This window comes from Acinetobacter sp. ABJ_C4_1 (genome assembly GCF_044538495.1).
GTDB lineage: Bacteria > Pseudomonadota > Gammaproteobacteria > Pseudomonadales > Moraxellaceae > Acinetobacter > Acinetobacter nosocomialis_A.
Genome location: NZ_JBIUCQ010000004.1, coordinates 1 through 57,671 on the forward strand (window position 1 = coordinate 1; position 57,671 = coordinate 57,671).

Annotated in this window: 56 protein-coding genes, 1 pseudogene and 1 riboswitch (1 of these 58 running past the window's edge); of the genes and pseudogenes, 40 read left to right on the top strand and 17 right to left on the bottom strand. The window is 38.5% G+C overall.

Features of this window, described 5'->3' with window-relative positions:
- Positions 1-405 precede the first annotated feature (405 nt).
- From ACIF8R_RS06885 to ACIF8R_RS06905, 5 genes and pseudogenes are all read left to right on the top strand, one after another.
- Positions 406-759 carry a hypothetical protein gene (locus ACIF8R_RS06885; RefSeq protein ID WP_396479876.1) on the top strand — a complete coding sequence of 118 codons (354 nt, stop codon included), beginning with the start codon at positions 406-408 and terminating at the stop codon, positions 757-759.
- Positions 760-785: 26 nt separating this feature from the next.
- Positions 786-1,319, top strand: coding sequence for a hypothetical protein (locus ACIF8R_RS06890; protein WP_396479878.1), 534 nt, complete (start codon positions 786-788; stop codon positions 1,317-1,319).
- Positions 1,320-1,424: 105 nt separating this feature from the next.
- Positions 1,425-2,232: pseudogene (locus tag ACIF8R_RS06895) on the top strand (hypothetical protein).
- An 87-nt stretch (positions 2,233-2,319) separates the two neighbouring features.
- The gene (locus ACIF8R_RS06900; protein ID WP_396479880.1) at positions 2,320-3,045 is read left to right on the top strand and encodes an SH3 domain-containing protein; all 726 of its coding nucleotides are present in this window, start codon (positions 2,320-2,322) and stop codon (positions 3,043-3,045) included.
- Positions 3,046-3,363: 318 nt separating this feature from the next.
- A complete protein-coding gene (locus ACIF8R_RS06905) occupies positions 3,364-4,092 on the top strand; it encodes an RND transporter (protein WP_240061798.1) in 729 nt (242 codons plus the stop codon).
- A gap of 164 nt (positions 4,093-4,256) precedes the next feature.
- On the opposite strand, the gene ACIF8R_RS06910 is transcribed toward ACIF8R_RS06905, so the two are convergent.
- Positions 4,257-4,913, bottom strand: coding sequence for a haloacid dehalogenase-like hydrolase (locus ACIF8R_RS06910; RefSeq protein WP_174742449.1), 657 nt, complete (start codon positions 4,911-4,913; stop codon positions 4,257-4,259).
- A 144-nt stretch (positions 4,914-5,057) separates the two neighbouring features.
- Between ACIF8R_RS06910 and ACIF8R_RS06915 the strand changes: the two genes are divergently transcribed.
- From ACIF8R_RS06915 to ACIF8R_RS06930, 4 genes are all read left to right on the top strand, one after another.
- Positions 5,058-5,411 (top strand): DUF5991 domain-containing protein, encoded by a 354-nt coding sequence (locus ACIF8R_RS06915; protein ID WP_396479883.1) that lies wholly within the window; start codon positions 5,058-5,060, stop codon positions 5,409-5,411.
- Between the two features lie 216 nt (positions 5,412-5,627).
- The gene (locus tag ACIF8R_RS06920; protein WP_396479885.1) at positions 5,628-6,245 is read left to right on the top strand and encodes a hypothetical protein; all 618 of its coding nucleotides are present in this window, start codon (positions 5,628-5,630) and stop codon (positions 6,243-6,245) included.
- A gap of 129 nt (positions 6,246-6,374) precedes the next feature.
- Complete coding sequence (locus ACIF8R_RS06925) at positions 6,375-7,019, top strand: hypothetical protein (RefSeq protein WP_396479887.1); 645 nt, start codon at positions 6,375-6,377, stop codon at positions 7,017-7,019.
- 149 nt (positions 7,020-7,168) lie between these two features.
- Positions 7,169-7,702, top strand: a complete 534-nt coding sequence (locus ACIF8R_RS06930; protein ID WP_000770991.1) for a hypothetical protein — start codon at positions 7,169-7,171, stop codon at positions 7,700-7,702.
- Positions 7,703-7,750: 48 nt separating this feature from the next.
- Here ACIF8R_RS06930 and ACIF8R_RS06935 read toward each other — a convergent pair whose 3' ends face one another.
- Entirely contained in the window at positions 7,751-9,094 is a 1,344-nt protein-coding gene (locus ACIF8R_RS06935) for an alpha/beta fold hydrolase (RefSeq protein WP_396479889.1), read from the bottom strand.
- Between the two features lie 211 nt (positions 9,095-9,305).
- Here ACIF8R_RS06935 and ACIF8R_RS06940 point away from each other — a divergent pair, with 211 nt between their 5' ends.
- The gene (locus ACIF8R_RS06940; protein ID WP_396479891.1) at positions 9,306-9,887 is read left to right on the top strand and encodes a YqiA/YcfP family alpha/beta fold hydrolase; all 582 of its coding nucleotides are present in this window, start codon (positions 9,306-9,308) and stop codon (positions 9,885-9,887) included.
- 14 nt (positions 9,888-9,901) lie between these two features.
- On the top strand, positions 9,902-11,785 hold the full coding sequence (parE, locus tag ACIF8R_RS06945; RefSeq protein WP_304591337.1) for a DNA topoisomerase IV subunit B: 1,884 nt from the start codon (positions 9,902-9,904) through the stop codon (positions 11,783-11,785).
- A gap of 136 nt (positions 11,786-11,921) precedes the next feature.
- On the opposite strand, the gene ACIF8R_RS06950 is transcribed toward parE, so the two are convergent.
- Together ACIF8R_RS06950 and alc are read right to left on the bottom strand one after the other, a co-directional pair.
- Entirely contained in the window at positions 11,922-12,425 is a 504-nt protein-coding gene (locus ACIF8R_RS06950; protein ID WP_396479894.1) for an ureidoglycolate lyase, read from the bottom strand.
- Positions 12,422-13,432, bottom strand: coding sequence for an allantoicase (gene alc, locus ACIF8R_RS06955; protein ID WP_396479896.1), 1,011 nt, complete (start codon positions 13,430-13,432; stop codon positions 12,422-12,424). Before alc ends, ACIF8R_RS06950 begins: the two co-directional genes overlap by 4 nt.
- A gap of 199 nt (positions 13,433-13,631) precedes the next feature.
- Here alc and hpxO point away from each other — a divergent pair, with 199 nt between their 5' ends.
- The gene (hpxO, locus tag ACIF8R_RS06960; protein ID WP_396479898.1) at positions 13,632-14,789 is read left to right on the top strand and encodes an FAD-dependent urate hydroxylase HpxO; all 1,158 of its coding nucleotides are present in this window, start codon (positions 13,632-13,634) and stop codon (positions 14,787-14,789) included.
- Positions 14,790-14,843: 54 nt separating this feature from the next.
- On the opposite strand, the gene ACIF8R_RS06965 is transcribed toward hpxO, so the two are convergent.
- From ACIF8R_RS06965 to puuE, 5 genes are all read right to left on the bottom strand, one after another.
- Entirely contained in the window at positions 14,844-15,569 is a 726-nt protein-coding gene (locus ACIF8R_RS06965; protein ID WP_263614839.1) for an outer membrane protein OmpK, read from the bottom strand.
- 121 nt (positions 15,570-15,690) lie between these two features.
- The gene (locus ACIF8R_RS06970; RefSeq protein WP_396479900.1) at positions 15,691-17,058 is read right to left on the bottom strand and encodes a nucleobase:cation symporter-2 family protein; all 1,368 of its coding nucleotides are present in this window, start codon (positions 17,056-17,058) and stop codon (positions 15,691-15,693) included.
- A gap of 23 nt (positions 17,059-17,081) precedes the next feature.
- Positions 17,082-17,405, bottom strand: coding sequence for a hydroxyisourate hydrolase (uraH, locus tag ACIF8R_RS06975; RefSeq protein WP_396479902.1), 324 nt, complete (start codon positions 17,403-17,405; stop codon positions 17,082-17,084).
- Complete coding sequence (gene uraD / locus ACIF8R_RS06980) at positions 17,402-17,905, bottom strand: 2-oxo-4-hydroxy-4-carboxy-5-ureidoimidazoline decarboxylase (RefSeq protein WP_009505325.1); 504 nt, start codon at positions 17,903-17,905, stop codon at positions 17,402-17,404. Before uraD ends, uraH begins: the two co-directional genes overlap by 4 nt.
- Positions 17,906-18,005: 100 nt before the next feature.
- On the bottom strand, positions 18,006-18,971 hold the full coding sequence (gene puuE, locus ACIF8R_RS06985) for an allantoinase PuuE (protein ID WP_396479904.1): 966 nt from the start codon (positions 18,969-18,971) through the stop codon (positions 18,006-18,008).
- Between the two features lie 252 nt (positions 18,972-19,223).
- On the opposite strand from puuE, the gene ACIF8R_RS06990 reads away from it, so the two are divergent.
- The 4 genes from ACIF8R_RS06990 to dsbD all read left to right on the top strand — a co-directional run bounded on the left by ACIF8R_RS06990 (position 19,224) and on the right by dsbD (position 22,888).
- Positions 19,224-19,574 carry an HPF/RaiA family ribosome-associated protein gene (locus tag ACIF8R_RS06990; RefSeq protein ID WP_263614835.1) on the top strand — a complete coding sequence of 117 codons (351 nt, stop codon included), beginning with the start codon at positions 19,224-19,226 and terminating at the stop codon, positions 19,572-19,574.
- A gap of 159 nt (positions 19,575-19,733) precedes the next feature.
- Positions 19,734-20,279: an ankyrin repeat domain-containing protein gene (locus tag ACIF8R_RS06995; RefSeq protein WP_263614834.1), complete on the top strand. Its 546-nt coding sequence runs from the start codon at positions 19,734-19,736 to the stop codon at positions 20,277-20,279.
- A gap of 12 nt (positions 20,280-20,291) precedes the next feature.
- Entirely contained in the window at positions 20,292-21,059 is a 768-nt protein-coding gene (locus ACIF8R_RS07000) for a transporter (protein ID WP_263614833.1), read from the top strand.
- A gap of 17 nt (positions 21,060-21,076) precedes the next feature.
- Positions 21,077-22,888 (top strand): protein-disulfide reductase DsbD, encoded by a 1,812-nt coding sequence (gene dsbD, locus ACIF8R_RS07005; RefSeq protein WP_396479906.1) that lies wholly within the window; start codon positions 21,077-21,079, stop codon positions 22,886-22,888.
- Here dsbD and ACIF8R_RS07010 read toward each other — a convergent pair whose 3' ends face one another.
- Both ACIF8R_RS07010 and ACIF8R_RS07015 read right to left on the bottom strand, forming a co-directional pair.
- A complete protein-coding gene (locus ACIF8R_RS07010; protein WP_396479908.1) occupies positions 22,889-24,082 on the bottom strand; it encodes a diguanylate cyclase domain-containing protein in 1,194 nt (397 codons plus the stop codon).
- Between the two features lie 176 nt (positions 24,083-24,258).
- Positions 24,259-25,170 (bottom strand): alpha/beta hydrolase, encoded by a 912-nt coding sequence (locus tag ACIF8R_RS07015; RefSeq protein WP_396479910.1) that lies wholly within the window; start codon positions 25,168-25,170, stop codon positions 24,259-24,261.
- Between the two features lie 149 nt (positions 25,171-25,319).
- Here ACIF8R_RS07015 and ACIF8R_RS07020 point away from each other — a divergent pair, with 149 nt between their 5' ends.
- On the top strand, positions 25,320-25,757 hold the full coding sequence (locus ACIF8R_RS07020; protein WP_002053814.1) for a DUF2147 domain-containing protein: 438 nt from the start codon (positions 25,320-25,322) through the stop codon (positions 25,755-25,757).
- Positions 25,758-25,795: 38 nt separating this feature from the next.
- On the opposite strand, the gene ACIF8R_RS07025 is transcribed toward ACIF8R_RS07020, so the two are convergent.
- Together ACIF8R_RS07025 and ACIF8R_RS07030 are read right to left on the bottom strand one after the other, a co-directional pair.
- Positions 25,796-26,146, bottom strand: coding sequence for an arsenate reductase (locus ACIF8R_RS07025; RefSeq protein ID WP_396479912.1), 351 nt, complete (start codon positions 26,144-26,146; stop codon positions 25,796-25,798).
- A gap of 455 nt (positions 26,147-26,601) precedes the next feature.
- On the bottom strand, positions 26,602-27,426 hold the full coding sequence (locus ACIF8R_RS07030; RefSeq protein ID WP_263614827.1) for an exodeoxyribonuclease III: 825 nt from the start codon (positions 27,424-27,426) through the stop codon (positions 26,602-26,604).
- 38 nt (positions 27,427-27,464) lie between these two features.
- Here ACIF8R_RS07030 and pyrE point away from each other — a divergent pair, with 38 nt between their 5' ends.
- Entirely contained in the window at positions 27,465-28,115 is a 651-nt protein-coding gene (gene pyrE, locus ACIF8R_RS07035) for an orotate phosphoribosyltransferase (RefSeq protein ID WP_396479914.1), read from the top strand.
- Positions 28,116-28,164: 49 nt separating this feature from the next.
- On the opposite strand, the gene ACIF8R_RS07040 is transcribed toward pyrE, so the two are convergent.
- Positions 28,165-30,357 carry a TonB-dependent receptor gene (locus tag ACIF8R_RS07040; RefSeq protein ID WP_396479916.1) on the bottom strand — a complete coding sequence of 731 codons (2,193 nt, stop codon included), beginning with the start codon at positions 30,355-30,357 and terminating at the stop codon, positions 28,165-28,167.
- A 228-nt stretch (positions 30,358-30,585) separates the two neighbouring features.
- Positions 30,586-30,798 (bottom strand): DUF1737 domain-containing protein, encoded by a 213-nt coding sequence (locus tag ACIF8R_RS07045; protein ID WP_077163725.1) that lies wholly within the window; start codon positions 30,796-30,798, stop codon positions 30,586-30,588.
- 160 nt (positions 30,799-30,958) lie between these two features.
- Here ACIF8R_RS07045 and gshB point away from each other — a divergent pair, with 160 nt between their 5' ends.
- The 8 genes from gshB (at position 30,959) to lpxC (ending at position 40,195) form a co-directional block, all read left to right on the top strand.
- Positions 30,959-31,903 (top strand): glutathione synthase, encoded by a 945-nt coding sequence (gene gshB / locus ACIF8R_RS07050; protein ID WP_396479918.1) that lies wholly within the window; start codon positions 30,959-30,961, stop codon positions 31,901-31,903.
- A 237-nt stretch (positions 31,904-32,140) separates the two neighbouring features.
- Positions 32,141-33,238, top strand: coding sequence for an undecaprenyldiphospho-muramoylpentapeptide beta-N-acetylglucosaminyltransferase (gene murG / locus ACIF8R_RS07055; RefSeq protein WP_274785705.1), 1,098 nt, complete (start codon positions 32,141-32,143; stop codon positions 33,236-33,238).
- 11 nt (positions 33,239-33,249) lie between these two features.
- The gene (murC, locus tag ACIF8R_RS07060; RefSeq protein WP_033855553.1) at positions 33,250-34,698 is read left to right on the top strand and encodes a UDP-N-acetylmuramate--L-alanine ligase; all 1,449 of its coding nucleotides are present in this window, start codon (positions 33,250-33,252) and stop codon (positions 34,696-34,698) included.
- Between the two features lie 37 nt (positions 34,699-34,735).
- Positions 34,736-35,662 carry a D-alanine--D-alanine ligase gene (locus ACIF8R_RS07065; protein WP_304393601.1) on the top strand — a complete coding sequence of 309 codons (927 nt, stop codon included), beginning with the start codon at positions 34,736-34,738 and terminating at the stop codon, positions 35,660-35,662.
- Positions 35,663-35,664: 2 nt separating this feature from the next.
- Positions 35,665-36,519 carry a cell division protein FtsQ/DivIB gene (locus tag ACIF8R_RS07070; protein ID WP_002053744.1) on the top strand — a complete coding sequence of 285 codons (855 nt, stop codon included), beginning with the start codon at positions 35,665-35,667 and terminating at the stop codon, positions 36,517-36,519.
- Between the two features lie 60 nt (positions 36,520-36,579).
- The gene (ftsA, locus tag ACIF8R_RS07075) at positions 36,580-37,842 is read left to right on the top strand and encodes a cell division protein FtsA (RefSeq protein ID WP_396479921.1); all 1,263 of its coding nucleotides are present in this window, start codon (positions 36,580-36,582) and stop codon (positions 37,840-37,842) included.
- A 164-nt stretch (positions 37,843-38,006) separates the two neighbouring features.
- Entirely contained in the window at positions 38,007-39,182 is a 1,176-nt protein-coding gene (ftsZ, locus tag ACIF8R_RS07080; protein WP_396479923.1) for a cell division protein FtsZ, read from the top strand.
- A gap of 110 nt (positions 39,183-39,292) precedes the next feature.
- On the top strand, positions 39,293-40,195 hold the full coding sequence (gene lpxC, locus ACIF8R_RS07085; protein ID WP_031982274.1) for a UDP-3-O-acyl-N-acetylglucosamine deacetylase: 903 nt from the start codon (positions 39,293-39,295) through the stop codon (positions 40,193-40,195).
- A 97-nt stretch (positions 40,196-40,292) separates the two neighbouring features.
- Here the strand turns inward: lpxC and ACIF8R_RS07090 are convergent, their stop codons facing one another.
- Complete coding sequence (locus ACIF8R_RS07090) at positions 40,293-40,733, bottom strand: DUF721 domain-containing protein (RefSeq protein WP_263614821.1); 441 nt, start codon at positions 40,731-40,733, stop codon at positions 40,293-40,295.
- A 107-nt stretch (positions 40,734-40,840) separates the two neighbouring features.
- Between ACIF8R_RS07090 and ACIF8R_RS07095 the strand changes: the two genes are divergently transcribed.
- The 11 genes from ACIF8R_RS07095 to recJ all read left to right on the top strand — a co-directional run bounded on the left by ACIF8R_RS07095 (position 40,841) and on the right by recJ (position 54,720).
- Complete coding sequence (locus ACIF8R_RS07095) at positions 40,841-41,533, top strand: M23 family metallopeptidase (protein ID WP_263614820.1); 693 nt, start codon at positions 40,841-40,843, stop codon at positions 41,531-41,533.
- A 251-nt stretch (positions 41,534-41,784) separates the two neighbouring features.
- Positions 41,785-44,502: a pyruvate dehydrogenase (acetyl-transferring), homodimeric type gene (aceE, locus tag ACIF8R_RS07100; RefSeq protein ID WP_263614819.1), complete on the top strand. Its 2,718-nt coding sequence runs from the start codon at positions 41,785-41,787 to the stop codon at positions 44,500-44,502.
- Positions 44,503-44,504: 2 nt separating this feature from the next.
- Positions 44,505-46,493 carry a 2-oxo acid dehydrogenase subunit E2 gene (locus ACIF8R_RS07105; protein ID WP_396479925.1) on the top strand — a complete coding sequence of 663 codons (1,989 nt, stop codon included), beginning with the start codon at positions 44,505-44,507 and terminating at the stop codon, positions 46,491-46,493.
- A gap of 149 nt (positions 46,494-46,642) precedes the next feature.
- Positions 46,643-46,915 carry a hypothetical protein gene (locus ACIF8R_RS07110; protein WP_396479927.1) on the top strand — a complete coding sequence of 91 codons (273 nt, stop codon included), beginning with the start codon at positions 46,643-46,645 and terminating at the stop codon, positions 46,913-46,915.
- A 36-nt stretch (positions 46,916-46,951) separates the two neighbouring features.
- Positions 46,952-47,148: riboswitch (yybP-ykoY riboswitch) on the top strand.
- 15 nt (positions 47,149-47,163) lie between these two features.
- Entirely contained in the window at positions 47,164-47,739 is a 576-nt protein-coding gene (locus ACIF8R_RS07115) for a TMEM165/GDT1 family protein (RefSeq protein WP_004711493.1), read from the top strand.
- A 270-nt stretch (positions 47,740-48,009) separates the two neighbouring features.
- Positions 48,010-48,807, top strand: a complete 798-nt coding sequence (locus ACIF8R_RS07120) for an MBL fold metallo-hydrolase (RefSeq protein WP_396479929.1) — start codon at positions 48,010-48,012, stop codon at positions 48,805-48,807.
- A gap of 91 nt (positions 48,808-48,898) precedes the next feature.
- Positions 48,899-49,264 (top strand): YkgJ family cysteine cluster protein, encoded by a 366-nt coding sequence (locus ACIF8R_RS07125; protein ID WP_263614815.1) that lies wholly within the window; start codon positions 48,899-48,901, stop codon positions 49,262-49,264.
- Between the two features lie 135 nt (positions 49,265-49,399).
- A complete protein-coding gene (guaB, locus tag ACIF8R_RS07130; RefSeq protein ID WP_311069946.1) occupies positions 49,400-50,866 on the top strand; it encodes an IMP dehydrogenase in 1,467 nt (488 codons plus the stop codon).
- Between the two features lie 148 nt (positions 50,867-51,014).
- Positions 51,015-52,352 carry a phosphoglucosamine mutase gene (gene glmM, locus ACIF8R_RS07135; RefSeq protein ID WP_046879661.1) on the top strand — a complete coding sequence of 446 codons (1,338 nt, stop codon included), beginning with the start codon at positions 51,015-51,017 and terminating at the stop codon, positions 52,350-52,352.
- Positions 52,353-52,362: 10 nt separating this feature from the next.
- Complete coding sequence (gene pdxH / locus ACIF8R_RS07140) at positions 52,363-53,019, top strand: pyridoxamine 5'-phosphate oxidase (RefSeq protein WP_046879663.1); 657 nt, start codon at positions 52,363-52,365, stop codon at positions 53,017-53,019.
- Positions 53,020-54,720: a single-stranded-DNA-specific exonuclease RecJ gene (gene recJ, locus ACIF8R_RS07145; protein WP_396479932.1), complete on the top strand. Its 1,701-nt coding sequence runs from the start codon at positions 53,020-53,022 to the stop codon at positions 54,718-54,720.
- A 42-nt stretch (positions 54,721-54,762) separates the two neighbouring features.
- On the opposite strand, the gene ACIF8R_RS07150 is transcribed toward recJ, so the two are convergent.
- Positions 54,763-55,530 carry a putative porin gene (locus tag ACIF8R_RS07150; RefSeq protein WP_311069944.1) on the bottom strand — a complete coding sequence of 256 codons (768 nt, stop codon included), beginning with the start codon at positions 55,528-55,530 and terminating at the stop codon, positions 54,763-54,765.
- A 391-nt stretch (positions 55,531-55,921) separates the two neighbouring features.
- On the opposite strand from ACIF8R_RS07150, the gene prfB reads away from it, so the two are divergent.
- From prfB to ACIF8R_RS07165, 3 genes are all read left to right on the top strand, one after another.
- Positions 55,922-57,017 (top strand): peptide chain release factor 2 gene (prfB, locus tag ACIF8R_RS07155; RefSeq protein WP_099143691.1). Its coding sequence is split into 2 segments (ribosomal slippage): positions 55,922-55,993 and positions 55,995-57,017, totalling 1,095 coding nucleotides; the frame shifts between segments, so codons are not numbered across the junction.
- Positions 57,018-57,216: 199 nt separating this feature from the next.
- Positions 57,217-57,519: a helix-turn-helix transcriptional regulator gene (locus ACIF8R_RS07160; RefSeq protein ID WP_002053977.1), complete on the top strand. Its 303-nt coding sequence runs from the start codon at positions 57,217-57,219 to the stop codon at positions 57,517-57,519.
- A 28-nt stretch (positions 57,520-57,547) separates the two neighbouring features.
- On the top strand, positions 57,548-57,671 hold the beginning of the coding sequence (locus tag ACIF8R_RS07165) for an alkene reductase (RefSeq protein WP_396479934.1). The gene runs 935 nt beyond the window's last position; only the first 124 of its 1,059 coding nucleotides appear in the window; its start codon is at positions 57,548-57,550; the stop codon falls past the right edge of the window.

Consider the following 57,671-nt stretch of genomic DNA (forward strand, 5'->3'; position numbering starts at 1 on the left):
CTAAAAGTCCATATAAAATATAAATTTCAAATAATAGATTAATAATAAAAAACAGTAAATATTTACTGTTTTTTATTATTTTATATTTTTTAGATTTGGGGTAGTATTTATTTAGTTATTAAAATAAAGCTAATCATAAAGATTGTTTTAATGAGTTGTTCAAATTAAAATAATTTAAAAGCTAAATTATAGAATTTTATCTATTTAATATTAAGAGGCTAACTATTTTATTCTTATATTTTGTTGGTTTATTATTAATTCGACTGTCTATGCAAAATACTTTAAATATTGAATTGAAATTATGCTTAGTGGTTTGCACTAGAAGATAGAAAACAAGCAATTTATCAGAACGCATTAAGCAAAGTGAAAGCAAGAGTCATATAGGAACTTTAAAGAGGTTTTATAATGAAATTTATATTATTTTTATTTACATTATTCCTAATTTCGGGATGCAATGCAGAAAGTTCTAAAATTGCTTATGATCAAAAAAAGCAATGTAAGAATGATCTGATGTTAATAGCATCTAAGAATTTTGATTTTAATGGTATTAATAAGGATGATATAATTTTTGATTTTTCGGAAAAAGATTTTATAAAAATTTTTGTTAAAAGTAAAAGTAGAGTTAATAATGGTGCGACTTTTGGTTGGATAAGAATTGATAGGAAGGATAATAAGTTATATGACATTACATATGATGAAGAAAATAATATTCCAATGAATCTTTTTGATAGAAAAGATTATATAAGAAAATGTCTTTAATTAATTAAATTTTTGTGAGTATATTTGTGTCTAAGAAAATAATTTTATTAATAATTGTATGTTTTAATATTAGTGCTGCTTATGCAGCTAATAATATAGCTGATAAATGCTATATAAAAAATGAGATCGTATCAAATGAGTTAAATAAAGTTAGTGCAGTTCAGTTACCTTTTTCATCAAAAAGTAAGGTGAAAAATATAAATAGTAAAGCTATTTCTAGTTTTTCTAGTAATTTTTTTGAATATATTGATAGAAAAGGTGGTGATGTAACAGAGTCAGGTGTAATTATAAAATTACCAAATATTTGCGATAAAGTCGTATTTATTAGTTATTTTGTAGATGAGGGGGAGAATATTAATTATGCTTTAAATGTATTTAAGAATGGTGCAGGGAAGTCTGTCAATTTTGGAACTGGTTCAGAGTTTTGGATTGATGAAAAATATAATATAAAAGTAAAGTATTATCATGAAAAAAATATTTTTTATAAATACTTTAAAGTAAGTGAGAAGGGTGAGATATTAGAGTCAAAAAAAACCATTCTAAATAAATATAGCAATTAATTATACAACAGATAATAATCTTAAAGAGATGAAACTAGCATGTTCAGTTGACTGATGTAAATTTTAAATTTAAAGGCTAATATTTTTGTAAACTGAGAAAACTGCATGTTTAAATTTTTTTTAATTGGTATGTTAGCTTGGACTAATGCTGCTAATGCTGAGTTTAATATAGAAAATAATCAAGATCAGCCAGTAAATGTCAAATTAGGGTATCGGAGTGTTTTAAATTCTTCCTTTATATATACTGATGTCAGCAAAAATGTAGATTTGAAAAAAAATATCATTACTGTTCCATATGGCGAAGTTACAGTTTTACTAAATCCGGTTTTGAATAATAATAATGAAATAAAAGGAAAGAATTATTACTTTATAAGTTATCAACCTAAAATTCTATTAGGGGAAAGTCAGTATAAACTTCCTTTTGTTATTGCAGATGTTGGAGCAATTGGTACTAGTATTATTTATAATGATAATAATATTTCTATTTTTTCAATTGAAAGTTATACAAATCCTGTGTCCAATAATGATTCAAAAAAATTTAAAAGTGATATATATATATATATATATTTAATAAAAAAATTTAGGAATATATAATCCATCATTTTTATCAATAAATGTTAAATTAAAAAGTTTAAATGATGCTTCAATGAAGTTTACAAAATTATCATCTATAAAATATAATAAAAATGATAAGTCCTATCAAGTGGTATATGATTTTCAGAAAGTAACTGAAGATTTTACTTCAACTGGAAAAGTTAATTATGAGAATTTCCCAATTCAATATTCTTTTTCCTTGATTCCTGATAAAAATAAACCTTTTTTAATTAAAGATATTATTGAAAAGAGAAAGGGTGAGAAAAATATTGTTTCAAAAATTGAAAATAATGATATGTATTCATATTTTTTGAAATAGAGATTATTTTATATAAATTATTTTTACTGCTTTTTAAATAATTGGTAATATTGAAAATATTTTCTTATTAATAAAAGTTAATGCCGAATGACTAAATATCTTAAATTTATAGTTTTTACTGCTTTCATGATTGGATCTATTGAGGCTTTACATGCTGACTTTGGTCTTATTCAAGATAAGGATGGGTATGTGAATGTAAGGGAAAATTCAAGTTTAAGTTCGAAAGTTACATCCAAATTAAATAATAATGAAATTGTTTCTTGTGTGATGGATGAAGAGACTAATAATTTTTGTTTAGTTAATGCAAGTAATGGTGCAACAGGATTTGTCTATAAAAATAGAATAAATAATTTTAGTGGTTACACTTCTATTAAGCTATCTCAATATTCTAGAGAAAAGGTTATCTATAGTGATAAAAATATAATTGTAGAAGTGTATGCAAAAAAAGCTATTTCAGATCCTAAACTGTATAAAACTTTTAAAGGTGAATATAAATATTTTAATGATAAAAAGTTCTTTGGTACTGATGGTACTTTACCTAATAATGATTTTTTACAACTTGATAAAATCATAATTAAGGATAAAGATAAGAAAATAGAAATTGGTAAAAATGATATAGAGCAATACTTTTTTCCTAAAAATGGTATAGATGGTGACAAGAACGAGCTTGCTGATTTTAAAATATATTATTTAAATAATAATATTTATATTTTAAATACTTTTAATAATGGTGGTGCAGCAGCTTACAATATTGTTTTAAATGTAAAAAATGGAAAAGTAGTTGCTAATAAAGCTTGGAAAGTTGAAATTTAAAAATATTTTCTTCCCTCTACAAAAGCCAATTAATTAAAGAAGACCAACAAAAGTTGGGCTTCTTTTACGTCTTTACAATCCCTTCCAAATCTTTGAATTTATAGTTCAATTCATTAATTATGAGTTTGAATACCTTCTTGCACATAATTATGTACATGAGGAAACTGCTAACAAGTATTTTTTAGAAAAATTAAGTGGTACTGAATTTAAGAATACTTTAAACTAAAAACATTGCTTTATATGAGTTTGTAACTATAAGCTTGAATAAATAATTGATTTAAATTCAATAATGTTATGTCGATAAATTGAGTATATTAGATGTCTAGAAGTAAATTATTTTTAATATTAGCTTTATTAATACCAGACCTTTCGCAGGCAAAAAATATTATTCTATATGATGATTCAAATAGTTTTATTTCTCAAGGATATAAAAGTATTAATGAAATTGGTCAATCTGTAAAAATAGATGAAGATTATGAAATTCTAACTAAAGAAAATTCTTTTAATTCTAGTGATGAAAATACTCATTCTTATAGTATTCTTTTGAGGAAAGGAAATAATATATATACTTTGGATAATAATAAAATATATGGTTTGAATCGATATATTATTTCACCATATTTTTCAGATAATAATTTTATTGGTTTTGTGGAATATACGGAAAATGTATTAAGAGGTGATTTTTATATCATAAAGAAATTTTATATTTTTAATAAAAAAGCAAAAGAAATTGCTGTTGTTAAACTAATGGATACAAGTATTTTGCCAAATAAAAAAGGTCAATATGATTATAATTTTCTTGATCAAAATCATATAAAGAAAATTACTGTGGATGATTCTTTAAATATTTATGCTATAAATTCTATATATGTTCAAAACAATCCTACTGTTTGGGGGGTGATGTCAAAAGAATTTAAATCAGGCTATAAAGTTAATGATGGTTTTAAATTTAGATTAACAAAAGATAATAAAATTAAATGTGAGAATTTAAAAGGTTCAACTTTAGAATGCAATGAAGGTTTTATGCAAATTCATCAAATAAAATAGAGCTTTAATATTTTACTTAATTCTTAAATGTGTAATTATATTTAATTTAGAGCCAAATTAACCGGTAAAAATCACTTTTATAGGCCCTTTTAGTAATAAAAGTGCCTATACTATCTTTATTTAGTCGTTAGAAAGCTTGTATAAACAATACTCATATCATAACTTTAAAACCAATTTAATAGCTTTAAATTTTTGATTTTAATATTTTTAATTTTGTTGTTATCACTATTAATTAAGTAGGGCTTTTTGGCACCCATCAAAATAGGTAAGTCATCATCAATATCATCACTGTATGTTGCAAACCAAGGTTGTTTGATATCAACCTTATTCAATCTTCTTACTTTTTCTTCAGACCTGCAATGTATCCCACTTATCCATCCTCCCAATTTGTTTTGTAGAGGAGTACCAATAATTCGTACATCTAGATTGATAGACTCGAGTAAAACATTCGCTAACTTTTCTGGTGCAGCCGTGGCAATAAACACAATTCTTCCATTGGCTAAATGATCTTTAACTTCGGCTATACCTTGCTTAAACCAATATACTGAACTGGAAGTAGTTTCATTGATATTCTTAGAGAAATTTTTAAAGCTGTATTCTAATTCTTCTTCATTCAAGCTATACGTTGCAATCCATAAATACAATGAAGCACCTTTAGATTTATATTTCTTAAATTTCATAAGAGGTAAAGCGATGGGCGTAACAATAAGTGCAGCGATAAATCTAAAAATATTAGATTTCAATTTATCTGTTAACCATGCCTTTGTAGAGTCACCCGATAGTAATGTCCCATCCAAGTCAAAAACAACAATTTCTTTCATATATTTCTCTAGATTTGGTAATTGTGGTAAGAATTAATTTTCAAAAAGAGTATTTTTAATATTTGATTTATAAAACAATAAAATATTTTATTGTATTGTAATTTGGTTATAATAGTTTGACTTGATTATTTATAAGTTAATTAAATGAAAAAATTTTGTTTATTATTGCTGGCTCTTTCTGTTACCACATTTGCAAATGCAGATAAGTGGAATGGTACTTATCATTATTATAGTTCAGAAGAGTTGCCGGGTGGTAATGTTGCGACGATAGAATCGGTTTTAACGCTAACACCCAAAAAGTGTGAGTATTCTGTTGCTGGCTTTCAGGTTGATAAATCTTATATATGTAAAGTGAAAGAGAAAAATAACGAACTATATTTCTTTAAAGTTCAAAGTGGTGAAAAGTTAGGAAAAGTAGTCTTTAAGAAAGGAAAATATTATCTTTATTCCGATGAAGTTTTAGATATCAAAGATAATCTATTTTATAAGGATAAATAATTGATATAGGGTTCTTTATAACCTTTTCTATTTTTTAATATTTAAAAAAAGTAAGAAAAGATTTAAAATTTTATAAAAAAGCCCAACATAAGTTCACTTTTTATATATCTTTACAGTTCATTGTTAACATTTAAGCATATGGCTCGGCATATCTAAGATAAAGGTTTTAATACCTAAGTGATGAAGATGTTGATGGAAGTAGTTATAGGATAGAACATGATTGAAATATTTAAACGAAAGATAACGGAAGTTACAGGATTTAATATGAAAAAGACTTTTATATCAATTTTTTTATTAAGTGGAATTATTTTTAGTTTTAATATATATGCAAATGATGATACTTTTGTAGTTTCTGCAAAATGTAAAGATGAATATAGTTCTAATTGTGACATTGTGAGAACTATAAATAGTAAGAATGAAATAGTTATAAAAGATGTCAAACTTTTAAATATTTCAAAAATAAATAAAAACTTATATAAAGTGAAAACATCTTGTGGATCTCCATGTTTAGTTACGCTTTTCTATAGTCAAAATAAAGAGGATTCCACAGACGAATTTATTACTATTGATAATAAAAATAATTGTTTAATTGAAAGTGATAGTCAGAAAAAAGTCATTTATGCTAGAAAATTGTTTACAAATAAGCCTAGAAAAATTGTCGATTTAAAAACCAAAGAATTTAATGGGTTGTTACAAAGATTTGATTATTATAGTTATTTTAAGGAGGGGAGTTTTTTCTCACCTGATGGTAGTTTAAATTTAATTGCAAATGATTATGGGGAAATATTGGTTAAAAAGAAAATAAAAAATCCTTGTGGTGGTGATAAGAAATAATTTATTTAGTGCCTTTAATTGATAGAAATACTAATTTTCTTTTAGGTCTAGTGTAAGTGTTAAAAAAAGTATCAGAATTAATTTCTGGTTGGAAAATTGAGTCTTTTGATGATTAAGAGATTAGTGTTCATGGTTATAGAGAAAAGCATAAACGTGCTTAAATATTTAAAAAATAAAATTATAAAATTTTACCTTTTTTATATTACGAAGCTAACTATATTCGCTCTTACCTTTTGTGGATTTATTATTGGATCGATCATCTATGCAAAAGATGCATTTAATGTTGAATTGAAATGTAAAGGGCATGATCAAGAATATTGTGTTGTTGTAAAAAACGCTGATAATAAAACTAATTTTATTTTAAGAGACATGAGATACCCGGAGGTTGATAAAGTAAATGAAAATATTTTTCATGCTTATGGTAGTTGTGGCTCACCATGTCAATATCACTTTTTTATAAGTAAAACACAGGAAGATCAGACTAAAGAGTTTATTACTTTAGATAAAAATAATAATTGCCTAGTTGAAAGTGACTCTAAACGAAATCTTATTTATGCTAGAAAATTGTTTAATAAAAATAAAAAAATGATCGTTGATTTGAAAAACAAAGAATTTAATAATGTTCCAATCGATGTTGCTATATATAACTCATTTCAAGAAAGATCATATTTTGATGATCAAGGACAGCTACATTTAGTAGCAATGTTAGCAGATGTTGATAAAAATGGTGATAGTTTATACTTTAATAAAATAATCAAGAAAGCTTGTGAATAATAAAATGATTGATTGTGGAGGGTAAAATGTTTTAGCTAACTTGAATGCTATCTAAAAATATTATTTGATTTCTAAAATATAAGATAAGCTTGAATGTAAGATAGTAGTAAATTTTTTTGAAAATTTTAGAATAAAGGTCTAAGTTAATAATGAAATTATTAAAGATAGCAGTAATGATATATCTTTTATTAAATAGCATAAATTTATATGCAGAAAGTGCGAAAGAATGTATGAAGTATTGGAGTAAACCAGCAGTACAAGTGAGTGTGCTGCCAGACGTCCAATGTTCTGATGTCTGGGATGATAGTTTTAGCCTAGAAAATAAAAAACTAGTAAAACAAATAGGATTTAATCTAAAAGATAAAAATTGGATTTCTACTGGTTCATGTAGCCATATCCAGTATAAAACTAAAGACTATTATATTTATTGGGCTGATATGAAAAATAATAAAACTGATCTTATTATGATTTATAGTCCTAATAATTCATTTGCTTACTCAAGAGCATTAGATCAAAAAAAAATTAAAGAAGGATTCAAAATAGAGGACTCTGTCGACGTAAATTTGTCTTGCGGTAAAATAGGGGAAGATATAAATATTATATCTGTCTTAAATGGATATTTACATAAGGAAACATCGATTAAGAATATTTCTAAATATAAAATTTATGACAGATTTAAATGATTGTAAACTATACAATTTAGAAGAAGCCCAACAAAAGTTGGGCTTTTTTTAAGTCTCTACAATTCCTTCTAAATCTTCGAGCTTATAGTTCGGAATATCAATAATATGGGTTTGAATACCGTCTTGCACATAATCATTCACATGAGGATATAACCAGCGAGTAATCTGTTCGGCTACACTTGAGTGATACTGAATTTCAAAATGGTTTAAGCCATAAAACACTGCTTTATGTGAGTCTGGAACTTTAAGTTGAAAACGTGGATTTGGATGTTCGCCCAGTGCGCTTTTTACACTGACTAAGTAATCGCCAATCACAGTAAGTGCTTTATTACGCACTTTTTCAAACTCGAGTGTTCCTGCCACTAAAAAGGTATTGATATGCGAAGGTAGAGGAGCTGGAGCACGGTTGTCATCCATCATGCCGATACGGGCATCCATATATTCCCAGTCGTCGTCACGAACGCTGCCGTGGCGCAAGTCTAAAATTCCATTACTACGGATATTAACTAACTGACCCAGTAACCCAACAAATGGGAATGCCCCGAGCTTATCTTGTATAGCAAAGCCAAAGCGCTCAAGTACTGCACCATGGTGCGGAGAACCAATACAGACTAGGTTCTCGACCATATGAATCCATTGGTACATATTCTGTTTGCCGTAAAACAGCGCGCTACGAGAAACCAGCCCACCCATACTATGACCAATGATATCAATACTGGTAATTCTTGGATTACGTTGTACCAAATCTTCTAATAAGTTAGAGAAACTGCGGCCATTGGCTGAAATGCGGCGACCTGTGTTGTAGTTTAAATACAGCATAGTGTTGTGGTCACGCTGTGCTAACAGACGCTCACCAATGCCGCCATAGTGTGCATTTGACCAAGTCAGATGGTTCATACACAAACCATGAACTAAAATTACGATACGGCCTGCAAGTTCGCCTTGCTGGATTGCACCGTAGTGGTCGTATAGCACCATTGGCAAGGCAAGGGGACTATGTTGTTTAAGTAAATAGTCTCCGAAAATACCATTTAAAATGCCCACCAAAAAATGAAGACTTGGTGTTAATGGCTTTTCATGAAGGGTCGGGAATTTTTCAATAATACGACGTAAACCGGGCGCTAAAAAATAACGTCCATACTTTTGTAAGGCACCATAAGAAAACTGATATACCTTTTGCACAGAAGGGCGTTTTTGAAAATTATTAGCATTTTGGGCACTAATACCAAAAGCATTTTTTAACACTTCAATATTAATGACTTGTATTAATTCATGTACACCATTTAAGCTGGTGCTGAACAGTTGAGCTAAACCTTCTAGTACGTCGGCCTGACTCGGTGGCGTACGATCCCATTTACAATAAGTTTCATGTAACGGTGTTAAGCTCGGCATATCTTTTCCCCATTTACGTTATAACCGACGTTTTAAGCTGTACTTTTTATGAACGGCAGCTAACGTTTCCATCTTAGTAGTTTAAATAACACATGTTTTTAAAATACTGATGAATGGTAAGTTGAGTCGTTTTTCTTGTCTGACAATAGTGTTTTTATATACAAACTGAGAACAAAAATGTGAGTTTATTCTCAATTTAAGAGGGAAATATATGAATATTATCTACCTCCATGGCTTTAATAGCAGCTCTTCTTCGATTAAAGGGCTGAGCCTTAAGCAGTATTGTAGCGAATTGGGCATAAATGTGCATTTGCCAGATTTAAATAGATCTCCAGATCAGGTCGTAGCGCAAGTTTCAGAGCTGATAGAGTCTTTACATGATGTGGCTTTAGTCGGCAGTAGCCTTGGCGGGTTTTTTGCGACATATTTTGTCGCGAAATATAATGTTCCGGCTGTACTGATTAACCCTGCTATGCAACCATGGAAGCTGTTTGATGAGCTCTTCCAAGTTGAAAGCATGCCTTATAAGGTAAATGATCAATGGTCAATTGATCATGTTCAGTTACGACAGTTAGAACAACTGGAACTGAAACAACCTGAAAATGCTGACAAAATACTCGTCTTATTGCAACAAGGCGACGAAATTTTGGATTATCGTCAAGCACAACGCTATTATAGTGCTGCAACACCATCCTCATTGATTTTGACGGATGCTCATGGCAATCATGCCATGGAAGATTTTGAAGAAAAATTACCCTTAGTGATCGAATTCTTTGCGCACACCATCAAATAAGGAAAACGTACAACGTGACACAATATACGGCTCAATCGCTTGAAGTTCTTTCTGGTTTAGACCCTGTTCGTCGTCGTCCGGGGATGTATACCGACACTTCTCGTCCAAACCATTTAGCCCAAGAAGTTATTGATAATGCTGTCGATGAAGCATTAGCTGGTCATGCCGACAAAATCTGTGTCACGGTTTATAAAGATGGTTCATTATCTGTTGAAGATAACGGCCGTGGTATGCCAGTCGATATTCACCCTGAATATGGCCAAAGTGGTATCGAAATCATTTTAACCAAGCTGCATGCTGGCGGTAAATTCAGTACCGATAACTATCAGTTCTCAGGTGGTTTGCATGGTGTGGGGATTTCGGTTGTAAACGCTTTATCAACACGTGTTGAGGTCGAAGTTCAGCGTCAGGGTAATTTATACCAGATGGCCTTTGAGCAAGGTGAACCTATTGCGCCTTTGGCAGTGCTAGAAGGCAAAGCACCAAAACGCGCGACTGGTACAACGGTACGTTTCTGGCCTGAAGCTAAATATTTTGATAGTCCAAAATTTGCGTTAAAAGCACTCAAACATAATTTAAAAGCGAAAGCTGTTTTAGCAGCTGGTTTAAAAATTACTTATATCGATCAAATTAACGATGAAAAAATCGAATGGCAGTTTGAAAATGGTCTCGTCGATTATTTGATGGATGAATTGCAAGACCGTGAAATTTTGCCAAACCCTGCATTTGTAAGTAGTGGACAAGCAGACCGCGCAGCCTGTGAGTTTGCGATTTGCTGGAATGTAGAAGGCGGTGAGCAGGTTCAAGAAAGTTACGTCAACTTGATTCCAACTGCACAAGGCGGTACTCATGTAAACGGTTTACGTTCAGGTGTTACCGAGGCGTTACGCGAGTTCTGTGAGTTACGTAACTTGTTACCTCGTAATCTTAAACTTTCGGCAGAAGATGTTTGGGATGGCGTGAACTATATCTTGTCGCTTAAGTTCCAAGAGCCACAATTCTCTGGTCAAACCAAAGAGCGTCTTTCGAGTCGTGAAGCATCCAATATTGTTTTAAATATTGCTAAAGATGCCTTTGCACTCTGGCTAAATCAGCATGCTGAAATTGCTATGCAATTGGCAGAAATGGCGATTTCTAAAGCAGGTCGTCGTTTAAAAGCTGCGAAAAAGGTTGAGCGTAAAAAGATTGTTTCTGGCCCAGCTTTACCGGGTAAGTTGGCAGACTGTGTCGGCCAAACGCGTGAAGAAAGTGAGCTATTCATTGTCGAGGGTGACTCGGCGGGTGGTAGTGCCAAGCAGGCGCGTGATAAAAACTTTCAGGCCATCATGCCAATTCGTGGAAAAATCTTAAATACATGGGAAGTTTCTTCAGATGAAGTGTTGGCTTCTCAGGAAGTTCACGACATTGCGATTGCGATTGGTGTTGATCCGGGCAGTGATGATTTGTCAGAACTACGTTATGGCAAAATCTGTATTTTGGCCGATGCCGACTCGGATGGTTTACACATTGCCACTTTGCTTTGTGCTTTATTCGTTAAACACTTTCCTGCTTTGGTCGAAGAAGGTCATTTATTTGTAGCAATGCCACCATTGTTCCGTATCGACATTGGTAAAGATGTTTATTACGCGCTTGATGATGATGAGCTTGAAGCCATTTTGAAAAATGTTAAAGGCAATCGTAATCCGCAAATTACCCGATTCAAAGGATTGGGTGAAATGAACGCGATTCAGCTTCGTGAAACAACGATGGATCCAAACACTCGTCGTTTGGTACAGCTTGATTTAGATGATGTACATCTAACAGCAGGTTTGCTCGATAAATTGCTTGCAAAAAAACGCTCGGCAGATCGTAAGCAGTGGCTTGAGCAGAAAGGTAACTTAGCTGATATCACGGTTTAAAAAGAATTAAAAAAATCCCCGCTCAATAGGCGGGGATTTTTTATATAAACCTAAATTTTAGGTAATCATTATAACAGTTGCTGCTATTGGTATTTCGGCCATTAAATTAAAAATAGACAGATCTGTATATTTTAATTTAAGTCGTAATTTTTATAGCCTGTGGAAATTGAAAAACATCGCAATTTGCACCGCCTCCAATTCGATCTACTACCGCGAAATCACTCGGCGCTTCAAAGGTAAGCAAAGGATGATGCCATGTACCTGCCCGATAATTAATACTTTGCTTTCCATTCGAGACGAAAGCACAGAGCTTGGAAATGTCGGGAGTATTCTCGTCTAAAGCAGGCGCTACAATAATTAAAAACTTTTGTTGCTGTAATGGAATAAATGCCTGAGAGCCTTTCGGATGACGCTCTAGCATTGAGATTTCCAGAGGTAATACGCTGGCCTTAATATTACGGAAAATACTGATCCCTGCTTTTGCTTCGCCCTCAATTTCGGTTTCAACGAGCGCATGGTAGCGCTCGGTATGGGCATCATTAATATGAAAAAAATCATGCCCATCACAACAAATGACTTCTCCGAAGGGCTGAAAGTTCTCAATGGTCAAGGGCTGAATTTGAACAGTATTCATGATCATGATTTAGCAATTTTCCCCCATAAACGAACACGGCTAATACCACCGTCTGGAATCATATTAATGCGAATATGAGAGATCTTTTCATGCTGTAAAATCTCATTCACATATTCATGAATATGGTCCATTTGCATTGGTTGAGCTTCAAGTAAGTAAGACCAAAACATACTTTGTGGAATTAACTGTGCATCGGTTGCATTTTCGAGGTAAACCGCTTGTATAGATACTTGTGCAGGGAAGTTCCCTTTAAAATGAGCGGTATCAATTTCAAGCTTTTCAATTTTTCCGCTTTTACCCAACGCAAGAATACACCAGTCATAACCCGGTGCGCGGCGGCGTTTGGTTTCCCAACCATCGCCCATGTTGACACCACGACCGGGGTTAATCAAATTACGTGGATGTCCAAAATGCGCATCGCTATAGGCAATTACGCGACCACCATTTTCTAAGGCCAATAAATCGAGAGTTTGCTCACTATCAGTCACCTGAATATGAACATCCCCATAAACACGCAAACGAGCAACACCACCATCTGGGAAAATATTGAGGCGTATATGGGTGAAAAGTGCATCATTATTGACCATAAAAATATGATGCTGACTTGGGCCGAGTTCAGTATTACTTAAAACATTTTCCCATTTTGCCCCTGTAAGGTCACCATTTGGTGCATAACACGCTTCTAATGAGGCAGATGCAGGATAATTTCCTGTAAAAAAGCTGGTATCGATATCAAGTGCAGTGATTTTTCCACTCACTCCGAGCTTCACAATACACCAGTCATAGCCCGCATGACGCTTACGGCGGGTCTCCCAACCGTCCATCCATTTACCGTTATCATCAAATTTATCTTCAACAAAAATAGGTGCTTCAAATTGCAGCATACGCTTTGCTTCTGCAAAGAAATCATCTGAACAGTCAATGACTTGTGCACCAATTCGGGCATCTGCCAAATTGGTTTTGGTATTCAAAATCTCAGGAAGTTCAAAAGCTGGAGCATGCAATGTTGCCATAGTGGAGTATCCGTATTTCTTGTTAAAAACATGATTTTTCATTTAAAACTGCGCTGTCACAGAGCGTGCCGAGACGAGTTCTACATTTAAATATATAAGCATGGTGCATGCCAGATTTGTGGAAAAGCTAAATAAATTTTGAACGATGGCATGTTTTTAGCATAAGCACCCTATAGGTGAATATCTATAGGAGCGTGTTATGAATGTGGTGATTATTGGTGCGGGAATGGGAGGTCTAACCACAGGCATTGCATTAAAGAAATTTGGTCACCAAGTTCGCATTTTTGAGCAAACTGAAAAGATTCTTCCTGTTGGCGCGGCAATTTCGCTATGGTCGAATGGTGTGAAATGCCTGAACTATCTGGGATTAACCGAGAAAATCGCCAAACTTGGTGGACAAATGGATGACTTGGCCTATGTTGATGGCTTAACTGGCGACGTGATGACACAATTCAGTTTACTGCCATTAATCGAAGAAGTAGGCCAAAGACCTTATCCTGTTGCACGTGCCGATTTACAAAATATGCTGATGGATGAGTTTGGACGAGACCAGATTTATCTAGGCAAAAAAATGGTAAGCCTTGAAGACAAGACCGATTATGTCGAGGTGCGTTTTGCAGATGGTAGTTCAACGCAGGCTGACTTATTAATTGGGGCGGATGGTACTCACTCACTAACCCGCACCTATGTGTTGGGGCAGCAAGTACAGCGCCGTTATGCGGGTTATGTGAACTGGAATGGTTTGGTTGAAATCTCTGAAGATTTAGCGCCAGCTCAGCAATGGACGACTTATGTAGGAGAAGGTAAGCGTGCATCACTTATGCCCGTCGCAAATGGTAAGTTTTACTTCTTTTTAGATGTGCCTTTGCCAGCAGGATTAGACAATAATCGAGATGAATATAAAAAACTTTTAAAACAATATTTTGCTGATTGGTGTCAGCCTGTACAGCAACTCATTGAGCGCTTAGACCCACAAAAGACCAATCGGGTAGAAATACATGATATTGAACCATTTGCCCAATTTTATAAGGGTCGCGTGGTGATTTTAGGCGATGCTGCACACAGCACCACACCTGATATTGGACAAGGTGGCTGCCAAGCCATGGAAGATGCGATTTATTTAGCGCGTTCTTTGCAAATTAATACTTTGGGTTTAGAGGATGCTTTACGTCGCTATCAAAACAAACGTAATGAACGTGCCAATGAATTGGTGCTTCGTGCCCGTAAACGCTGTGATGTGACCCATATGAAAGATGAAACGGTTACACAAGCTTGGTATGCGGAATTACGCCGTGAACAAGGTGGACATATTATGCAGGGGATTATTAGTAATATTGTTGGTAATCCACTCGACTAAAACAAAAACAGCAAGGCGTTTTTCCTTGCTGTTTTATGCTTCTAAATAAAGATTTTAGAAGTGATATTTAACCAAAGCACTGACGTTATTTTCGTCTCGGCCTTGTAAACCAAATTTATTATTCCACACAGAGTGCTCAATACCGAGGTATAGGCGTGTGTCAGGAGAAATGTGTTTACCTACATTCCATTTCCATTGAGTTGTCCAGTTTAACTCGCTGGCATGGTCGCCTTCAGCAGTTGACCAATCTAGGAAGCCATCAACCAAGAATTCTTCAGATGCAATATTAAATGGAATACCATAAACGAACGTCATTTGATAATCGTCGTCAGTTTTCTCATTGTTTGCACGGTAGAAGTTTAAATTCGCATATTTAAAATATGGAATATCTAAATCAACAGCAAAACCATATAAGAAGTTATCGAAGTTATTGCCGTTTTCGCTGTTACTTTCCCAAGTGGTACTAATGAGCACATCTTTAATTGGGCCATACGCCAATTTTTTGCCAGATACTTCGCCCAAGCTTAAACGTGGTGATAACTCAAAATATGTACTTTTGTGATCATCTTCACCGCGCATGCGGTCCATAAAGAAAAACACATCAGCATATTTAACTTTTGCTGCATATTCCAAAGTAATAGTGGTTTCTTTTGCGTCTACAACTTCATAGTTTTCACCATAAAGACCAGTCACGCTAAAATCTTGCCAAATTGGTTTTGCCTGAACCATGGCAGTTGCAGATAACAAGGCACAAGTAGCCGCAAGTTGCTTTAATTGCATTTAAATGATCTCCCCCCAAATAAAGCACGCTAAGGATACAGGGTCTTAAGCAAAAATGAAGCCAAATTTGATCAACGGTTAAAAAAAGTCCCACCGAAGTGGGGCGCTAAAAACTAATTTATTAATGTGTATTTCTCGTGTTTATAGTTTGGCTTAAATGCGGGGTAGATGAGCTACGAAATGAAGGTAAATGATTAAATAATAAATTCAATAAGATAGCAAAGATACAAGTTGAACTAATACCTGAATGGAACAAAGTTTGTACCCAAGCTGGAAAATGTGCATAAAACTCATGGTTAATAATTGGGATCATTCCTGCCGATAAAGCAGTCGCGACAATAATCAAATTTTTCTGATCGTTATAATTAATTTTTGCCAAAGTGCGGATTCCGCTTGCCGCAACCGACCCAAACAAGACCAGACCTGCACCACCAAGTACAGGCATAGGAATTGCGGCAATGAGGCGACCCATAACAGGCAATAGTCCCAAAATAATCAGAATGACACCACCTGCTGCCACAACAAATCGGCTTTTGATACCTGTAATTGCTACTAGCCCTACATTTTGTGCAAAAGCACTTTGCATGAATGAACCAAAGATCGGTGCCATAGCACTTGAGAACATATCTGCACGAACACCATTGGCGATACGTTTTGAATCGACTTCAGTTCCTACAATGTCTCCTACAGCAATAATATCGGCTGTGGTTTCCGTCATAATCACTAAGGTCACAATCAACATTGATAAAATGGCACTCAGTTCAAATGTAGGGAAACCAAATGCAAATAAATGTGGAAATTGCAGCCATGCACCTGAGCTGACCTGACTGAAGTCACCAAAACCCATGAAGTAGGCCAATATAGTGCCAGCCACGATCGCTAATAGTATAGATAAACGACGAATACTGGCTTGTGGCAGCATGTTTAAAACAATCACAATGCCTAAGGTCAGCAAAGCTAAAGAGATATTCTCGACGCTTCCCCAATTCGGTGCTTTATCGTTGCCACCCATCATCCAGCGAATCGCAACGGGTAACAACGATAGCCCAATAATCGTGATAACGCATCCCGTCACAACAGGTGGGAAAAAACGAATGATTTTTGAAAAGTAGGGTGCAAGGCAAAGTCCAATTAGAGAAGCTACAATCACCGCGCCATAGACAGCAGGCAAACCACCGCCCGTGGTGATAATGGCCACCATAGTTGCCACACCCGCAAAAGACACACCCTGTACCAGAGGTAATTTTGCACCTAGATATTTGGTTCCGATGGTCTGTATGAGTGTTGCCAATCCACCTACAAATAGGGCGGCTGCAATTAGCATTCCCACTTGTGCCGAGCTTAAACCAGCAGCTGTTCCGATAATGAGGGGCGGAGCCACAATGCCACCATACATGGTCAGCACATGCTGCAAACCGTAAGCAAAACTTTTCGAAATTCCTAAATATTCATGCTCTGGAGAAATCGCATTCTTTTGTCGATGATTCATATTTTTCTCCTATTTTATTTCAGTTAGCTACCGCGATAAGTGGAGTAAGCAAACGGACTAATGAGTAATGGAATGTGGTAATGCTGATTGATGTCTTCTATGAAAAATTGAATACAAACACGTGGGAAAAAAGTTTTGACTTGCTGCAATGAAAAATAAGGCGCAACTTCAAATTCAAGTTGATAAGCACCTTCACCTAAGTTTTTTATTCCAAAATCACCTACGCGCCCATCTTGATTGGTAATTGCGGTCGCAATTAGTTCATGAGTTGCTGCATGAAACAATTTCACTTCTACCTGTGCAGCGGGTTTACCTAAATTTGTATCTAAAATATGAGTGCTGATCATGCGTGTACTTCCTGAGATAGACGTAATAGAGCAATTGCTGCGAGTTGCTCATGTACAATGACTTTTTCTATAGCTAAGTTGTTTTGAAGACGTTGATTAAGTTTTTTTAAAATCTCGTTGCTACTAAGGCCCGCTGCTTTAATTAAAAAAATAAAGCCAAACTTCTGTTCATAATCGAGATTACCTTGTAGCAGAGCTTGTTGTGTTTGCTCATCTAAGGAAATGCCAGCTTGCTCTTGAGCTGAAAAATTTTGTTCTTTTGCATTAAGCTGTTTTTTTGCCTGTCGTTCCCCAATTTTTGGATGGGTTGCTAAAGCTGTTTGTATTTCTTGCCATGACCACGTGTGGCTTAATTGTTCAGCATGCCCTAAAAGAACTGAGGTCGATGAGTAGGGCCGTTCTGAAATAATTTTTTCAGCCCAAGCAGGAATATGGACGCAGTTGTTTAACAGAGTCTTGAGTTGGTCGGGTGGGGCTTGATTAAACTCGGCTAAAAACACTGTTATTCCTAAACTCATTGTTGTTGATATAGAGTTTTAGCAATAACAGTGCCAAGAGTGGTTAATATTTCGCTAATGAATTTGCAAAATTAATAACCAACTATCGAGTTATGTGATTTTTATACCAATGTTCGGCAATATCCTGACGACGACATACCCAGACCCGATCATGCATTTCAATATAGTCGAGGAATCTTTGTAAGGCTTTAAAACGACCCGGACGCCCTAAAATACGGCAGTGCATTCCAATCGACATCATTTTTGGTGCAGTTTCACCTTCTGCATACAACACATCAAAACTATCTTTTAAATATTGAAAAAACTGTTCTGAACTATTAAATCCACCCGGTGAACAGAATTTCATATCGTTGCATTCGAGCGTATAAGGAATAATCAAGTGAGGACGTGATGCACCAGCCGCATTGGTCAGCGTTGTCCAAAAAGGCAGGTCATCGCCATAATAATCTGAGTCATATTGTATTTGTGGGAACTCTGCGAGTAACTGACGGGTATTGGGACTATCGCGCCCGGTGTACCAACCTATGGTTTTATTTTCAAACAAGTTTTCTAAAACTGATAAGGCTTGTTTCATGTGCTGTTTTTCGACTTCAATGTCGGTGTCTTGATAGTGAAGCCATCGGTAGCCATGAGAAACCACATCATAATCAGCTTGCTTAATCGCTTCGACAATATATGGGTTGCGAGCCAGCGCCATAGCAACGCCGAAAATAGTCATTGGGAGCTTGCGCCGTTGGAACTCACTATGGATGCGCCAAAAACCAGCACGTGAACCATATTCGTACATAGAGTCCATCGACATATGCTTGGCTGGATAGCTTACAGCTCCAATAATCTCCGATAAAAACTGCTCCGAACCCTCATCGCCATGCTCAATATGCTTTTCGCCACCTTCTTCATAATTCAGCACAAATTGCACGGCAACCTTAGCATTGTTAGGCCATTTCACCTGTGGAGGCTGACCGTGATAACCGATTAAATCACGTGGATAAGGAGACTTCTGAATCTGCTCAATGAGTTCTGCTCCATATAGATAAGATTCGGTCACAATTGCTCTCCTTTTGTTCAATTTTTCATAAAAATTTAAAAAATCAGCTTGCATATTTTTATAGATGGACTGATATTGAAGGTATGAAGATCTTCAAAATAAATTAAAAGCAGTACGTTTAAGTCAGGAGATAACAAACCATTACACCATCAAAATGTACAATTGAAGTCAGTTCATGCATGCTTAAAACATGCCAACATAAAAAAGTTTTGCATAGAAAAGATCCACAGTAAGAAAGAGAGGATGGTATTTATGAATATTGAAATCCGCACAGATAAAAACATCCATAATAGTGAACGTTTAATTACTTATGTACGTGCAGAACTTACTCAAGAATTCCAACGTCATAGCGAACGTATTACGCATTTCTCGGTTCATTTTAGTGATGAAAATGGGGACAAAGGTGGCGATAAAGATATCCACTGTATGATCGAAGCACGTCCTGCTGGCTTGAAACCAGTTGCAGTGCACCATAAAGCAGGAAATATTGATGCCTCAATTCATGGCGCGATTGAAAAATTAAAACGTAGTCTTGAACATACCTTTGAGAAAAAAGAGCACCCGAGAGGTGGTCAACCAGAACTCATTGATGATGAAGCTTAAAAAAATGCTAAAAAGCCCTTCGGGGCTTTTTTTTATGTAGCATAAAAAGACGGATAAAAACTCTTCACAACTTTTGGTTTGCAATGCAATAGCATTGACCTCTAAAATCTTCATCAGAGATTAGGCATAATAGCGCTAATATATTTTTGAGAGATGGTCATGTTAACCACCCAGCAGCAGGCTTTAATTAAAGCCATAGAAGAATTAGAACTTACGCAAGTACAAAAATTACTTGCTGAGGGGCTTGATCCGAATTTCATTGATCCGGAACAAGGGCCACCCGTATCAATTATTTGTGATGGAATTTTTAAATGGTGGGAAGACGTCTCAGAAGCTTATGAAGCTGGTACTCCCTTATCAAAAGAAGAAAAGCAACAATCATTACAAGTTTATCTCGATATCCTTGAAGCCTTAATTCAGGCTAAGGCAAATGTTCATCTTTGGGATGCAGAAGAATTTTATGGCCCACTATGGGATGCAGCAAGTTCGGCATGCGCACCAGCGGTTCAACGTTTACTTGATGAAAAAGTTGATCCAAACACACGTGATGAAGAAGGACTCACCATTTTATCTTCAATCAGTCAGTTGTTCTTTGATTGTGATTTTGATGAAATAGATTGGTCAGAAGCGCTTCAAGAAGAGCGTGAAACACTAGAGTTATTGCGCCATCATGGAGCAAAAATGTCAAAAGAACTAACTACTTGATTGGAATATAGAATGAGAACATTTCAAATTTTAACTTTTGCTCTGACCACTGTTGCTGCAGGAAGTACTTTTGCCGCAGAGTTCTCGTTTGACCGTCCAGGTTCAGGCTTTGGAACAGGTATCACTCCAGTGGGGCAGTTAGCTTGGGAACAAGGTTTACCAAGTGCGACTTATACAGAATCAACTGTTGATGGCGTGAAAGAAAAAACCGTAACTGTACATGGCGATATGTTATTCCGTACAGGTTTAGCTAAAGACTTAGAATTACAATTAGGCTGGCAAGGTCCGGGTTGGACTCAAACCAAACGTGCTGGTAAAAAAACAGATACTTCTGGTTTAGGTGATGTAAGCATCGGCTTAAAAAAAGCGATTGATTTAAATGATGAAAATTTAACAATGGCTGTGTTGGCTCAAGCGCTCATTGCAACGGGTAATGATGAGTTTACCGCACATGACGACATTTATAGCTTAAGCTCAGCAGTAGCGTACCAGTATGATGATTTGATTAATACCGCAATTACGATGCGTTACGAAGTGCAAAACAGCAACTGGGCTGTAACTGCCATTCCAACAATTAATTATAAAATTGCCGGCAAACTTTCTGGCTATTCTGAATTTGTTTACCGTAAAGCTGAAAGCCAAGACTACCAATATGGTTTAGGTACAGGCTTAGTGTATGCAGTTAATAAACGTACTCAACTTGATGCAAGTGTAGGTGTCGATTTAGAGGGTCAAGATAAAGGCTACCATGGTGGCTTGGGTATGGCATTCTTATTCTGATAAAACCAACTTGATTGATGTTAATGAAAAAGCTTATTTCTCAGGGAATTATTTATTTTCTAGCAGCCGCTAGTTTTGTATTGAGCCAGTTTGTTTTTGCAGAAGATAAGCTACTTTCACCAGAACAGGCTTTTTCATTTTCGGTTGAGTCGCCACAATCGCATACTGCGAAATTATCGTGGCAGATTCAGCCGAATTATTATTTGTATCAGCATAAATTTACCGTACAACAGGGTACTCAACCTTTAGCTTTAAATTTACCTAAAGCCGTTTCTCAATATGATGAAAACTACGGGCAAAGTCAGGTTTATTATCATCAAGTCAATTTTCAAATTAAGACCAAGCCTTCAGAGCACTATACTGTAACTTGGCAGGGCTGTGCCAAAGACCGTATTTGTTATCCGCCCCAAACCATTGAGTTTCAAACCGATGCAGATGGTCTGGTTGGTGTGCAAAACCAAGCAGGAACAGCGCCGAAACGCTTATTAGATTTGGCAAATACACAAGCAGCGTCTCAAGAAACTTTAACTAATCAAACAAGTTCAGAAACTAAAACAGACGCGACTACTCCACAAATTGCAGAAGATCAGATCTGGTCGGCGAAACTCATTGAACACTCGCTTTGGTATGGTGTTTTATTATTTTTAGGTTTAGGCATGCTGCTCGCATTCACGCCATGCTCTTTACCAATGCTGCCGATTTTAACTTCATTAATTATTCGAGAGCATAAAGGCTTAAAAGCGTGGACGATTGCGCTTACCTTTGTATGTAGTATGGCATTGGTTTATGCGGGTCTAGGTTTAATCGCTTCTTCAGCAGGGCTAAATTTCCAACGTTGGCTACAACAGCCTGCTACGCTTATCGCGTTTAGTTTACTGTTTGTAGTTTTTGCATTGAACCTGTTTGGATTGTTTGAGCTTCGTTTACCGCAAACATGGTTAAATCGACTTGATCGTATTCAGTCTATGCAACAAGGCGGTACTTTGGTTGGTGCGGGTGTTATGGGCGTGGTTTCTGCGCTCTTGGTTGGTCCATGTATGACCGCACCTTTGGCTGGAACTTTATTATTTATTTCTCAAACTCAAAACCAATGGCAAGGTGCTTTGCTTTTATTTTGTCTAGGCTTTGGAATGGGAATTCCTTTACTCATCGCTAGTGTTTTAGGTGCAAGATTTTTACCTAAAGCAGGCGACTGGATGCATCAGATTAAAGTGATTTTTGCTTTTCTGATGTTGGGATTAAGTCTTTATTTTATTCGCCCTTTATTGCCAGATTGGGGCATGCAAGTGCTTAGTTTATTGCTAGGGCTGGCTTTTATTGCCTACGCACTTTATCAGTTCTTTTGGAAAAAAGGACAGTTACAGTGGCTCTATGCACTACTACTTTTACTGGTTACTCCGTTTGTTGCCTATAATCAGTATCAACACATACAAAATCGCAGTTTGCAAAGTTCCGAGCACATGGCTGAATGGCATGTTGCGACAACAGCAGCGGACTTTCAAAAAATTTTAGCAGCAGCCCCTACTGATCGGGCTATTGTGGTTGATGTCTATGCAGATTGGTGTGTGGCTTGCCAGCCTATTGAGCATCGTATTTTAAAAGCACCAGAAGTTCAGTCAGCTCTTACGCCGTACTATCTCATTAAGCTTGATTTGAGTCATTATGATCAGTCACATGAGGCTCTACTCAAGCAGTGGAATATTCTTGGGCCACCGACTTATCTGTTTTTAAATGAGCATCAACAAGAAATTCGTTCTTTGCGTTTAACAGGTGCATTTAGTCAGCAAGAGCTGTTGCAACAGCTTGCAAGTTTATCGAAGGCTAAATAGTTAAATTGACTCTATATGTGGTAATTGGTGAAAAGTGCGTACTTGATTGCGTCCTGAAGCTTTTACCGCATAAAGCGCTTCATCTGCCTGCCGAATGACAAGGTATGGATCGTTTGCAAAAGCGGAACAGCTAATTCCAAAGCTTGCACTTACATGAATCTGAATATTTTGATTGTTGAAAATAGATAACTCTTGTAAGGTAAGTCGGCAACGCTCTGCAATTTTTTCCGCTTGAATAATATCAGTATGCGGAAGTACTAAAATAAATTCCTCTCCACCAAATCGACCAATAATGTCTTCATTACGTAAGTTCTCAGACAAACATTGGGCAATTTTAATCAGGACCTGATCACCTTGATGATGCCCATATACATCATTAATTTTTTTAAAATGGTCTATGTCGAGAAGTACTAAAGCATAATCGAATTGTTGTTCGTGAAGTGCTTCAAGATGGGTATTTAAACTACGTCTATTTAATACATTGGTTAAGGGGTCGATTTGGCTTAAACGTTGAATATAAGTTTCTCGTTGGCGCCATTGGGTCAGCAATATTTCAAATAAAATAAAACAGGCGACTAAAATCGGCATAATAAAAAACAGCATACTCCCTAACCAAAAAGGATTGGTTTGAGCATGTCGGATTGCCGTGAAGTTAAATAGTGGAGCGTAGGGTATAACGCCATTCATACTTAAATAAGTACATACGGCTAAAATAATTGTTGCTGGTATAAAAGCGCTATAAACAATTTTTCTTTCAAATAGAACCAAACCTACACCAATGGTGCCGACATAACCGACCATTGTGGCAGGGCTGATACTACCAATTAAATATCCATCATGGCACAGCATGAGCATAAAGACTTGTACGCTAATAAGAGGAATAATTCTTTGTGCCCAGTCTTGGTCTTTGTAGCGATAACACGGAATAATCAGTAATGCTAATAAAAATAAAGTCAATAAATTCAGCCAGAGCTGCGACTCGACTAAAGGCAAGTTTGCCCATTGCCAAATACTGGGCGTTATTAAAATATAGCCTTTCCATAAAATCCAACTGAAATTCATTGCACAGGCGAGTACAAGCATCAGTGCGCTTTTTTGTAAAGGCGTCCAGTTAATAATATGGTTGTTATGGATGAATTCGAGAACCACCTGTTTTATTTTATTTATAGGATGAGTGATTAAACGAATTTTCATAATAATAAAGGAACTCCTAAATAGAGATGTCTTTTTTAGATCATCCTAAAGTGGGAGAGTTGGAATGATTCATAACCTAAACATATCATGATTTATTCATTAAACCTTAAGATTAAGGTTTTTATAACTAATATGAAGTGAGAAGTATTTCACACTCATCACTTCATTTATTTTAATTAAGTTTTATCAAGTTCATGAGCAAATTCAGCAATATCGGCCATCGCATGTTTTGCTTCATCGAACCACGCATTAAACATTTGAAAGTTATGCCACATACCTGTGTAAAGCTTAAAATGTACTTTGACACCTGCTCCTTCAGCTTTTTCTCTAAAGCGTTTTGCATCGTCTAATAAAATTTCTTTTGAACCGACCTGAACTAATGTTGGCGGTAAACCTTCTAAGTTATCAAAAATAGGCGAAACACGTGGGTCGTCTGCCGCAATATGATTGCCAATATAATGTTGAATACCAATTTGGAGGGCTTCAAGAGAAAGTAGGGCATCATGTTTTTGGTTAAATCTTAAAGATTCGCTGGTTAGAGTTAAATCTAGAAAAGGTGACAATAAAATCAGACCGCTTGGCATGAGTTCAGGTTGTTCTTTTAAGCGTAAGCAAAGTGCCAAAGCTAAATTGGCCCCACATGAATCACCCGATAAAATAATATCTTTGGGTTGGATACCCTGAACTAATAACGATTGATATACGTCATATAATGCTTCGATTGCTTCAGGATATGGATGCTCGGGAGCAAGCGGATAGTCCACATGAATAATTTGCATTTGAGTACGGGCTGCTAAATCCGTCATGAATGCATGATGTGTTTTGACACTACCCAGAAAAAAAGCGCCGCCGTGAATGTGAAAAATAAGCTGGGTTGCTGAATCCTGAGCTTTAATCTCTTCACCTTTGACACCCGCAAGTCGGATCGGACGAACAGTTACATTTTTTTGTTTTGGAAATGCTCGGCAAAGTTGTTCAAGCATAGGACGCAGGGCAGTTGGAGGTAAATTCAACTGACTTGGCTTGCGAATTGCTGTTTTAAGAAATGTTTCTGTTAAATAATATTTTAAAACGCTTGGTATATTCATATAGTATCCGCTTATGTTAATAACTTGTTTCCCTATAAATTTTATTTTTCAAGGTTACAAGGTTACACGAAACAGTCACATTCAAAAATTGCAATATCGTTGCGAGTTTTGAATACTGAAGTCTTGAAAGACCCAAGGATATTACAAAAATGAAAAAGATTGCTTTAGCTTTAGGACTTGTTGGTATGGCTGCATTTGCCAATGCGGCTGACCCACTAAACGGAACGGTATGGAAAACGATTGATGACCAAACCAATAAGCCCAAAGCCGTAGTAAAGTTTACGGAACAGAAGGATGGAACCTTAACTGCAACCATTCAAAGCATTTTGACACCAGGTGAAGAAAACTCTTGTACAAAATGTGAAGGTCCGTATAAAAACAAACCGCTTAAAGGTGTGACCATTGTACATAATCTAAAAAATGTAGGTGGTACCAGTTATGAAAACGGTACAATTTTAGACCCGAAATCTGGCAAAACTTACAAATTAAAAGGTGAGTTGGCTGAGGGCGGCAAAAAGCTTAAATTGCGTGGCTATATTGGTGTTTCAGCATTGGGTCGCAACCAAACTTGGATTCGTGCGAACTAAAAGTTTAAATAAAAAAACGAGCCATTTGGCTCGTTTTTTTATGCATTTAAGTTTTGATAAGCAGTTTCATCAAAACCTACCAGAAAACCTTTATAGGTCTGTAGAACTGGTCGTTTAATTAAGCTTGGTTGAGCAATAAGTGCTTCAATAAGATGATCTTCACTGCTTAATGTACGAGTCTGTTCATCTTCAGATAGCTTTCTCCACGTGGTGCCTTTCTTGTTGAGAACAGTATCTTGTCCAATTTCTTTTAACCAGATTTTTAGGGTGTCGGCATCAATCCCTTGTTTTTTATAATCGTGAAATTCGTAACTCAAACCTTTTGCTTGTAAGGCATCAAATGCTTTTTTCATTGAATTACAGTTTTTAATACCATAAATTTTTAACATTTTATCGGACCATGTCAAAAAGAAAGAACACACAGCCTAACCCAAAATGCATTTGAGCACTACTTTATACCGATACTTTTAAAACAAATGAAAAATAATGATTAAAACAATAAAGAATGTCATGTTATTGTCATAAGACAAGGTAATAATGAACTCAATAAGAAGAATCTAGAAAACTAAAAGACTTAGCGCAAAAAATAAGAGATAGAAAAGAGAAAACCCGCATTTAATCATCCTGATCATGCGGGTCTCATTTCAACGTCCATTGTCACATCCTTGCAAATAAACTTAATCTAAGTTTATTTTATCTTCCTACGGCGTCCTATCCTTTTGCGTCATCCTGACTGCTTCCCTGTGCCGTGGGGCTATAATGCCGTTAAACGTGTGTAAGAAAAATACTCAAAAACGACATGTGTTGTAAGCAAAAACGACAATGTAAGTGAACACTTGTTCACTTACTCTTGAATTTTATAGTCGATAATCACCGGGGCATGGTCACTAAACCATTGATCTTTAAAGACCCATGCGTTTGCTGTGCGTGCTTTCCAGTCTGGTGAACAGGCTTGGTAGTCAATACGCCAACCTACATTTTTCGCACGCGCTTGGCCGCGATTTGACCACCATGAATATAATTCCGCTTCTGTTCTTACCACACGGAAGGTATCTACATAGCCAAGTTCATCATAAATATGGTCAAGCCATGCACGTTCATGCGGTAAACAGCCAGACGACTTTTGGTTGCCCGACCAGTTTTTAATATCAATTCGTTTATGAACGATATTGTAATCGCCACAAATAATGATGGACTTATTCTCATCACGCCATTGTTTTAAGATTTTGGCGTATTCACCTAAAAATAAATCCTTACGTGCCTGCGCTTCTTCACCACTTGAGCCCGAAGGTAAGTATAATGATGCAATATGTACGGGATGTGACAAACCCAAATCGAATTCGGCAGAAATGAAGCGGCCCTGGCTATCGGCCAACTCGAACCCTAAACCATCTTTAATAGAGACAAAGGGTAAGCGGCTATAAATTGCAGTACCTGCGTAACCTGCACGCTCTGCTGGAAAAAGATGGGTATGCCATCCCTCGGGTCTAAACTTTTCAGTCCATTGTTCATGGGTAATGCGGCTTTCCTGCATGCATACGACATCGGCATCGGATTGTTCTAACCATTCAAGTAAGCCTTTCGTTACTGAAGAACGTAAGCCATTTACGTTAATGGAAACGACTCGAAGAATTTTTACATCACTTGGATACTGATCCTTTGGTATCATGCGAAAATTTAACCTCAATTGTGAATTTGGAGCACCTCATGACAACGCCTGTGTCATTTAACCCGCAAGCATTTATCGAACTCGCATTATCACGCGGTGTGCTTAAATTTGGTGAGTTTACTTTAAAATCTGGACGCGTGAGTCCTTATTTTTTTAATGCAGGCCTACTCAACGATGGTGAAGCTTTATCTCTTTTAGCACAAGGCTATGCCGATAAATTAACACATTGTGAAAATGTTGATGTGATTTTTGGACCAGCGTACAAGGGTATCCCTTTTGTAGCAGCGACTGCTGTTGCTTTGTCGCAAACACATAATAAGAGTGTGCCATGGGGCTTTAACCGTAAAGAAGCGAAAGATCATGGTGAAGGTGGTGTTTTAGTTGGTGCTGCGGTTGAAGGTAAAAAAGTCTGGATTATTGATGACGTGATTACCGCAGGTACAGCGATTCGCGAAGTGGTAACGATTTTGAAAAATGCCGGTGCAACTATTGCGGGTGTTTTGGTTGCGCTAGATCGTCAAGAACGTGGTCAAGGTGAACTTTCAGCAATTCAAGAAGTTCAAAAAGAATTAGAAATACCTGTGCATGCTCTTATTACTATGAAGGACTTAATGGATTACTTAGAAGCAAAAGGCGAAAAAGAAGCGTTAGCAAACATGCAAGCTTACCGTGAAAAATACGGTATCTAAAAACAAAAAGGCATACCTCTAAAATAGGGTATGCCTTTTTAATATTTACTTAAAACTGATAATTCAAACGCAATAACACATTACGTGGTGTGCCTGGCATGCTGTCCGAACGCCAGTACTCTTTATTGGTTAGGTTATTTACCGCAAGTGTGACATTCCAAGGGTCGGCACTGTAGCCAATTGCTGCATCGACACGATTGAAGCCTTCCATTTTTACTTGATTATTAATATTTGGATAATAAGAACCCACATAGGTCACGCCCACTTCGGTATACCACTGCTCGGTTGGTAAATAGCGAACAAATAAATTACCCGTATTTTTAGAAGTGTTGGCTAAATAATTGCCTTCTCGCTCAGGATTTTGATTGTCTTCTTTAACTTTGGCATCGGTATAGCCATACCCACCGCGAACAAAGACATTATCAAGTACACGGCCAATAAAACTAAATTCGAGACCACGAGATTGATGTTGACCAGCAGTTGCCCATACCTCTGGTTCACTGTCAGGGTTCGGTTTATAGCGAATATTATTTTTACGAATATCAAAGACAGAAAATTGAGTATTTAAACGATTATCGAACCATTCACTTTTTACCCCAACTTCATATTGCTCGTTATATTGAGGCTCTTTATCCATTTTCGCGACATCGGTACTTCCAGTAACTTGGTTGACACCCATTTGTCCACCAAACGGTGCGAAGCTTTTAGAGTAAGACGTATAAAAGCTATGCTCTGGAACGGGTTGCCATACCAAACCAACGTTTGGGCTAAAGCTGCCATCTTTTACATTACGATGTTCATTGGTTAACTTGTTGGTGGTTGAAAAATCGAAGTAATCGTAGCGGACACCCATCATCAGTTTGAGTTGGTCATTTAGACCGATTAAATCCTGAGCAAATACGCCGTAAGTTGTGCCTTCATTATAGTTATGTTGGCTAATTAAAAGAGGGCCATTACCTCGGCTATATTCACGTTCACCAGTGAGCGGATTAACATAACCATAAATGGCTGAACCATTTTGAGTCTTATTGGCTAGGCGCGGTTCTCGTTGTTCATAAGTCCAGTCTGTACCGACCATAATTTGGTGCTCAAGCGAGCCTGTTTTGAATTTGCCCTTAATATCAAAGGTATTGGTCGTGGTCTTATTGCTAGTTTGTTGCCAGTAGTAAATTTGATTGATATAGCCTTTTTTAGTGGTGCATACTTTACCTTTTAAATCTTTGCCATCTAACCCACAATAAGTTCCAAAATAAAAATGATCAAAGTTCTGTTCTGCTTGACGGTAACTCGCTGCCCAGTGGAAGTTCCAGTCAGGTGCATATTCATAATTTACATCGGTGCGGACCACTTGCAAAATATCATCAACATAATCGCCATCTTGGGCAAATCCTGTTTTGATAGATGTACCTGCAGGTAGATTGTCACGCGTTGGCCCACGATCAGGCACACGACCTAATTTGTCATAGGTATATTGTGTGGTCCAGGTCAGCTTTCCATCGTCATTCTTATAAGTAAAGCTTGGGGAAAACATCTCAATCTTATTTTCAATACCAGAGCGGAAGCTGCCTGCCTCGCCATATTCTCCAGTCAAACGCACTGCTAAATTGTCATTAAGTACTTGGTTGATGTCAGCGGTTGTTCCGTAGTTATCGTATGAACCCGCATATGCGCCAACTGAACTTTTAGAGTCAAAATTGGCGAATTTACTCACCATATTCACAACCCCGCCGCCAGCACTACGGCCATATAAAACCGAAGCGGGGCCTTTTAAAATTTCTATACGTTCGATATTGGCTGTACTGCGGCGTACTTGTCCGCTTTCACGTATGCCATCACGGTAAATATCGCCTGTGTCGGCACCAAAACCACGAATCGTGATCCCATCGCCGCGCATATCGTAACTGGTTGATACTCCTGGTGTACCTTGCAGCATGACGCTTAAGTCATTCGATCCATAAATTTTATATTTCTGAACATCAATGGTATCAACGGTTTGAGGGATATCTTTTTTATCTAAACCATTACGAGTGACATTGGCCTTGTCATAATCGATATAGCTTTTAATCGGGTCGAGCTCACTCATGGCCTCGATTTTTATGGTTGGCATGGTGGCTGCAGCTTTTGATGAGGAGTCAATCAATTCCTCGGCGTTAGCACCTTGAATATTTAAAATCATTAAACTGAGTAAGCTGAGCGGGAATGAACCCTTAATTTGGGGAGATGATATAGAAATTCTTAACATAAAAATAAAATCAATTAACAAAAATAAAAGTATAAATGATAATTATAATCATTTAATTGTTTAGAATAAAAGAACTATTAACTTAAAAAATGGCATATTTATTTTTTATTAACTGATTTTTAAGAAGTTAATTAGAAAATTAAAGGACTTGTTGGGTTGACTCATTAGTTTTTCTTGTTAATTAGGTTTTAGAGGGGGCTTTTTATTGATAAAAATGCCCCTCTAAAATCACGCATTATTTTTGAGAACATCTAAAATATCCATTTCTGGATCATAATTTTCATCAATTGTTTTGCAAATGGCTTGCCCCACAATCACTTGAGTACCGTTAAAGGTCATGGTTGGCGCTTCATATAATTCCCAGCCGTGATTGAGTGCTTTAGTCACTCGTGCACAAAAGGCTGAGTCATCGGGGCCAGTTAAATAGCGATAAAGTTTCATGTTTAGCCTTTAAAAATAGTGTTTTATGGTCATAGTTTAACTGAATTTACTTAAATTCCAGATCAAGAAATAACAGATAAGGTTTTACTGAAATTAAGAAAAACCAGTGAAAAATCTCAGCTATACTCATGTTAATTTAAATTTTAAGAAGAGCTTGAGCATGCGTGTACTTGTCGTCATGGATCCGATTGAAACCGTAAACCTTAAAAAGGATTCAACCATGGCAATGTTGTGGGCGGCGAGCCGTCGTGGACATGAATTGGGTTATGCATTACAGCAAGATTTATATATCGATCAAGGTAAAGCTTACGGTTTAATCTCTCCTTTAGAGGTCTTTGAAGATTACAGCCATTACTATGAGCTAGGTGAAAAGGAAAAAGAGTCTATTGCGGCTTATGATGTTGTGCTCATGCGTAAAGACCCGCCATTTGACATGAATTTTGTCTACACGACTTACGTGCTTGAGCAAGCTGAGCGCGAAGGTTCATGGATTATTAATAAGCCTCAATCACTGCGCGATTGCAATGAAAAACTGTTTGCAACGCAGTTTCCAGAGCTACAAGTGCCTACACTTGTGACATCACAGCAGAGCTTGATTCGTGAATTTATTAAAGAACATGGCGATGTGATTGTTAAGCCACTTGATGGCATGGGCGGGATGGGTATTTTCCGTTTATACCAAGATGGTGTAAATATTGGTTCTACCTTAGAAATGCTGACAGAATTAGGCACTCGTCCAATTATGGCTCAGCGTTATATTCCTGAAATTGTAGAAGGGGATAAACGCATTCTAATGGTAAATGGTGAGCCTGTTCCTTACTGTCTTGCTCGTATTCCACAAAATGGTGAAGTGCGCGGGAATTTGGCAGCTGGTGGCTTAGGTCAAGCACGTCCGCTTACTGAAAATGATAAGCAGATTGCAGCGAAAATTGGGCCTTTCTTGCGTGAAAAAGGTTTGGTATTTGTTGGACTTGATGTAATTGGTAATTATGTCACTGAAATTAATGTCACTAGCCCAACCTGTATTCGTGAAATTGATGCTCAATTTGGTACTTCAATTGCCGATGATCTATTTGACGTATTAGAAGCTGGTCGTCCTGCTTAATAATCTACTTTGGGTGATTTCCTAAGCGAATATTGGGAAATCACCTAAAAATATATGAATTAATAAAACCACAATATGAAATACGCTAGCGCTTTGTAGGCATATTTTCAAAAAAGCACATCTTTCTGTTATAAACGAGTGAAATTCGCTTTTCGTTAATGAAGCTTTAGGATTAAAATAAACGGCTACAAAAATAGATGACAATTTCCATTGTTTTTTGAGTTGAAGAATTAGACCGTGACAGATTCACAGCAAAGCAAACCTAAACATGTCATGATGATGGCTGCCGGTACTGGTGGACATGTTTTTCCAGCCCTCGCCGTAGCCAAACAACTTCAACAACAAGGTTGTCAGGTTTCATGGTTAGCCACGCCAACAGGTATGGAAAATCGGTTATTAAAAGATCAAAATATTCCAATTTATCAAATTGATATTCAAGGTGTGCGCGGAAATGGAGTCATCCGTAAACTCGCTGCACCTTTTAAAATTTTAAAAGCAACTTTTAGCGCAATGCGCTATATGAAACAGCTTAAAGTTGATGCGGTAGCTGGCTTTGGTGGCTATGTTGCAGGCCCTGGTGGCTTGGCGGCGCGCTTATTAGGTATTCCTGTTCTCATTCATGAGCAAAACGCGGTTGCTGGTTTTACCAATGCACAGTTATCACGCGTGGCTAAAGTGGTTTGTGAAGCATTTCCAAATACTTTTCCTGCTAGCGAAAAAGTGGTAACGACTGGAAATCCGGTACGTCGCGAGATCACTGATATCTTAAGCCCAAAGTGGCGTTACGATGAGCGTGAGCAAGCGGGTAAACCTTTAAATATTTTAATTGTAGGCGGTTCTTTAGGTGCAAAAGCACTCAATGAACGCTTACCTCCAGCATTAAAACAACTTCAAGTTCCACTGAATATTTTCCATCAGTGTGGTCAGCAACAAGTTGAGGCGACTCAAGCTTTGTATGCAGATGTGCCAGCAAATTTAACTGTACAGGTTTTGCCTTTTATTGAAGATATGGCAAAGGCGTATAGCGAAGCAGACCTGATTATTTGCCGTGCTGGTGCTTTAACTGTGACAGAAGTAGCAACAGCTGGTGTTGCAGCAGTTTTTGTACCGCTTCCAATTGCGGTAGATGACCACCAAACTGCAAATGCTAAATTTCTGGCCGATGTCGGCGCTGCAAAAATTTGCCAGCAATCGACCATGACACCAGAAGTTTTAAATCAATTGTTTACCACGTTGATGAACCGCCCATTACTTACAGAAATGGCAGTGAAAGCGCGTCAACATGCCCAACCAAATGCAACTCAGCATGTGGTTGATCTTATTCAAAAAATGTAATCGGATTTACTATGTCTCCAATAACAGCTGCAAACCAAGCAAAAAAATTGATTAAAGTGCCTGAAATGCGCCGTATCAAACACATTCATTTTGTGGGTATTGGCGGAGCAGGTATGTGTGGTATTGCTGAGGTGTTAGCTAACCAAGGATATAAAATTTCCGGTTCAGATATTAAAGCTTCTAAAACTACACAACAATTAGAAGAAAATGGCATTAAGGTCTATATCGGACACGAAGCAGAAAATATTAAAAATGCCAATGTGCTTGTGGTTTCAACTGCAATTGATCCGGAAAATCCGGAAATTAAAGCAGCGATTGAACAACGTACTCCGATTGTACGTCGTGCAGAAATGCTCGGTGAGCTTATGCGTTACCGTCATGGTATTGCGGTAGCAGGTACACATGGCAAAACCACAACAACGAGTTTGTTAACCACGATGTTGGCTGAAGAAAACCTTGACCCAACTTATGTGATTGGTGGTTTGCTTAACAGTACTGGTGTAAATGCAGCGCTTGGTGAAAGTCGTTTTATTGTTGCAGAAGCTGACGAATCAGATGCCTCATTCCTTTATCTGCAGCCAATGGCAGCGATTGTAACCAATATCGATGCTGACCATATGGACACTTATGAAGGTAGTTTTGATAAATTAAAAGATACCTTTGTACAATTCCTACATAACTTACCGTTCTATGGTTTAGCGGTAGTTTGTGGTGATGATGCAAACGTTCGTGAGATTTTGCCGCGTGTAGGCCGTCCGGTTATTACATATGGTTTTAACGAAGATAATGACATTCGTGCGATTGATGTAGAGCAAGATGGCATGCGTTCGCACTTTACAGTGTTACGTAAAGGCCGTGAACCGTTACGTCTAACGATTAATCAGCCTGGTTTACATAACGTTTTAAATGCTTTGGCTGCAATTGGTGTTGCTACCGATGAAGGCGTTTCAGACGAAGCAATTAGCCGTGCATTAAAAGGTTTTAGTGGTGTTGGACGTCGCTTCCAAGTACAAGGTGAATTTGAGCTTGGTGAAGGTAATGTGAAATTAGTCGATGACTATGGACATCATCCGAAAGAAGTGGAAGCTACAATTAAAGCTGCTCGTCAGAGTCACCCTGATCGTCGTTTAGTGATGCTTTTCCAACCACACCGTTACTCTCGTACTCGTGATTGTTTTGATGACTTTATTGAAGTTTTATCTCAAGTCGACCAATTATTATTACTAGAAGTTTATCCGGCTGGGGAAAAACCAATTGTTGGCGCAGATAGCCGTACTTTGGCGCGTAGTATCCGTTTGCGCGGTCAGGTGGAGCCGATTTTGATTGATCCGGTTGACGGTAATTTGCAAAACATCATGCAAAATGTGTTACAACCAAATGACTTGTTATTAACGCAAGGTGCAGGTAACGTGGGAGCAATTTCGGTAGAACTTGCACAGCATCATTTGTATGTGAAATAAACAAAAAGTATTGAATTATCGGGTTAAGGATTTAAACGTGTCAAATGCTACAAAATTCGGCAAAGTTGCTGTGTTACTTGGTGGAAAATCGGCTGAGCGTGCTGTGTCTTTAGATAGTGGTCAGGCAGTTCTGGACGCTTTGTTACGTTCAGGTGTTCAGGCTGAGGCATTTGATCCGCAAGACCGTAGCGTCACTGAACTTGTAAACTACGACCGCGCATTCATTGTTTTGCATGGTCGTGGTGGTGAAGACGGTCAAATCCAAGGCGCACTTGAGTGGTTAAACATTCCTTATACAGGAACAGGTGTGCAAGGTTCTGCAATTGGTATGGACAAGGTCAAAACCAAGCAAATTTGGCAAGGCAGTGACTTACCAACGGCACCGTATCGCATTATTACTAAAGAAACTGACCTAGATTCAGTTATTGCTGAATTAGGTTTACCTGTCATTATCAAGCCTGTACATGAAGGTTCAAGTGTAGGCATGAGTAAGGTTGAGAAAGCTGAAGATTTTGCGGCAGCAATTGAAAAAGCAACTCAGCACGATGCTGTAGTGATGGCAGAAAAATGGATTACGGGTCGCGAATTTACGATTTCATTCTTAAATGGTCAGCCTTTACCTGTTATTCGTTTGCAGCCACCAGCAGATGTTGCTTTCTATGACTATGAAGCAAAATATCAACGTAATGATGTCGAGTATGGCATTCCTTGCGGTCTTAGCGAAACCGAAGAGAAAAACCTACAAGCCTTATGTTTACGTGCTTTCCAAGCCGTAGGTGCAGAAGGTTGGGGCCGTATTGATGCAATGCAGGATGAGCAAGGTAACTTCTGGCTTTTAGAAGTAAATACCGTACCAGGTATGACCAGCCACTCGCTTGTGCCAAAAGCTGCTAAAGCTGTGGGTTATAGTTTTGATGAATTGTGTGTTGCAATTCTTGAGCAAACATTGGAAGGTACGGCTTAAATATGGCACAACTTCCGGCTTCCATGCGCCGTAAACGTGCGGCGATTACCTCCATTCATGAAAAACCGCCTACGCGCAAGCAAAAGCTTGCCAATGCTGGCGGATGGGTGTTGTTGGTTATTGCCTTTTTAGTCTTGGCAGCCGGAATTTACGGTCTATATAAAGTTATTACTGATGCAACTGTCGCAAAACTTGAAGTGGTAGGTTCAACAACTCCGGTTGAGAATCAGCAAGTGATGCGATATGTGCAGCCGATTGTAAAAGATAATTATTTCACCTCTGACTTAGAGCAGATTCGTGATAAAGCATTAGAAATTTCATGGGTAGACCGAGTTGTGGTATCTCGTGCCTGGCCAAATGGTATTCGTGTTCGTGTGATGCCTCGACATGCGATCGCCCGTTGGGGAACAGGTCGCTTATTAAGCGATGGTGGTGACGTATTTAGTGAGGCAGAACCGAGACTTCATCCTGAGCTTCCGCTGTTACATGGTCCGGTAAGCCAGTCTAAAATGATGATGCGACGCTATAATGAAATTAATCAGTTATTCCATCCTGTTAATTTACGTTTAAAAGAGTTATATCTAACAGAGCGAATGACTTGGTTTATGCAGTTTGACTCTGGTTTACGAATTATTGTTGACCAAGACCAAACAATGAATAAATTGCAACGTTTAAGTCACTTGGCACAATCTGACCTAAAACCTGTGTGGACGAAAATCTCAGCCATTGATTTACGATATCGTAATGGATTATCTATTCAATGGAAGAATGCAACCCCACCTAAAATTGTGAATGGTCAGTTTGTTGTAACGAGTGATGACACAAGCATTGCAGGTGGTGCAAAAGCAAAGCCATAATACGTGGCTTTAAAATAGGCAATTTGCCTGGTATTAGACAACAAAGAAATGGTATGAGTGATGAGTGAAGCTGTTCCCTCAGTTGTTGCGATTGACATTGGGACGCATAAAGTTTCAGTTTTGATTGGAAAAATTCATGCGCCGGATAACATTCAGGTTATCGGTATGGCAACTGCTCGCAATCGAGGCATGAACAAAGGAAAAATTGTAAGTCTCGATAAAGTCATTGCTGCGATTAAGAATGCTGTTTCTGAAGCGGAAAATATGGCTGAATGTCGCATTCATAGTGCGTGGGTATCTATTCCAAGTACCGAGCTGCAAAGTTTCTATGCTTCTGGACGCACGCCTGTTGCTAACCCCGCACATGTGATTACAACTAATGAAGTTGTACGTGCATTGGAGTTAGCAAAAGCAAGCCATGTGACCTCTGATTATTATTTAGCGAGTGCGGTCCCACTTGGGTTTGAGTTAGGTGACTCTGCTGAATGGGTTCAAAATCCAATTAATATGACTGCTCATAGCATGACTGGTCACTATCAACTCATGATGATGCCAATTGCTACTATGCAGAACCTTGATCGTGCCATGAAAGGTGCGAACATTGGTGTTGAAAAAATGGTAGTTTCTTGCTTGGCAACCGCTGAAGCAAGTTTGCTCAAAGATGAAAAAGAGTATGGTGTTTGTCTCGTTGATATTGGCGCAGGCATTACCAATTTAGCAGTTTATTTAGATGGTCGTTTAGCTTTAGCGCGTACATTACAGCGTGGTGGCGAGCATGTGACACGTGACATTGCTGCTGTGTTGCAAACAACCACTGAAGAAGCTGAACGCATTAAAATTCTGCATGGCTGTGTTGATCTAAGTGCTGTTAAGCCTGACCATATGATTCAGGTACAGGGCATTGATGGGCCTCAAACGATTAGTCGTATTGAGTTATCAGAAATTATTATTGCGCGTTATGAAGAGATTTTCAGCCAGATTCGCGAAGAACTCGAACAAAGCGGTGCAATCCATGGTCTATATCATGGCGTTGTATTGACAGGTGATGCTTGCCAGATTGAAGGTATGGTGAGTTTAGCGCGTCGTATGTTAGGTGTATCTGCTCATTTAGGCAATCCACCGTTACAGGTGTATGCTGATGATCAGCATCAAGCTGCATTACGCCGATCAATGTATGCGACAGCAGCTGGTTTGCTTATGTTTAGCCAAAGCGAATTACAAGAAGCTGTTGAGGAACCTGAAGAGGGAAATGACCGTTCGGTATGGGAACGAATGGTGAATGGCTGGAATGCGTTTAATAGCAAACTTAAAGCCATTTTTTAGGATGTATGGATTTATTGGTAGAATTGTTAGGAAGTTGTAAGAGAAAACCACTGTACTTGACAAGGTTTGTATTGCACAGCATTCTTAAAATTAGTTATTTTTGAAAATCAAGGCAGTATACGGGCTGAAGTGACTGCCATAATGTATTAGGAACCCTAAAGGTCATGGCCTCATTTGAATTTATAGAAGATGAACTAAACGATGGCAACGGTCAAGCCCGTTTCACTGTATTTGGTGTAGGTGGCGGTGGCGGTAATGCCGTTCAGCACATGGTACAGTCTGATATTCAGGGTGTTAAATTCGTTTGTGCCAATACAGATAAACAAGCACTCGACTGTATGAATGCTCCTTTCAAAATTCAGTTAGGTGAGCAAAGTACACGTGGTCTAGGTGCCGGTGCTAACCCTGAAGTAGGTCAGGTTGCCGCAGAAGAAAGCCGTGAAATTATTCGTCAGCACCTTGAAGGAACTGACATGGTATTTGTAACCGCTGGTATGGGTGGTGGTACAGGTACTGGTGCTGCTCCGGTTGTTGCCGAAGTTGCTAAAGAAATGGGGATTTTGACTGTTGGTGTTGTAACAACTCCATTTAACTTTGAAGGTCGTCGTCGTCAAAAATCTGCTGAGCGTGGTATTGAAGCGCTTGAAGCACATGTTGATTCATTGATCATTATTCCTAACCAACGTTTATTAAGCGTGTATGGTGATATTTCAATGAAAGATGCCTATAAAAAGGCAGATGATGTATTGTTAAATGCTGTACGTAGTATCTTTGACCTTGTTGTTAACCGTGGTCACATTAACCTTGACTTCGCCGATTTGAAAACTGCAATGAGTACTCGCGGTTATGCAATGATGGGTGCTGGTTTAGGCCGTGGTGAAGACCGTGCGCGTCAAGCTGCTGAACAGGCAATCCGTAGTCCACTACTTGATAATGTGAATATTATTAATGCGAAAGGCGTGTTAATTAATATTACAGGTGGTGATGACATCACGTTACGCGAAACTGAAATCATTACTGATGTAGTTAACCAGATTGTTGACCTTGATGAGGGCGAAATCTTCTACGGTACGGTATTTGATCCAGATGCGCGTGATGAATTACGTGTAACTGTTATAGCGACTGGTTTAACACGTAATGCAGCTGATGCAGAACCAAGAAAGCGTAATACAGTAAGCCATACCGCAACTCAATCTGCACAATCTGTAGATGAAGATGATGTTCCTGCAATTAATAAACGTCAAAATTCTGAAAATGATGTGAATAATGCACCAAGTTCATCGCCGCGTTCTTCGCCAATGAGTATTCAAGATTACTTGAAAAATCAGCAACGTAAGTAATTCAGCGTTCAATCTATTAAAAGGCAGTGTATAAACACTGCCTTTTTTTATTTTTGATCAATGACTAAATATGCTAACGTATAGCGGTTTTAAAAAAGAAGTTACAAAGCATGGTGAAACAACGTACTCTCAATCGTGTGGTAAAAGCGAGTGGAATAGGTCTTCATAGCGGTCAAAAAGTGATGATCAATTTCATTCCACATACCGTGGATGGAGGTATTGTATTTCGCCGTATCGATTTGGATCCACCAGTCGATATTCCTGCTAATGCATTGCTCATTCAAGAAGCATTTATGTGTTCAAACCTTGTCACTGGTGATATTAAGGTCGGTACAATTGAGCATGTAATGAGTGCGATTGCGGGTTTAGGTATTGATAATTTAATCGTAGAAGTATCAGCATCTGAAGTTCCAATTATGGATGGTAGTGCTGGACCATTTATTTATTTGCTCATGCAAGGCGGCTTGCGTGAACAAGATGCCCCGAAAAAATTTATAAGAATATTAAAGCCAGTTGAAGCTTTAATTGATGATAAAAAAGCAATTTTTAGACCGCATAATGGTTTTCAACTTAATTTTACCATTGATTTTGATCATCCTGCCTTTGCAAAAGAATATCAGTCTGCGACTATCGATTTTTCGACCGAAACGTTTGTGTATGAGGTCAGTGAAGCACGAACTTTTGGCTTTATGAAAGACTTAGATTACCTCAAAGCAAATAATTTAGCTTTAGGTGCAAGTCTAGATAATGCCATTGGTGTAGATGACACAGGGGTTGTGAACGAAGAAGGCTTACGTTTTGCTGACGAATTTGTCCGACACAAAATTTTAGATGCAGTAGGTGATTTGTATTTACTTGGTCATCAAATTATTGCCAAGTTTGATGGTTATAAATCAGGACATGCTTTAAATAATCAGCTATTACGCAATGTTCAAAGTGATCCGAGTAATTATGAAATTGTAACATTTAATGACGAGAAAGACTGTCCAATTCCATACGTGAGTGTGACATAAGTCATTGTCTTTATTTGGCTACGTTATAATGTAACAATGGAAATTGTGATTTTAGTCACATAATAAGAACGATTCTAATTAAGGAATAGAAAGCTCATCATTTTTTATTGCTTGCCAAACGTAGTAAAGCTTGGCTAAGCTTAGGGTCGCTCACGAAGTCGGCAGCACTACGTAACATTTCTTGTGTTTCCGGGGGGATGGATTTAGAAGGCTCAGATGGGGGCGCTGTAGAAATAGTTTTATTTCTTAGGCGAACTTGAATTCTTTGTAGGTCTTTTAATCCTTCAAGTTGAGATAATTTAGATATATATTGGCTCTGTAAATAGCTGAGTTGACTAATCATTGCCTGATTTTCACCAGTAATAATTAAAGTGCCATTTTGATAACACACGACCTGCCATTGTTCCGGTTGGGGCAATAAGGGTTGGATTATTTTCGTAAGTCTTTGCCATTGCGCGACTTGCGTTGTTAGAAACGTAAGGTTTCCTGTTTTTATGTGTTTTCCGGATTGTTGAAAAACGTTATCGGGTTTAGACATTGATCGTTCTCGAATGGTTTCTTGTCCTAATCTTAAGCGTTCATTTCAACCGATATCAAGGAAGAGATCATAAGGAACTTGAGTAAGAACAGTTTCAAGAGGTTTTTATGCACACGCGTCGTATTTTATTAGCGTTTTCACTTGCCGCTTCGGCAGCATCGGTTGCTTTTGCAGATTATCAAAATATTAACCAATCTACTGACTCAGATCGATTGGAACAGTTATCAAAAACATTATCTCAAGGTTCATATACGCATCCTGATGATTTAGATCTTCCGGCAAGTGCTAAAGTTTCAGTCACTTTACGCCCAAAAACAGTTGAGCTCAACAATGACTCACTGGCAAAAAAATATGGTCATACGACCGCTAAAAGCTCTTTCAATGCCTCTTCTTCAAATCCTTATTCTTGGTTAGTTTCTCACCCTCTTCCGGATAGCGTACGTGTTTCTTCTAACTTTGGTGGCCGTACCATGGGTGGTCGTGCAGAGCACCACGGTGGTTTAGATATGTCTGCGCCAAGTGGTACGCCAATTTATGCAACAGGTCCTGGTATTGTAACTAAATCAGGCTGGGGTACAGGTTATGGTCAGTATGTTGAAATCAACCATGGTAATGGTTATTTAACACGCTATGCACACGCTTCACGTTTAATGGTTCGTGTGGGTGATCAGGTTTCTGCTGGTGACCATATTGCTAATGTGGGTTGTACAGGTCGTTGTACTGGACCACATTTACACTATGAAGTAGTTAAAGATGGTCAACGTAAGAATCCATCAACTTACTTAGCAATGTTGCCTTAATTGCATTTCTTAAAAGATCAAGGTTATTGAATTTGTGAATCTGAAAATGAACATAAACCTTTCTTAACGCAATGATCGTATAAAAAAACGCCAATATTGGCGTTTTTTTGTTATTTTGACTCATGCTCGGTCAATGACTATTCATTCAGAAAATAATAGGGCCCCCTCACATTCACCCGTGGCAATAACTTGAGAGGGGCAAAACGTGGTAAAAATACAAAGTAGATTAGAGAACAAGGAACAGGTGAATTATGGCGTTTTACGGTGACTCCGACGCACAAGAAACCCAAGAATGGCAAGATGCATTCGATTCAGTTTTACAACATATGGGAACTGAGCGAGCGGCATTCTTGTTGGAAAAACTTTACCAACAAGCAATTGCTAAGCATGTTCCAATTCAACGTCTCAATACACCTTACTTAAATACAATTTCTGTTGAAGAACAACCTGCAATGCCAGGCGACCAAGATATGGAACGCCGTATTCGTGCATTGATTCGTTGGAATGCCTTAGCAATGGTACTTCGCGCGAATAAAACAGGTGATGATTTAGGTGGTCACTTGGCGAGTTTCGCATCAAGTGCAACATTATATGACGTAGGTTTTAACCATTTCTTCCGCGCAAACAGCGATAACTTTGGCGGAGATATGATTTATTACCAAGGGCACTGTGCTCCTGGTATTTATGCACGTTCATTCCTCGAAGGACGTTTAACTGAAGAACAGTTAAGTAATTTCCGCCGTGAAGTTGGCGGTAACGGTTTACCAAGCTATCCACATCCATATTTAATGCCGGACTATTGGCAATTCCCAACTGTATCAATGGGTCTTGGTCCAATCATGTCGATTTATCAAGCACACATTCAAAAATATTTGATGAACCGTGGCTTGATCAAAGAAGAAGATCGTAAAGTCTGGGCATATCTCGGCGATGGTGAAATGGATGAGCCAGAAAGTACTGGTGCAATTTCACTTGCTGGTCGTGAAAAGTTAGATAACCTTATTTGGGTAGTGAACTGTAACTTACAGCGTCTAGATGGTCCTGTACGTGGTAACGGTAAAATTATTCAAGAATTAGAATCTTTATTCCGTGGTGCAGGCTGGCGTGTCATTAAAGTAGTATGGGGCCGTCATTGGGATCCACTACTTGCAAAAGACAGCACAGGCGCTTTAAAAGCGGTAATGGAAGAAACTGTTGATGGTGAGTACCAACGCTATCAAGTAAAAGGTGGCGCATATACACGTGAGAAATTCTTTGGCAAGTACCCAGAAGCTGCGGAACTTGTAAAAGACTTAAGCGATGAAGACATCGATAATCTCAACCGTGGTGGTCATGACCCGTACAAGGTTTTTGCTGCATATGCAGAAGCAATGAAAGCTAAAGGTCAACCAACAGTTATTCTTGCGAAAACTGTTAAAGGTTACGGTTTGTCTGAAGAAATTGAAGCGGTGAACAAAACTCACCAAATCAAGAAAATGCAGATCGACTCTTTGAAATATGTACGTGACCGTTTTAACCTGCCATTTACAGATGATAAGTTAGAAGAGCTCCCATTCTATCGCCCAAGTGAAAACTCTCCAGAAATGAAGTACATGAAGGCGCGTCGTGAAGCATTAGGTGGTTACTTACCTGCGCGTCGTCGTGAGAGTGAAACTTTAGCGATTCCTGAATTATCTGTATTTGATGCTGTATTAAACGGTTCAGGTGGTAAAGAACAATCTACTACGATGGTAATGGTTCGTTTAATTGCAGCTTTACTTAAAGAAAAAGCAATTAAAGACCGCGTTGTACCAATCGTTCCAGATGAAGCACGTACTTTTGGTTTAGAAGGTATGTTCCGTCAGCTTGGTATTTATGCTGCTCACGGTCAAAAATATACTCCAGAAGACCAAGAACAGTTAATGCATTATCGTGAAGCAAGTGACGGTCACATGCTTCAAGAAGGGATTAACGAAGCTGGTGCGATGAGTGCATGGGCTGCGTTAGCGACAAGTTATTCAACGAATAACTTGCCAATGATTCCAATGTACATGTACTACTCAATGTTTGGTTTCCAACGTATTGGTGACATTGCATGGGCAGCTGGTGATGCACAAGCTCAAGGTTTCTTGTTAGGTGCAACTGCTGGTCGTACAACATTGAACGGTGAAGGTTTGCAGCACCAAGATGGTCATTCACATATCTTGGCAAACACAATTCCAAACTGCGTATCTTATGATCCATGTTTTGGTTATGAGTTAGCTGTAATCGTACATGACGGTTTAAAACGTATGTATGTGAACCAAGAACGTGTGTTCTATTACTTAACAGTAATGAACGAGAACTACGAGCATCCTGCAATGCCAGAAGGCGCTGAGGAAGGCATTAAACGTGGTATGTACTTGTTCGAAAAAGATGAAAAAGCAACTGTCCAATTACTTGGTTCAGGTGTAATTCTTCGTGAAGTGATTAAAGCTGCGAAAATCTTACGTGATGAGTACCAAATCCATTCAAACGTTTGGAGCGTAACAAGCTTCAATGAGTTGTCTCGTGATGGTATGGCATGTGAAGAATACAACCGCCTACACCCACTTGCTGAAGAAGTGAAAGAATCTTGGGTATCTAAGCAATTACGTGGTACAGAAGGTATCGTAGTTTCTGCTACAGACCATATGCGTGCTTATAGCGAACAAATTCGTGCGTACCTTCCAGATGGTCGTCCATTTGTTGCATTGGGTACAGATGGTTATGGCCGTTCAGATACACGTGCGAACTTACGTAGTTTCTTTGGTGTTGATGCTGCACATATCGTTGTTGCTACGTTGAAAAAACTAGCTGACGAAGGTGAAGTAGATGCACGTTTAGTGAAAGATGCAATTTCTAACTTTGAGTTAGATACTGACCGTCCGGTTGCATGGGCTCCACAAGCACATCCGGAAGTTCAGCCAGTTGCTGAATACAATGAAACGCAAACAGGTGAGGGGAACTAAGCATGCAAATTAAGACCCCTGATATTGGTGTAGATAAAGCAAACGTCGCTGAAATTTTAGTAAAAGTTGGCGACCGCGTTGAAGTTGACGACAGTATCGTTGTGCTTGAGTCTGATAAAGCAACTGTTGAAGTGCCTAGCACTTCAGCAGGTGTGGTAAAAAGCATCTTGATTAACCAAGGTGATGATGTGACTGAAGGTGTTGCTTTGATTGAGATCGAAGCAGAAGGTGCAGCACAAGCAGCACCAGAGCCAACACCGGCTCCTGCGGCTGAAAAACCAGCTGCTCCAGCACCTGCACAACAAACTCAAGCTTCAGCTCAACCAGCTGACGCTACATCAACTGCAACAGTTGACGTGACTGTACCTGACATCGGCGTTGAGAAAGCATTAGTTGGTGAAATCCTCGTTAAAGTGGGTGACCAAATTGATGTTGAACAAAGTATTGTTGTTGTAGAGTCAGATAAAGCGACTGTAGAAGTTCCAAGCAGTGTTGCTGGTACTGTAGAAAGTATTCAAGTGAAAGAAGGCGATACCGTTAAAGAAGGTGTTGTTCTTATTCAAGTGAAAACGACGTCTGCATCAAGTGCACAAGCAGACGCTCCTGTTTCTACAGCAGCTCCAGCTGCGGCCGCTGAACCAGTTGCTGCAAAGCAAGAAACTGTAGTGGCAGCTGCTACTACTCAATCTGGTCCAGTTGATATCAATGTTCCTGACTTAGGTGTAGATAAAGCAATTGTTGCTGAAATCTTGGTACAAGTTGGCGATAAAGTTGATGTAGACCAAAGCCTTGTTGTAGTTGAATCTGATAAAGCGACTGTAGAAGTTCCAAGTACTGTTGCTGGTGTTGTAAAAGCAATTCACTTACAAGCAGGCCAACAGGTTTCACAAGGCGTATTGCTCGCAACAATTGAAGCTGAAGGTCAAGCACCTGCAGCAGCTCCAGCGGCAAAAGCAGAAGCTGCACCGGCTCCACAGACAGCAGAACCTAAAGCGACAGCTCCTGCTGCGACTCAGTCTGCGCCTGTAGTGTCAACATCTGGTGCTGATAAGTTAACGAAAGAGCAAGAAGCTGAAAACGCTAAAGTATATGCAGGCCCTGCTGTTCGTAAGCTTGCTCGTGAACTTGGCGTGATTTTGTCACAAGTCAAAACTTCTGGTGAGCATGGCCGTGTTGTTAAAGAAGATATCTTTGCTTATGTGAAGAGTCGTTTAACTGCACCGCAAGCGGCGGCGCCAGTTGCTGCGGCTGCACCAGCGGTTTCAGGTTTGCCAAAGCTTCCTGACTTTACTGCATTTGGTGGCGTGGAAGAAAAAGTACTGACGCGTTTGCAGCAAGTATCAATTCCGCAATTGTCGCTGAACAATTTTATTCCGCAAGTCACCCAGTTTGATTTGGCTGATATTACTGAGTTAGAAGATTGGCGTAATGAACTGAAAGGCAACTTCAAAAAAGAAGGTATCAGCCTGACGATTATGGCATTCATTATCAAAGCGGTTGCGCATTTGTTGAAAGAAGAGCGTGAGTTCGCAGGTCATCTATCTGATGACGGTAAATCAGTGCTCTTGCGCAATGAAATCCATATGGGAATTGCAGTAGCAACACCTGATGGTTTAACTGTGCCAGTACTTCGTAACCCAGACCAAAAATCAATTAAGCAAATTGCAGTTGAATTGGGTGTGTTAGGTCAAAAAGCGCGTGATAAGAAATTATCACCGAAAGACTTGCAAGGTGCGAATTTCACCATTTCAAGCTTAGGCGCAATAGGTGGCACAGCATTTACACCTCTTGTGAACTGGCCACAAGTTGCAATTTTAGGTATTTCACCTGCAACAATGCAGCCAGTATGGAATGGTAAAGACTTTGATCCGCGCTTAATGTTGCCGTTGTCATTGTCTTATGACCACCGTGTAATTAATGGTGCAGATGCCGCTCGCTTTACAAATAAACTTACGAAGCTTCTTAAAGATATTCGTACTTTATTAATCTAATGCTTTGAAATAATTAACTAAAACCTCGCTTCGGCGGGGTTTTGTTTTTGATGTCTCTTTAATTAAATTTTGGGTTAATCTACAGGCTAAGCAAGGCTTATTGAGCGTGAGGAGAAATTTCTCGTTATTGGGTAAAGGAGAAATAGTAAATGTTGGGTTTCCTGAAAATTATGTTGCCCTTACTGTTGATTGTATTTTTATTGATGGGAATATGGGTCAGTATTTTGCATTTCCCGTGGGAATGGATGACTTATGTGGTGATGGGTTTTGAGGTGTTTGTCGCTACTTTGATTTTGCCCTTTGAATATCAGGCTGGAACGAGCAGCAGCCCTATTGGCTTCATTCATATAAGTGCTTATTTTGCAGTGTTATTAGGTCTTGCGCGTTTATTGGTGTGGGCGTGGGTAAAATTTATTGCTTGAATGTTTGAAAAATAGAGTGACTTGAATATAATAAACGCATACTTCATTGGGGAGTAGCCGCTATTCACAGCAAATGTGAATAGGTGATGGTCAACATAATTGTTCAACAGAACATGGTCATCATAGCTTAAACGTCTCATCGTTCCTGAGTTGGCAAGACCTTTGATTTACCACTCTGCAATCATTTTATGATATTTGGCTAGCAGGAGGGGTAGGTCATAGGCATTTATGCTAGCCAGAGAACCGACATGCAAGAATTTCTGATTTCTACCTCAATTGTTGCCCTCGCTGAAATGGGTGATAAAACTCAATTGTTGGCACTTTTACTATCTGCGCGTTTTCGTAAGCCAATCCCTATTTTAATTGCGATTCTTTTAGCAACACTCATTAACCATGGTATTTCTGCTGTGCTTGGGCAGTGGATTACGACCGTGCTCAGTCCTGAAATTTTAGTTTGGGTACTCGCGGTTGGTTTCATTGGTATGGCGTTCTGGATGCTTATTCCAGATAAGCTCGATGATGAAACTGATAGTATTAATAAATGGCAAAAGTTTGGTGTTTTTGGTGCAACCTTTATTTTATTTTTCTTAGCAGAAATTGGTGATAAAACCCAAATTGCAACTGTCGCTTTAGCTGCACGCTATGACAGCATTTTCTGGGTGATGCTGGGTACAACACTAGGGATGATGATCGCGAATGCACCAGCTGTATTTATTGGTAATAAATTGGCTGAACGTTTATCTATCTCGCTCATTCATAAAATTGGTGCAGCTATTTTCTTTATCGTAGGTGTTTCTACATTAGTACAACATTATTTCTTCTAAAATACTTTTCGCTTTATATAAAAACGCATTCATTAAGAGTGCGTTTTTTATTGAGTGTTTAAGTAGTTAAACTTCACGATACTGTTTATTTAAGGAGATGCTAGAGGGTTGCTCAATTTATTGATGATTCATTTATAGAATAAGAAAAGTAAAATCAATTTTAAAATATTATGAGAAATATCAATCAATTCATTGCAAGTGCTTTAGAATCCCTTTATTTTAGTAGGGATATAAAAATATCTAATATTTAAAGTTTTTTTGGGGAATTGTATGGGGTTTGAAAAAACAACATCGCAGATACTATTTGATAATGGCGTACATAAATGTATTAGTTTTACCAGTTTGGTGAAAGGGGAAGGCATACAAGCCAATCAATTTTTAATTATTGATCATGAAAGGGCAGCTGTTATTGATCCAGGTGGTGACTTGACCTATGTTCCATTGACGATGGAACTTAATAAATATACTCGTCTTAAAAATCTGGACTATGTAATCGCTTCACATCAAGACCCAGATATTATTACTTCAATGCCTCGTTGGTTGGTTTATACCGATGCTAAAGTGGTTGCTTCCAAATTATGGGCACGTTTTTTACCTCACTTAAATTCATCATTTATGAGTGAGCGTATGAAAGGAAATTGGGAAGACCGTCTCATTGAGCTGCCAGATCGTGGTCAAGTGATTAAATTAGGTGAATCAAAGCTTGTCATGGTTCCGGCACATTTTCTACATTCTGTGGGTAATTTTCAGTTTTATGATCCAGTTGCCAAAATTTTATTTTCTGGTGATATGGGGGCTTCTATTGTTGAAGATGCAAGTCAGCCTCTCAAAGATTTCGATGCTCATGTGATGAAAATGAAAGCTTTTCACCAACGTTATATGTGTTCCAATAAAGTCATCCGTTTATGGGTCAACATGGTTCGTCAAATGGATATTGAAATGATTGTGCCTCAGCATGGTACTCCATTTATTGGCAAAGAAATGATTAACCAGTTTTTAGATTGGATTGAGACCTTGCCATGTGGTGTAGATTTAATGACTGAACAAATTTTCAGCTGCCCAACATAAAAAGTTAAGTCCAATATCTTGAGTCCAATTTGAAATTTTTTTAGGATTTTGCGTCACAGAAAAATTTTTGATGACGAGAATTTGAATAAAAATGTTATCTCAAGTTGCGACTCCAGATGAGTGCCTTCGCTGTGGGGCATGTTGTGCACATTTTCGGGTTTCATTTTACTGGGCTGAGGCCGAGTTCATAGATGAACATCTTGTTGAACCTTTGACACCCGTTTATTCGTGTATGCGTGGAACTAATCAGGCTCAGCCACGATGTCAGGCTTTGACGGGGGAAATTGGTAAAGAGGTGGGCTGTTCTATCTATGCTGTGCGTAGTTCTACCTGTAAAGAGGTACAGATTGCTGATGAACAGTGTAACAAAGCGCGCTTGGCGCACCAGTTGATTCCTCTGATTGAAGTAAGTCCAGCAGATTCAGAAAATGATCATGACTATGATCAGGTGAGTTAAATATGAGCTAACACGATAATAAGTGAGAAATATTTAGAGTAGGTGAATATCTATTGCTGAAAAAGGCAAAGATAATATGAAAATTGCATTGAAATTTGTTTATAATAGCTCACGGAATTTACCAGTGAGATTGTTATGCTGACCATCGTTCAAGAAGCGCTAACCTTCGATGATGTCTTATTACTTCCTGCCTACTCTACTGTTCTCCCAAAAGATGTCTCTCTAAAGACACGTTTAACTCGCGGCATTCATTTAAATATCCCATTAGTTTCAGCTGCAATGGATACAGTGACTGAGTCACGTATGGCGATTGCAATGGCGCAAAATGGTGGTATCGGGATTTTGCACAAAAACATGGATATTGCTGCTCAAGCTGCAGAAGTACGCCGTGTGAAAAAATTCGAAGCGGGTATGGTGAAAGATCCAATCACTGTAACCCCAGAAACTACAGTACGTGAACTTATTGCAATTACTGGCGCTAATAACATTAGCGGTGTACCTGTTGTTAAAGACGGCAAGGTTGTTGGTATTGTGACAGGCCGTGATACGCGTTTTGAAACTAACTTGGAACAACCTGTTAGTAACATCATGACAGGCCAAGATCGTTTGGTTACAGTGCGTGAAGGCGAGTCTAAAGAAAATATTCAAGCATTATTGCAAAAGCATCGCATTGAAAAAGTTTTGGTTGTTGGCGAAAACAACGAACTCAAAGGTTTAATTACGGTAACTGACTTCCGTAAAGCTGAGAGTTATCCAAACAGTTGTAAAGATGATCTTGGTCGTTTACGTGTTGGTGCTGCGGTAGGTACAGGCGTTGAAACACCAAGTCGTGTGGAAGCGTTGGTTGAAGCTGGTGTTGACGTTATTGTTGTTGATACAGCACACGGTCACTCTGCTGGTGTTATTGAACGTGTACGTTGGGTAAAACAAAACTTCCCTCAAGTACAAGTGATTGGCGGTAATATCGCAACTGGTGATGCTGCATTAGCATTATTAGATGCAGGCGCAGATGCTGTAAAAGTAGGTATTGGCCCTGGTTCTATCTGTACGACACGTATTGTGGCAGGTATTGGTATGCCGCAAATTTCTGCGATTGACAGCGTTGCTAATGCACTGAAAGATCAAATTCCTTTAATTGCAGATGGCGGTATTCGTTTCTCTGGCGATATGGCAAAAGCGATCGGTGCGGGCGCAAGCACAATCATGGTTGGTTCACTTCTAGCGGGTACTGAAGAAGCACCAGGTGAAGTTGAATTCTTCCAAGGCCGTTACTACAAAGCATATCGTGGTATGGGCTCATTAGGTGCAATGGCTGGAGCAACAGGTTCTGCTGACCGTTACTTCCAAGACTCAAAAGCAGGCGCTGAAAAGTTAGTACCAGAAGGAATTGAAGGTCGTGTTCCATATAAAGGCCCAATGGGTAACATTGTTCATCAAATGATGGGTGGTTTACGTTCATCTATGGGTTATACGGGTTCATCAGTGATTGAAGATCTTCGCCAAAATGCGAAATTTGTGAAGATTACTTCAGCGGGTATGTCTGAGTCACATGTTCATGACGTAACGATTACTAAAGAAGCTCCGAACTATCGTGTTGGTTAGATTTTGGTAACCAAATCAATCAAGAAAGCCGTCAGTACACTGACGGCTTTTTGTTTTTGGTGTAAAGTAAATCTAATGAAAAGAGATATGGCAGAATGGCCATATATGAAATGAGCCACGGCTGAAGTGGCGTAAAATGAGATAAGCTATGAGTTATTTTGGAACGGATGGTATTCGTGGAAAATTTGGGCAAATGCCGATTACACCAGAGTTTGCTTTAAAACTCGGGTTTGCCGCAGGGAAGGTATTAAAACGAACGAGTCCAAAAAATAAACCGCTTGTTGTATTAGGAAAAGATACTCGTTTATCTGGCTATATTTTGGAGTCTGCTTTGCAGGCGGGGCTAAATGCGGCTGGCGTATATGTTCATTTGCTTGGTCCATTACCGACACCGGCAATTGCACATCTTACCCGTGCCTTACATGCACACGCAGGCATTGTTATTTCTGCATCGCACAACCCATATTTTGATAACGGGATTAAGTTCTTCTCAAGTGAAGGTAAAAAATTACCAGATTCATTGCAGGAAGAAATTAATAAAGAATTAGAAAAAGATTTATTTATTGAAGACACTGCGAACTTAGGTAAAAGTGTTCGTGTAAATGATGCAAATGGCCGTTACATCGAATTTTGTAAATCTACATTCCCATACCACTTCGATTTAAATAATTTAAAAATTGTTGTGGATTGTGCACATGGTGCAGCTTATAGCGTTGGGCCTTCAGTTTTCCGTGAGCTAGGTGCCAAAGTTGTTGCTCTCTACAACGAACCAGACGGTTTAAATATTAATGAAAACTGTGGTTCGACACATCCAGAAAGCTTACAAAAAGCAGTGGTTGAACAAGAAGCCGATTTAGGAATTGCCTTTGATGGTGATGCTGACCGTGTCGTGATGGTTGATAAGTTTGGTAACTTAATTGATGGTGACCATATCTTATATATTTTAGCGACTCAGGCGAAAAACAAGCCAGTAGGTATTGTTGGTACAGTCATGAGTAATATGGCACTTGAAGTTGCACTTGAAAAAGCAAATGTTGGCTTTGTTCGTGCAAAAGTTGGTGACCGCTATGTATTACAAGCATTAGATGAAAATGGATGGGTCACAGGTGGTGAGCCATCTGGTCATATTTTAACGTTAGACAAGAGCACAACAGGTGATGCGATTATTGCAGCACTTCAAGTGTTAACGGTAATGGTTGAGCAGAATAAAGCGCTCCATGAATTGGTTCAGGGCTTTAAATTATTCCCGCAAGTACTTGTAAATATACGTTTAGAACAAATGCTTGATCCATACTCTATTCCGGCATTAGTGACTGAGTTCAATAAAGCAGAAGAGCAGCTTAAAGGACGTGGACGTATTTTAGTTCGTAAGTCTGGAACTGAGCCAGTCATTCGCGTCATGGTTGAAGGTGATGATGAACAAGAAGTGAATGCTTTGGCTGAACATTTAGCAAATGCAGTCCGTTCACAAGCACAAGTCGCATAAGGTGTATGGCATGAGTGATGTCATTAAAGACTTAAGTGAATTACGCTTAAGCTATGAACAAGGTGAATTGTACGAGACACAAGTAGCTAGCAATCCACATGAGCAATTCTTAGGTTGGTTTAATCATGCCTTAGCTGCTAACTTGCACGAACCATATGCGATGTCGTTGGCAACTGCAAGTGCTAACGGTCGTCCGCATGTCAGAACTGTATTGTTACGTGGTGCGACAGAAGCAGGGTATGATTTCTATACCAACTATGACAGCCAGAAAGGGGCAGATTTGGCAGAAAATCCATATGCTGAGCTGTTATTTTATTGGCCAAGTCTAGAGCGTCAGGTACGAGTGGGTGGGTATGTTGTGAAGATTCCTGAACAGGAATCTACTGACTATTACCATAAACGTCCACGTGATAGCCAGATTGCAGCTCATATCAGTACGCCTCAAAGCGGAAAGATCGAAAGTCGAGAGTTGTTACAGCAGCGTTTCCAAGACTTGCAACAACAAGTTCAAAGCCGTGAAGTACTCGATAAGCCAGAGTTTTGGGGCGGATATCGTCTGCAACCGGATTATTATGAATTCTGGCAAGGACGACCAAATCGTTTACATGACCGCTTGAGTTATGAAAAAATCGACGGTCAATGGACGTTGCACCGACTGATGCCTTAAATGACAAAAATACAAATTAAACAAAGACCTTTATTGACACGCCCTGAACAGTTTCAGGGCGTGCCTCCGTTTATTGCCGAGATTTTGGCAAGACGTGGAGTGCAGTCTGAACAAGAACTAGAGCTAAAACTTAAGAATCTGCTTGCTCCAGAGCTCAAAGGATTGGATGCTGCTGTCGCATTAATGGATCAAGCCATTGATGAACAGAAAAAAATTGTGGTTGTGGGGGACTATGATGCTGATGGTGCAACCAGCACAGCTTTAATGATGCTCGTGCTTCGCGATATGGGAGCACAAGTCGACTATCTGGTACCCGATCGTTTTAAATATGGCTATGGACTTACTCCTGCCATTGCTGAGCTTGCTCATCGAACTTATCAACCCGATCTATTAATTACGGTAGATAATGGAATTTCTAGTCATGCTGGTGTTGATGCAGCACATGCCCTAGGCATGCAAGTGATTATTACCGATCATCATTTAACAACAAAAGAAACCCCGCTTGCTGAGGCGGTGGTGAACCCAAATCAATTAGGATGTGAGTTTCCAAGTAAAGCGCTTGCTGGTGTTGGGGTTGCTTTTTATGTACTTGCCAATTTGGCGAGTCTACGTAATAGACAAGGCAAAAGCACAAGCAAAGTCACTCAATATCTAGACTTAGTCGCTTTGGGAACTTATGCAGATGTGGCTGTTCTAGACTATAACAACCGTATATTGGTCGATGCTGGTGTAAAACGCATTCAGCAACATCAGTGTCGAGTAGGGATTTTAGCCTTACTTGATATTGCTGGTCGAGAAGCAACTTCAATACGTGCGCAAGATTTAGGATTTGTGCTTGGGCCACGCATTAATGCAGCAGGGCGCATGGAGAGCATGCGCATCGGAATCGAGTGTTTATTAGCAGAGACGATGGAAACTGCATATCCGATTGCTCAGCAATTAAATCAGTTAAATATAGATCGCCGCCAAATTGAAGGGGAGATGAAGCAACAAGCTTTATCTGCCTTAGATACTTTGCAACTTTCACAGCAAGATATTCCTGCGGCGCTTGTTCTATTTGAAGAAAATTGGCACCAAGGCGTCATTGGTATAGTCGCGGGCCGTCTAAAAGAACATTTCCATCGGCCTACAATTGTTTTTGCACCCGATGAAGATGGTGTCCATATTAAAGGATCTGCACGTTCAATTGATGGGGTGCATATTCGAGATACCATTGAACAAGTTGCCGAACAACATCCTGAGTTAGTGAGCCATTTTGGTGGGCATGCGGCAGCGGCGGGCTTAACAATACGTAAAGAAAACTTTGAAGCCTTTAAAACGGTATTTAATAACTGTGTGGCTGCGATGGATGATTCAATCTTTCAAGCGACATTATGGACTGATGGCGAGCTACCTGTTTCTGCTTTGCAGTTAGATACTTTGAACTGGATTGAGCAGTTAGGGCCGTGGGGACAAAAATTTCCACTGCCTCAATTTGAAGGACATTTTAAAGTTATCGATTTCCGTTGGCTCAAAGAGACACATTTAAAGCTTAGATTGGCGATAGATCAATATAGTTTCGATGCGATTGCTTTTAATGCAGCAGGTCGCTTCGACTTTGACCCTATGCGTGACCATGTACATCTGGTCTATGAAATAGACCGTAATGTTTTTAATGGCAATGTGAGCTTACAGCTGCGAATTGTGCATTTAAATCAATAAAAAATCCGCTCAATTGAGCGGATTTTTTTAATCTAGGTAAGATTAGAAGCGGTATGCTGCACGAACACCATAAGTGTTGTCGTTATCACCGAAACCAATACGACCTTCAAGACTTACTTGCTGATTCAAGAATTTTTTAGCATTAATGCCCCATTCGTCTTTATCAGTTAAGTCATTGTTGTAGTAGTCCACACCTAAACTTAAAGTTTTATCGATGTAGTAGTCACCACGAACTTTATATTCGTCAAGGTCACCAAATGCGCCATAAGCTTCAAGGTTTACGTCATGTTGACCAACTTGAGTTACGTATTTCGCACGAACGGTAGGGTCTGCGCCATCTTTACCGTCTTTTTCGTCATAACCTTTAACACCTAAAGCAAGCAACAAACCTGGTGCTGGTAAGTAACCTACCTCAGCAGCATAAGTAGTTACTTTGCTGTCAATATTGGTGTTGTCGACTTCACGCTCATTTCTGCCTACATCACCGCTAAGGTAGAAGTCAGTGTTAGGAACATAATATTCAACACCTACGCCATATTGAGTATCTTTAGTACCGCTGTTATCGCCATAGTTAACGTGTGCGTTAACGTTGCTTGCACGGTTTAAGAATGCTGCTTCAGCAAGCGGTGAATTACGTGTTTGCACAGGATTGAAATAATAAGTCCCGTCAACACCGAATTTGCTTACGCTGCTGCCGTTATCTGGATCAAGATAAGTGTAAGAACCACCAACTTCAGCTTGGTAAGCGTTTGCTGCGCCGCTTACTGCAAGAGCAGATAAAAGAGCTGATGCAATTGCTAGTTTTTTCATGGAATCTCTCCCCTCTAAAAACGATTTTATAAATGTTTTGTTACAACTTTTAGTCTAGAGCAAAATCATTTACCGTCAATCTTGCACAAGTAACCGTACTGTAACCATGTGCTTTTTTTGTAAATATATTTAATTTAACTTATTGATTTTTGAATATAAAAACATAATGTTTTATTTTATTAAAATTGAGGAGATTTTGTGTAGAAACTCAAAAATGCTGGAAAAGTACCCAATTTTGTATGGGGATGTTACGAGTAAAGCTTAAAATCTTCTGAAAGAAATAAAAAACTTTTAAATTGAAAATACGAGTTAAAGATTAAAGCAGGTTCGAAGATAACCATAGCTATGATAAAATATTCGACTGTTTATCTGTTTTTATGGGAACACTCGCGTGGAAATTAATCCTTATCTAAACCAATTGAAAGACTTAACTGATCGTAGCCAAACACTACGGGGGTATCTTTGACTACGATCTGAAAAAAGAGCGTTTAGAAGAAGTTTTACGTGAGTTAGAAGACCCTGCGATCTGGAATGATCAAAACCGTGCTCAGGCAATGGCAAAAGAAAAGGGCGAACTAGAAAACGTTATTAATGTATTAGATGGCTTATCTACACAGCTTGAAGATGCCAAAGCAATGCTCGATTTAGCTGTTGAAGCTGATGATGAAAGCTTGCTGGTAGATGTGCAATCTGAGCTTGGCGCTGCCGAAGAAGAATTAGCAAAACTTGAATTCCGCCGTATGTTTAGCAACCCAATGGACCCGAATCCTTGCTATGTCGAGATTCAAGCAGGTTCAGGTGGTACAGAAGCACAAGATTGGGCTTCAATGTTATTACGTATGTATATGCGCTGGATTGAACGTCACGGTTTTAAAGCAGAACTTATGGAAGTATCTGATGGTGACGTAGCAGGGATTAAATCTGCAACGATTCGTGTTGAAGGTGAATATGCATATGGCTGGTTACGTACAGAATCAGGTGTACACCGTTTAGTGCGTAAATCACCATTCGACAGTGGTAACCGCCGTCATACGTCATTCTCTGCGGTATTTATTTCACCGGAAGTTGATGACAATATCGAAATCGATATTAATCCTTCTGATGTTCGTACTGATACTTACCGTGCATCTGGTGCAGGTGGTCAGCACATTAACAAAACAGATTCAGCAGTTCGTTTGACACACATCCCATCTGGTATTGTGGTTGCGTGTCAAAACCAGCGTTCACAACATGCGAACCGTGATCATGCATGGAAACAGTTACGTGCAAAATTGTATGAACTAGAAATGCAAAAACGTAATGAAGCGGCTCAAGCACTTGAAGACTCGAAGTCTGATATTGGTTGGGGTAGCCAAATTCGTTCTTATGTACTTGATGACTCTCGTATTAAGGACTTACGTACAGGTGTTGAAAACTCAAACACTGGTGCAGTTCTTGACGGTGACCTTGATCGTTTCATTGAAGCGAGTTTAAAGCAGGGGTTATAAGAGTCTTTTGAACTTTTAGTTCTCTAAAACTCTTAAATTTTTAGCGATTAAAACGGCAAAGCAGTTCAGTGATCGGAAGTTAATCGGAAAAATACGATATGAATATCGAAAAAAATGGATATGAATATCGAAAAAATGCGATATTATGTTTTCGAAATGCTGAACAAAGCTTTGTTCGTTTAAAAGACGTGTTGAGCCTATGGATATTGATGCAATTAGCAAAGCCCTAGCCAATCCTCTGCGTCGGCAGATTCTGCAATGGTTAAAAGAACCTGCGCATTATTTACCGGTAGAAGAGTGTGGTGGTAGTTTTGAAAAAGGGGTTTGCGCAGGTCATATTGAACGTTTGGGTAAAGTAGCTCAGTCTACCATGTCCAATCATTTGTCTGTATTACAGCAGGCAGGTCTCATTCAGGTCCAAAAATATGGACAATGGTCTTATTTTTCACGTAACGAAGCTTTGATTCAGCAATATATCGAACATTTAAAACAAACACTTTAAAACAAATAAAGTGTAAGTCGAGGCGATCATGGCTGAACTCAATACTCCCTTAACAGTTGGTGATTTTGAAATTAAAAATCGACTGGTAATGGCCCCATTAACACGTGCACGTAGTGGCGAAAGCCGTGTTCCAAACGACTTAATGGTGGAAT

Bases quoted from the DNA above. Each gene is read 5' to 3' on its own strand.
- ACIF8R_RS07015 (WP_396479910.1), bottom strand. From the start codon at position 25,170: ATGAATATACCAAGCGTTTTAAAATATTATTTAACAGAAACATTTCTT.
- ACIF8R_RS07020 (WP_002053814.1), top strand. From the start codon at position 25,320: ATGAAAAAGATTGCTTTAGCTTTAGGACTTGTTGGTATGGCTGCATTT.
- dsbD (WP_396479906.1), top strand. From the start codon at position 21,077: ATGTTAATGAAAAAGCTTATTTCTCAGGGAATTATTTATTTTCTAGCA.
- ACIF8R_RS06925 (WP_396479887.1), top strand. From the start codon at position 6,375: ATGGTTATAGAGAAAAGCATAAACGTGCTTAAATATTTAAAAAATAAA.
- ACIF8R_RS07125 (WP_263614815.1), top strand. From the start codon at position 48,899: ATGTTATCTCAAGTTGCGACTCCAGATGAGTGCCTTCGCTGTGGGGCA.
- murC (WP_033855553.1), top strand. From the start codon at position 33,250: ATGTCTCCAATAACAGCTGCAAACCAAGCAAAAAAATTGATTAAAGTG.
- ACIF8R_RS07045 (WP_077163725.1), bottom strand. From the start codon at position 30,798: ATGAAACTTTATCGCTATTTAACTGGCCCCGATGACTCAGCCTTTTGT.
- ACIF8R_RS07115 (WP_004711493.1), top strand. From the start codon at position 47,164: ATGCAAGAATTTCTGATTTCTACCTCAATTGTTGCCCTCGCTGAAATG.
- ACIF8R_RS06935 (WP_396479889.1), bottom strand. From the start codon at position 9,094: ATGCCGAGCTTAACACCGTTACATGAAACTTATTGTAAATGGGATCGT.
- aceE (WP_263614819.1), top strand. From the start codon at position 41,785: ATGGCGTTTTACGGTGACTCCGACGCACAAGAAACCCAAGAATGGCAA.
- ACIF8R_RS06995 (WP_263614834.1), top strand. From the start codon at position 19,734: ATGTTAACCACCCAGCAGCAGGCTTTAATTAAAGCCATAGAAGAATTA.
- ACIF8R_RS07160 (WP_002053977.1), top strand. From the start codon at position 57,217: ATGGATATTGATGCAATTAGCAAAGCCCTAGCCAATCCTCTGCGTCGG.
- alc (WP_396479896.1), bottom strand. From the start codon at position 13,432: ATGGCAACATTGCATGCTCCAGCTTTTGAACTTCCTGAGATTTTGAAT.
- ACIF8R_RS06930 (WP_000770991.1), top strand. From the start codon at position 7,169: ATGAAATTATTAAAGATAGCAGTAATGATATATCTTTTATTAAATAGC.
- glmM (WP_046879661.1), top strand. From the start codon at position 51,015: ATGAGTTATTTTGGAACGGATGGTATTCGTGGAAAATTTGGGCAAATG.
- ACIF8R_RS07090 (WP_263614821.1), bottom strand. From the start codon at position 40,733: ATGTCTAAACCCGATAACGTTTTTCAACAATCCGGAAAACACATAAAA.
- ftsA (WP_396479921.1), top strand. From the start codon at position 36,580: ATGAGTGAAGCTGTTCCCTCAGTTGTTGCGATTGACATTGGGACGCAT.
- ACIF8R_RS06920 (WP_396479885.1), top strand. From the start codon at position 5,628: ATGATTGAAATATTTAAACGAAAGATAACGGAAGTTACAGGATTTAAT.
- gshB (WP_396479918.1), top strand. From the start codon at position 30,959: ATGCGTGTACTTGTCGTCATGGATCCGATTGAAACCGTAAACCTTAAA.
- ACIF8R_RS06900 (WP_396479880.1), top strand. From the start codon at position 2,320: ATGACTAAATATCTTAAATTTATAGTTTTTACTGCTTTCATGATTGGA.
- ACIF8R_RS06915 (WP_396479883.1), top strand. From the start codon at position 5,058: ATGAAAAAATTTTGTTTATTATTGCTGGCTCTTTCTGTTACCACATTT.
- ACIF8R_RS07030 (WP_263614827.1), bottom strand. From the start codon at position 27,426: ATGATACCAAAGGATCAGTATCCAAGTGATGTAAAAATTCTTCGAGTC.
- ACIF8R_RS07010 (WP_396479908.1), bottom strand. From the start codon at position 24,082: ATGAAAATTCGTTTAATCACTCATCCTATAAATAAAATAAAACAGGTG.
- recJ (WP_396479932.1), top strand. From the start codon at position 53,020: ATGACAAAAATACAAATTAAACAAAGACCTTTATTGACACGCCCTGAA.
- uraH (WP_396479902.1), bottom strand. From the start codon at position 17,405: ATGATCAGCACTCATATTTTAGATACAAATTTAGGTAAACCCGCTGCA.
- ACIF8R_RS07105 (WP_396479925.1), top strand. From the start codon at position 44,505: ATGCAAATTAAGACCCCTGATATTGGTGTAGATAAAGCAAACGTCGCT.
- ACIF8R_RS06965 (WP_263614839.1), bottom strand. From the start codon at position 15,569: ATGCAATTAAAGCAACTTGCGGCTACTTGTGCCTTGTTATCTGCAACT.
- ACIF8R_RS06990 (WP_263614835.1), top strand. From the start codon at position 19,224: ATGAATATTGAAATCCGCACAGATAAAAACATCCATAATAGTGAACGT.
- ACIF8R_RS07110 (WP_396479927.1), top strand. From the start codon at position 46,643: ATGTTGGGTTTCCTGAAAATTATGTTGCCCTTACTGTTGATTGTATTT.
- ACIF8R_RS06950 (WP_396479894.1), bottom strand. From the start codon at position 12,425: ATGATCATGAATACTGTTCAAATTCAGCCCTTGACCATTGAGAACTTT.
- lpxC (WP_031982274.1), top strand. From the start codon at position 39,293: ATGGTGAAACAACGTACTCTCAATCGTGTGGTAAAAGCGAGTGGAATA.
- ACIF8R_RS06970 (WP_396479900.1), bottom strand. From the start codon at position 17,058: ATGAATCATCGACAAAAGAATGCGATTTCTCCAGAGCATGAATATTTA.
- hpxO (WP_396479898.1), top strand. From the start codon at position 13,632: ATGAATGTGGTGATTATTGGTGCGGGAATGGGAGGTCTAACCACAGGC.
- ACIF8R_RS07120 (WP_396479929.1), top strand. From the start codon at position 48,010: ATGGGGTTTGAAAAAACAACATCGCAGATACTATTTGATAATGGCGTA.
- ACIF8R_RS06910 (WP_174742449.1), bottom strand. From the start codon at position 4,913: ATGAAAGAAATTGTTGTTTTTGACTTGGATGGGACATTACTATCGGGT.
- ACIF8R_RS07000 (WP_263614833.1), top strand. From the start codon at position 20,292: ATGAGAACATTTCAAATTTTAACTTTTGCTCTGACCACTGTTGCTGCA.
- ACIF8R_RS07150 (WP_311069944.1), bottom strand. From the start codon at position 55,530: ATGAAAAAACTAGCAATTGCATCAGCTCTTTTATCTGCTCTTGCAGTA.
- ACIF8R_RS07070 (WP_002053744.1), top strand. From the start codon at position 35,665: ATGGCACAACTTCCGGCTTCCATGCGCCGTAAACGTGCGGCGATTACC.
- ACIF8R_RS07095 (WP_263614820.1), top strand. From the start codon at position 40,841: ATGCACACGCGTCGTATTTTATTAGCGTTTTCACTTGCCGCTTCGGCA.
- ACIF8R_RS06905 (WP_240061798.1), top strand. From the start codon at position 3,364: ATGTCTAGAAGTAAATTATTTTTAATATTAGCTTTATTAATACCAGAC.
- ftsZ (WP_396479923.1), top strand. From the start codon at position 38,007: ATGGCCTCATTTGAATTTATAGAAGATGAACTAAACGATGGCAACGGT.
- ACIF8R_RS06940 (WP_396479891.1), top strand. From the start codon at position 9,306: ATGAATATTATCTACCTCCATGGCTTTAATAGCAGCTCTTCTTCGATT.
- ACIF8R_RS07040 (WP_396479916.1), bottom strand. From the start codon at position 30,357: ATGTTAAGAATTTCTATATCATCTCCCCAAATTAAGGGTTCATTCCCG.
- pdxH (WP_046879663.1), top strand. From the start codon at position 52,363: ATGAGTGATGTCATTAAAGACTTAAGTGAATTACGCTTAAGCTATGAA.
- pyrE (WP_396479914.1), top strand. From the start codon at position 27,465: ATGACAACGCCTGTGTCATTTAACCCGCAAGCATTTATCGAACTCGCA.
- ACIF8R_RS07025 (WP_396479912.1), bottom strand. From the start codon at position 26,146: ATGTTAAAAATTTATGGTATTAAAAACTGTAATTCAATGAAAAAAGCA.
- ACIF8R_RS06885 (WP_396479876.1), top strand. From the start codon at position 406: ATGAAATTTATATTATTTTTATTTACATTATTCCTAATTTCGGGATGC.
- guaB (WP_311069946.1), top strand. From the start codon at position 49,400: ATGCTGACCATCGTTCAAGAAGCGCTAACCTTCGATGATGTCTTATTA.